The sequence below is a fragment of the Candidatus Methylomirabilota bacterium genome (assembly GCA_036001065.1).
Classification (GTDB): domain Bacteria; phylum Methylomirabilota; class Methylomirabilia; order Rokubacteriales; family CSP1-6; genus MNEF01.
This window is the reverse complement of the sequence record DASYUQ010000053.1, coordinates 1-49,525: the sequence shown is the minus strand read 5'-3', so window position 1 is coordinate 49,525 and position 49,525 is coordinate 1. Positions and strand designations below refer to the sequence as shown.

The 49,525-nt window shown below is 70.6% G+C and carries 42 protein-coding genes, 1 tRNA gene and 1 pseudogene; 29 read left to right on the top strand and 15 right to left on the bottom strand.

All coding sequences use genetic code 11. From position 1 onward, the window contains the following. Positions 1-2: 2 nt before the first annotated feature. From VGV13_04650 to VGV13_04630, 5 genes are all read right to left on the bottom strand, one after another. Positions 3-77, bottom strand: a tRNA-Gly gene (locus VGV13_04650). 79 nt (positions 78-156) lie between these two features. Further along, positions 157-1,704 carry an ABC transporter substrate-binding protein gene (locus VGV13_04645; protein ID HEV8640368.1) on the bottom strand — a complete coding sequence of 516 codons (1,548 nt, stop codon included), beginning with the start codon at positions 1,702-1,704 and terminating at the stop codon, positions 157-159. A gap of 57 nt (positions 1,705-1,761) precedes the next feature. Further along, positions 1,762-3,201, bottom strand: a complete 1,440-nt coding sequence (locus VGV13_04640; GenBank protein ID HEV8640367.1) for an HD domain-containing protein — start codon at positions 3,199-3,201, stop codon at positions 1,762-1,764. Between the two features lie 139 nt (positions 3,202-3,340). Next, positions 3,341-4,228: an ATPase domain-containing protein gene (locus VGV13_04635; protein HEV8640366.1), complete on the bottom strand. Its 888-nt coding sequence runs from the start codon at positions 4,226-4,228 to the stop codon at positions 3,341-3,343. Between the two features lie 28 nt (positions 4,229-4,256). Then, a complete protein-coding gene (locus VGV13_04630) occupies positions 4,257-5,846 on the bottom strand; it encodes an ATP-dependent DNA ligase (GenBank protein ID HEV8640365.1) in 1,590 nt (529 codons plus the stop codon). Between the two features lie 46 nt (positions 5,847-5,892). Here VGV13_04630 and VGV13_04625 point away from each other — a divergent pair, with 46 nt between their 5' ends. Next, positions 5,893-7,779, top strand: a complete 1,887-nt coding sequence (locus tag VGV13_04625; GenBank protein ID HEV8640364.1) for an HD domain-containing phosphohydrolase — start codon at positions 5,893-5,895, stop codon at positions 7,777-7,779. A gap of 74 nt (positions 7,780-7,853) precedes the next feature. On the opposite strand, the gene lexA is transcribed toward VGV13_04625, so the two are convergent. The 3 genes and pseudogenes from lexA to VGV13_04610 form a co-directional block, all read right to left on the bottom strand. Beyond that, the gene (lexA, locus tag VGV13_04620) at positions 7,854-8,492 is read right to left on the bottom strand and encodes a transcriptional repressor LexA (GenBank protein ID HEV8640363.1); all 639 of its coding nucleotides are present in this window, start codon (positions 8,490-8,492) and stop codon (positions 7,854-7,856) included. Between the two features lie 521 nt (positions 8,493-9,013). After that, positions 9,014-9,166 (bottom strand): annotated as a pseudogene (tatA, locus tag VGV13_04615) (twin-arginine translocase TatA/TatE family subunit). A 280-nt stretch (positions 9,167-9,446) separates the two neighbouring features. Next, on the bottom strand, positions 9,447-10,454 hold the full coding sequence (locus tag VGV13_04610) for a sigma 54-interacting transcriptional regulator (GenBank protein ID HEV8640362.1): 1,008 nt from the start codon (positions 10,452-10,454) through the stop codon (positions 9,447-9,449). 231 nt (positions 10,455-10,685) lie between these two features. Between VGV13_04610 and VGV13_04605 the strand changes: the two genes are divergently transcribed. The 17 genes from VGV13_04605 (at position 10,686) to VGV13_04525 (ending at position 30,709) form a co-directional block, all read left to right on the top strand. Next, positions 10,686-11,048: a response regulator gene (locus VGV13_04605; GenBank protein ID HEV8640361.1), complete on the top strand. Its 363-nt coding sequence runs from the start codon at positions 10,686-10,688 to the stop codon at positions 11,046-11,048. A gap of 43 nt (positions 11,049-11,091) precedes the next feature. Next, positions 11,092-12,318, top strand: a complete 1,227-nt coding sequence (locus tag VGV13_04600; protein HEV8640360.1) for a hypothetical protein — start codon at positions 11,092-11,094, stop codon at positions 12,316-12,318. Between the two features lie 206 nt (positions 12,319-12,524). Further along, positions 12,525-13,865, top strand: a complete 1,341-nt coding sequence (locus VGV13_04595; protein ID HEV8640359.1) for a sugar transferase — start codon at positions 12,525-12,527, stop codon at positions 13,863-13,865. Positions 13,866-13,974: 109 nt separating this feature from the next. Beyond that, the gene (locus VGV13_04590; protein HEV8640358.1) at positions 13,975-15,378 is read left to right on the top strand and encodes a sigma-54 dependent transcriptional regulator; all 1,404 of its coding nucleotides are present in this window, start codon (positions 13,975-13,977) and stop codon (positions 15,376-15,378) included. 25 nt (positions 15,379-15,403) lie between these two features. Then, positions 15,404-16,105: a polysaccharide biosynthesis/export family protein gene (locus VGV13_04585; GenBank protein HEV8640357.1), complete on the top strand. Its 702-nt coding sequence runs from the start codon at positions 15,404-15,406 to the stop codon at positions 16,103-16,105. Between the two features lie 12 nt (positions 16,106-16,117). Continuing rightward, positions 16,118-17,788, top strand: a complete 1,671-nt coding sequence (locus tag VGV13_04580; protein ID HEV8640356.1) for an XrtA system polysaccharide chain length determinant — start codon at positions 16,118-16,120, stop codon at positions 17,786-17,788. 5 nt (positions 17,789-17,793) lie between these two features. Beyond that, complete coding sequence (locus VGV13_04575) at positions 17,794-18,747, top strand: AAA family ATPase (protein HEV8640355.1); 954 nt, start codon at positions 17,794-17,796, stop codon at positions 18,745-18,747. A 90-nt stretch (positions 18,748-18,837) separates the two neighbouring features. Next, positions 18,838-19,890: a CpsD/CapB family tyrosine-protein kinase gene (locus VGV13_04570; protein HEV8640354.1), complete on the top strand. Its 1,053-nt coding sequence runs from the start codon at positions 18,838-18,840 to the stop codon at positions 19,888-19,890. After that, on the top strand, positions 19,880-20,770 hold the full coding sequence (locus VGV13_04565; GenBank protein ID HEV8640353.1) for an XrtA system polysaccharide deacetylase: 891 nt from the start codon (positions 19,880-19,882) through the stop codon (positions 20,768-20,770). Before VGV13_04570 ends, VGV13_04565 begins: the two co-directional genes overlap by 11 nt. A gap of 9 nt (positions 20,771-20,779) precedes the next feature. Further along, positions 20,780-21,955, top strand: a complete 1,176-nt coding sequence (locus VGV13_04560) for a glycosyltransferase family 4 protein (GenBank protein ID HEV8640352.1) — start codon at positions 20,780-20,782, stop codon at positions 21,953-21,955. After that, positions 21,952-22,605, top strand: a complete 654-nt coding sequence (gene udk, locus VGV13_04555; protein HEV8640351.1) for a uridine kinase — start codon at positions 21,952-21,954, stop codon at positions 22,603-22,605. The genes VGV13_04560 and udk overlap by 4 nt, the downstream gene beginning before the upstream one ends. Beyond that, a complete protein-coding gene (locus VGV13_04550; GenBank protein HEV8640350.1) occupies positions 22,602-23,825 on the top strand; it encodes a hypothetical protein in 1,224 nt (407 codons plus the stop codon). The genes udk and VGV13_04550 overlap by 4 nt, the downstream gene beginning before the upstream one ends. Positions 23,826-23,832: 7 nt before the next feature. Next, positions 23,833-25,167 (top strand): alkaline phosphatase family protein, encoded by a 1,335-nt coding sequence (locus VGV13_04545; GenBank protein HEV8640349.1) that lies wholly within the window; start codon positions 23,833-23,835, stop codon positions 25,165-25,167. After that, complete coding sequence (locus VGV13_04540) at positions 25,164-26,294, top strand: glycosyltransferase family 4 protein (GenBank protein HEV8640348.1); 1,131 nt, start codon at positions 25,164-25,166, stop codon at positions 26,292-26,294. Before VGV13_04545 ends, VGV13_04540 begins: the two co-directional genes overlap by 4 nt. Further along, entirely contained in the window at positions 26,291-27,460 is a 1,170-nt protein-coding gene (locus tag VGV13_04535; protein ID HEV8640347.1) for a glycosyltransferase, read from the top strand. The genes VGV13_04540 and VGV13_04535 overlap by 4 nt, the downstream gene beginning before the upstream one ends. Further along, positions 27,457-29,763 carry an exosortase gene (xrt, locus tag VGV13_04530; GenBank protein HEV8640346.1) on the top strand — a complete coding sequence of 769 codons (2,307 nt, stop codon included), beginning with the start codon at positions 27,457-27,459 and terminating at the stop codon, positions 29,761-29,763. Before VGV13_04535 ends, xrt begins: the two co-directional genes overlap by 4 nt. Then, positions 29,753-30,709 (top strand): glycosyltransferase family 2 protein, encoded by a 957-nt coding sequence (locus VGV13_04525; protein HEV8640345.1) that lies wholly within the window; start codon positions 29,753-29,755, stop codon positions 30,707-30,709. Before xrt ends, VGV13_04525 begins: the two co-directional genes overlap by 11 nt. A 25-nt stretch (positions 30,710-30,734) precedes the next feature. Here VGV13_04525 and VGV13_04520 read toward each other — a convergent pair whose 3' ends face one another. Further along, positions 30,735-30,989 carry a hypothetical protein gene (locus tag VGV13_04520; protein ID HEV8640344.1) on the bottom strand — a complete coding sequence of 85 codons (255 nt, stop codon included), beginning with the start codon at positions 30,987-30,989 and terminating at the stop codon, positions 30,735-30,737. Positions 30,990-31,169: 180 nt separating this feature from the next. On the opposite strand from VGV13_04520, the gene VGV13_04515 reads away from it, so the two are divergent. Together VGV13_04515 and VGV13_04510 are read left to right on the top strand one after the other, a co-directional pair. Beyond that, positions 31,170-31,337: a hypothetical protein gene (locus VGV13_04515; GenBank protein ID HEV8640343.1), complete on the top strand. Its 168-nt coding sequence runs from the start codon at positions 31,170-31,172 to the stop codon at positions 31,335-31,337. A 100-nt stretch (positions 31,338-31,437) separates the two neighbouring features. Further along, a complete protein-coding gene (locus VGV13_04510) occupies positions 31,438-31,590 on the top strand; it encodes a YHS domain-containing protein (protein HEV8640342.1) in 153 nt (50 codons plus the stop codon). 247 nt (positions 31,591-31,837) lie between these two features. Here VGV13_04510 and VGV13_04505 read toward each other — a convergent pair whose 3' ends face one another. The 4 genes from VGV13_04505 to VGV13_04490 all read right to left on the bottom strand — a co-directional run bounded on the left by VGV13_04505 (position 31,838) and on the right by VGV13_04490 (position 38,776). Continuing rightward, entirely contained in the window at positions 31,838-33,886 is a 2,049-nt protein-coding gene (locus VGV13_04505) for a hypothetical protein (protein ID HEV8640341.1), read from the bottom strand. Then, the gene (locus tag VGV13_04500) at positions 33,883-35,145 is read right to left on the bottom strand and encodes an O-antigen ligase family protein (protein HEV8640340.1); all 1,263 of its coding nucleotides are present in this window, start codon (positions 35,143-35,145) and stop codon (positions 33,883-33,885) included. The genes VGV13_04505 and VGV13_04500 overlap by 4 nt, the downstream gene beginning before the upstream one ends. Positions 35,146-35,398: 253 nt before the next feature. After that, positions 35,399-35,779, bottom strand: a complete 381-nt coding sequence (locus VGV13_04495) for a hypothetical protein (GenBank protein HEV8640339.1) — start codon at positions 35,777-35,779, stop codon at positions 35,399-35,401. Between the two features lie 3 nt (positions 35,780-35,782). After that, on the bottom strand, positions 35,783-38,776 hold the full coding sequence (locus tag VGV13_04490; protein ID HEV8640338.1) for an Ig-like domain-containing protein: 2,994 nt from the start codon (positions 38,774-38,776) through the stop codon (positions 35,783-35,785). 352 nt (positions 38,777-39,128) lie between these two features. Here VGV13_04490 and VGV13_04485 point away from each other — a divergent pair, with 352 nt between their 5' ends. The 6 genes from VGV13_04485 (at position 39,129) to VGV13_04460 (ending at position 45,978) form a co-directional block, all read left to right on the top strand. Further along, complete coding sequence (locus tag VGV13_04485) at positions 39,129-39,905, top strand: methyltransferase domain-containing protein (protein ID HEV8640337.1); 777 nt, start codon at positions 39,129-39,131, stop codon at positions 39,903-39,905. 197 nt (positions 39,906-40,102) lie between these two features. Beyond that, a complete protein-coding gene (locus VGV13_04480; protein ID HEV8640336.1) occupies positions 40,103-41,137 on the top strand; it encodes a FemAB family XrtA/PEP-CTERM system-associated protein in 1,035 nt (344 codons plus the stop codon). Next, positions 41,134-42,066, top strand: coding sequence for a glycosyltransferase family 2 protein (locus VGV13_04475; GenBank protein ID HEV8640335.1), 933 nt, complete (start codon positions 41,134-41,136; stop codon positions 42,064-42,066). The genes VGV13_04480 and VGV13_04475 overlap by 4 nt, the downstream gene beginning before the upstream one ends. A gap of 31 nt (positions 42,067-42,097) precedes the next feature. Beyond that, a complete protein-coding gene (locus tag VGV13_04470; GenBank protein HEV8640334.1) occupies positions 42,098-44,437 on the top strand; it encodes a PBP1A family penicillin-binding protein in 2,340 nt (779 codons plus the stop codon). A gap of 342 nt (positions 44,438-44,779) precedes the next feature. Next, on the top strand, positions 44,780-45,127 hold the full coding sequence (locus tag VGV13_04465) for a cupredoxin domain-containing protein (GenBank protein ID HEV8640333.1): 348 nt from the start codon (positions 44,780-44,782) through the stop codon (positions 45,125-45,127). Positions 45,128-45,132: 5 nt separating this feature from the next. Beyond that, a complete protein-coding gene (locus tag VGV13_04460; protein ID HEV8640332.1) occupies positions 45,133-45,978 on the top strand; it encodes an FTR1 family protein in 846 nt (281 codons plus the stop codon). A 143-nt stretch (positions 45,979-46,121) separates the two neighbouring features. On the opposite strand, the gene VGV13_04455 is transcribed toward VGV13_04460, so the two are convergent. Further along, positions 46,122-46,898, bottom strand: coding sequence for an HAD-IIA family hydrolase (locus VGV13_04455; protein HEV8640331.1), 777 nt, complete (start codon positions 46,896-46,898; stop codon positions 46,122-46,124). A 90-nt stretch (positions 46,899-46,988) separates the two neighbouring features. Beyond that, positions 46,989-48,164 carry a glycogen synthase gene (gene glgA, locus VGV13_04450; GenBank protein ID HEV8640330.1) on the bottom strand — a complete coding sequence of 392 codons (1,176 nt, stop codon included), beginning with the start codon at positions 48,162-48,164 and terminating at the stop codon, positions 46,989-46,991. Between the two features lie 18 nt (positions 48,165-48,182). Between glgA and VGV13_04445 the strand changes: the two genes are divergently transcribed. From VGV13_04445 to VGV13_04435, 3 genes are all read left to right on the top strand, one after another. After that, positions 48,183-48,659, top strand: coding sequence for an intradiol ring-cleavage dioxygenase (locus VGV13_04445; protein HEV8640329.1), 477 nt, complete (start codon positions 48,183-48,185; stop codon positions 48,657-48,659). 91 nt (positions 48,660-48,750) lie between these two features. Next, positions 48,751-48,966: a YMGG-like glycine zipper-containing protein gene (locus tag VGV13_04440; GenBank protein HEV8640328.1), complete on the top strand. Its 216-nt coding sequence runs from the start codon at positions 48,751-48,753 to the stop codon at positions 48,964-48,966. 16 nt (positions 48,967-48,982) lie between these two features. Then, complete coding sequence (locus VGV13_04435; protein HEV8640327.1) at positions 48,983-49,282, top strand: hypothetical protein; 300 nt, start codon at positions 48,983-48,985, stop codon at positions 49,280-49,282. Positions 49,283-49,525: the final 243 nt, after the last annotated feature.

Genomic DNA, 49,525 nt, shown 5'->3' with positions numbered 1-49,525 from the left:
TTTGGAGCGGCCGACCGGATTCGAACCGGCGACGTCCAGCTTGGGAAGCTGGCATTCTGCCACTGAATTACGGCCGCCCGGCGCCTCCTATTCTACTACTGCCCGAGCCCGCCACTGGCCGTCGTCGAGGGTCAGGTCGTCGGCCGCGACGCCGGCTCACTTGCCGTCCCGTAGCGACATCCACACCCCCACCAACTGTTCCGAGGAGAGCGCCTGGAAGTTCACCCGCTTGCTCAAGCCGTACAGATCCATCTGCTGGTAAAGCGGCAGAACCGCGCCCTCGTCCAGCATGAGCCGTTGGGCCCGCGCGTAGGTCTCCAGGCGCCGCTTCGGATCGATGGAGGTCTGGGCCTCGTCGATCATCCCATCGAAGTCGGTGCTGTAATGATTCGCCAGCGGGTTGCCCGAGCGCCACACGGGGGACAACGTGCCGTCGGCGTCCCAGGTGGTGTTTCCCCAGCCGATCAGGTACATCGGGCTCGCCTTGTGGACGAACACCATCTGGTTGAGATATGTGGTCCATTCGAAGGTGCGCACCCGCGCGCGGATGCCGGCCTTGGTGAGCTGCCCGGCCACCGCCTCCGACACCTCCTTGTCCTTGAGGTACCGGCCATCGGGCGAGTTGAAGGTCAGCTCGATTCCCCCGGGAAAGCCGGCGTCGGCCAGGAGCTTCCTGGCCCGATCCGGGTCGAACTTCACGGGTTGGAGCGTCCGGTCGAAGCCGAAGTGCTTGCCCGTGAGCGGCGTGGCGGTGCGGATGGCCTGGCCCTCGAGCACGGTCTTGATGATCTCGTCGGGGTTGACGGCGGCGATGATGGCCTGGCGGACGCGCTTGTCCCTGGTGGGCCCCTCGACGGGCCCGACCGGCTTGTTGCTCGAGTCGAACTGATAGGTATAGATCGGGATGAAGATGGTCCGGACGCTGGGCGCCTTGGACACGTAGAGCTTCGGATGCCTCTCGATGATGGTCAGCAGGTGCGGCGGGACGTTGACCGCGATGTCGACCTCACCCGACTGTAGCGCGGCCACCCGAACCGCGTGCTCGGGGATCGGGCGGAACACCAGTGTCTTGACCTTGGGGGCCCCGCCCCACCATTGCTCGTTGGCCTCCAGCACGATCTGCTCGTCCTTGATCCAGCGGCCGAACCGGTACGGCCCGGTCCCGACCGGGTTCCGGTCGGCGAAGACCTTGTCCTTCCCCTTGAAGTGCCTGGGCGCCATGATGGCGCCCCGGAGGGCGAGCTGGTTCTCCAGCGTGGGGAACGGCTTGCTGGTCACGACGCGCACGGTGTACCGGTCCACCACGTGCACCGAGGAGACCAGCCGGAAGTTTCCAGCCTGGCGATTCTTCAGCTCGGGGTCGCGCAGGCGGTCGAGGCTGAACTTGACGGCCTCCGCGTCGAACTCCTCGCCGTTGTGGAACCGGACGTTCTTCCGGAGCTTGAACTCCCACGTCGTCGGATTCACCATCCTCCACGACTCCGCCAGCCACGGGATGATCTTGAGATCCCGGTCGCGGAACAGCAGCGTGTCGTAGATGTTCAGGAGCACGTTGTAGGCGGGCGTCTCCTCGTGCCACTGCGGATCGAGCGTCGTGGGATCGACACCCTGGGCGATGACCACCTGACCCGCGGGGGCGGCGGCGACCGCCAGCGGCAGGAGCAGGACGAGCGAGAGGGCCAACCAGGTTCGCCAGCCGATCATCGGAAGCCTCCTCGGGGGCACGCGGTCGGTAGATAGCGACCGCCAGGTGCCCGTACTCTATGAGTGGCCGCCGCACGAGTCAAGGTAGGCGAGCGCCTCCTCGCGCGTCCTGACGAGCCCGAGGTCCTGGGCTTCGCGCGCGCGCGCCAACAACCGGCCCACCTCGGGCCCGGGGCCGAGCCCGAAGCGCTCCATCACGTCCCCGCCTCTCACGAGCGGCGGCGCGGCCACCGCCCGCCGCTGCACTTCCCAGCCGCCGAGCAGCTCACGGATGAGCGTCGCGCGCCGCCACACGCGCAGGGGCGACTCCCCCCGGACGGCGGCGGCGTCGACCAGCGCCAGCAGCAGCAGGTCGCGCGTCTCGGGGCCGAGATCGCGATAGAAGCGGTAGCGCGCCCGGTTCGTCACCGCCCCCGCCCCGGCCAGGTGCATGGGGCGGAGGTGGTGGCGGACCAGGCGCGCCAGCACGGTCGTGACGGCCTCGGGCAGGCGCAGGCGCTCGCCGATCGCGCGGACCCGGACGGCGCCCAGTACGTCGTGCTCGAAGAAGCGCACGTGGCCGTCGATCGTGCGGCGCGTCTGGGGCTTGGACACGTCGTGGAGCAGCGCCGCCAGCTTGAGCGTGTGGGCGCGCTCGATCCCGCCGCCCAGCGGCTCGCGCAGGTGAGGGGCCAGCTCGTCCCCGAAGGGCTCGAGCCGCTCGCTGCCCGCCACCACGAGATCGGCGGCCGCGACGGCGCGCAGCGAGTGCTCGAGCACGGAGAACCGGTGCGGCGCCGGCTGGGGCGTGCTCCGCATCGGCTCGACCTCCGGCAGCACCACCGGCAGCAGGCCGAGCCGATCCGCCCGGCGGAGCGCCCGCGCGGTCTCGGGAAGGGCCAGCAGCGCGATCAGCTCGTCGCGAATTCGCTCCGCCGACACCCCGGCCAGCGCCGGCGCGACGGCGACGACGGCCCGGGCGGCGCCGGGCGTGAGCCGCAGGCCCAGCGCGAGCTCCAGCCTCACGCTCCGGAGCGCGCGCAGCGGGTCGTCGGCCAGCGCGCCGCGGCTCGCTGGGCGGAGCCGGCGCGCCCGGAGATCGGCCAGCCCGCCCGTCGGATCGACGATCGGTGCCCGGCCGCGGCGGAGGAGCTCGCCGAGGGGGACGGCCAGCGCGTTGACCGTGTAGTCGCGGGCGGCGAGGTCACCCTCGAGCGTCGACGCGCGGAAGTCGGTCAGGTCGAGCTGGTAGCCGAGGGCCAGCACCCGCGCGGCCCCCCGCTCGGCGTCGAGCAGGACGAACGCGCCTGCCAGCCGGCCGGCGACCCGACGAGCCAGGTCGACCGCGCCCGCCGGCACGGCGACGTCGAGATCCCGGGAGAGCGGGCGACCGAGCCAGGCATCGCGCACGGCGCCGCCCACCAGTGCGGGCGTAACCCGTCGCCCGCTGGTCGCGGCCACGGCGCCCAGCAGGCCGATGTGGGAGGGTGCCAGGCGCTCCAGTCGAAGCTCCGCCATGCTAGATCCCCTGAGCCATCATAGGCCCGCCCCGGGGGGCCCAGCCGCCGGCCGCCCGGCGGCTCGCATGGACGGAGTCGTTGCTGTCCGGAAGTCCGATGCCGGGATCGGGAAGCGGTGCGCGGGCCCCGCGCCCACCCTACCCGATCGCGATCCCGCGCTCGGTGATCCGGTACTCCACGATCTCGTCACTCATCGCGCTGCCCCGGTGCTTGACGACGCAGAGCATGCGGGCCAGGCGGCCGCCCACCCGCTCGCTGCCCATGACGAGGATCGTGTTGGCGGTGGCGCCCACGTCGCCCGTCGCGACCTTGCGCGCGATCAGGTCCTCCAGGCGCGTCTCTTCGGTCGTGACGAGCAGCAGCGTCGTGATGTGGGTGTGGTCATAGCGGTGGGCGTCGATGAACGGCCGATGCTTCCACACGGGCAGACAGATCTCCATCCCGAGGGTCTCGGCCTCGCGGTGGATGATCGTGCGGTACACTTCGTCGAACATGAAGACCTGGATGGAGTCCGCGGGGGAGTCCATGGGCTCGAGGCCGTCCACGACGACGCGCCGGGTGCTGGCGGCGAAGTGGAAGTACATGAACGGCCGGACGGTATACAGCGCGTGGTTGTAGGCAGCCTTCCAGTTCCAATCGAACTCCCGATCGCCGTCGGGCGTCGGCACCTGGAAGTCACGCGCGCGGCCCACCCAGTGGAGCGCGTTCGAGTAGAAGGCTTCCCGCTGCTGGGCGGGCGGGTACGGATCGGCCATGGGCGTGACCGTGTGCGTCCAGGGCGTGAGCCTCCAGTCGAAGAGGCGTGCCGCGTACGCGTCGTGCTGCTGGGAGTCGCCGCGGCCGTTCATGTCCAGCACGATGCCCCGCGCGCCGTCGGCCGCCAGCCCGCGGTGGGCGAAGGTCAGGCCCAGATGCGTCTTGCCGATGCCGGTGGCGCCGCAGGCGACGGTCAGCGTGCCGGGCAGGAGTCCGCCGCCCAGCATGTCGTCGAGCTTGGGCAGCCCCGTGGAGACCCGTGTGGTCATGGGCGTGGATTCTACACTATCGTCCGACTCACCCCAGCGGACCCGACTGGTCTGAGGCGCGGGCGAATCGTCCCTTGGTGGCGAACTGCTTTTCGTAGAGCGCGCGCAGCTCGGCGAGCGTCGTCGCCTGCCCGGGAGCTTTGTCGTCGCGGATGCGCTTGATGCGCGCGAAGCGGAGGGCGAGCCCCGACGGATAGGTCGGGCTCTTCTGGATCTCGTTGTACTCAACCTCGACCACGATCTCCGGCCGGACGCGCACGGTGTAGCCGTCGTCGCTCAGGGCGAGCGCCCACAGGCGCTCGGTCATGGCCGCGAACTCCTGATCGGTCAGCCCCTTGAAGGTCTTGCCCACCTCCGCCCACCGCTCGCCGTCGCGCACGGTGAGGTGGTAGTTCGAGAGCCATCCCACTCGACGACCCGATCCCCGGTCGGCGGCGACGATCACACAGTCGATCGTCTCCACGGCCTTGAGCTTGAACCAGCGCTTACCGCGGCCGCCTGGCTCGTAGGCGCTGCGCGGATCCTTGGCCATGACGCCCTCGTGCCCCGCGGCCAGCGCGCGACTCCGGAACGCACGCGCTTGCTCCACCGAGGTGACGACGGCGCGCTCCGCCAGATAGCGGCCGCCCGTCACGCGCACCAGTGCCTCCCACCGCACCGTGTAGGGCTGGTCGATGAGCGGACGGCCCTCGGCGACGAGGCAGTCGAAGAAGTACAGGGCCAGCGGCATCTGCACCATCAGCGTCTCGACATCGTGCACGCGCCGGAACCGGCGCATGAGCTCCTGGAAGGGCAGCGGGCGGCCGGCGCCGTCGAGCGCGACCACCTCACCGTCCAGGATGAACGGCGCCAGGCCGAGATCGCGTCGTGCGATGGCGACGATGTCCGGCAGGCTGCGGGTGACGTCGCTGAGGCGCCGGCTCCAGACGGCAATCCGATCGCCGTCGCGGTGCAGCTGGATCCGCGCGCCGTCGTACTTGTACTCGAGGGCCGTGCTGCCGCCGTGCGCGGCCAGCACGTCCTCGAAGTCGACGGCCAGTTCGGCCAGCATCGGCAGCAGCGGCACGAACAGTCGCGATTGCGCCGCGGTGAGGGCGTCGGCGCCCTGGCCGAGCGCGAGCGTGGCCACCGCCGAGAGATCGCCGAGCAGGAGCGCTGCGCGGCGGGCCGCCGACGGGTCGGCGCCGCAGGCTTCGGCGATCGATTCCAGAATGAGGCCGTCCGACACGCCCGTGCGCATCTCGCCGCCGATGATCCGCCCGAGCACCTCGCGCTCGAGGTCGGAGGCCCGCCCGGCCAACGTCCCGAGCCGCTCGTCCCGGAGACGCCGCACGCCCGGCCCAGCGGCCTCGGCGACGGCGGCGAAGGTGGCGGCGACCTCGGCCAGCGTGAGGGGGGGGCTGCCGGCCACACCCCGGGGCGCCGGTAGGCCACGCACGTTGAGCGCGCGGGGATCGGAGGCGGGAAACGGGCGCCCCGTCAGGAAGGCCACCGCGGTGCCCACCTCGGCGGTCGGGAGGGCCCGAAGGTAGTCGGCCACGAGCCGCCGCTTGCCCAGGCGCCCGGGGGTCCGCGCCAACCGCTGACAGAGCACCGCCAAGTCCGCAAGCGAGCCCACGTCTCCATTATTGACTTGATCAGCGCGCGGGACCTACGCTCAGGGCATGCGTCAAACCGTCTTCTATGACGCCGAATCGCAGGTGGCGGGGGCGGCGGCGACTCTCCTTTCGGACGACTTCGACGTGCGCCCGCTCCCCTGGGGCGCGCGGCCCCCCGCCACGAGCCCGGCCGTGCTCTTCATCGACGGCGGCTTCCGGCATCCAGCGCCGCTGGAACACGTTCACGCGATCGCGCTGGTCGACCCCCGGGCCCCCGGGCCGTGGCCGGATCACTGGTATGCGCTGTTGCCGTACGGCGTGGGCCGGTCGGTCCTGGCCCGCGTGGTGGCCAACGCATTCGCCGACCTCGAGGCCACGGACGAGATCAAGCGGCTCGGGCGTGAGCTGTCCGAGCTGAACGCCATCGGCATCCGACTCTCGGCCGAGCGCAACCCCGACACGCTGCTCGAGCTGATCCTCACCAAGGCCCGCGAGATCACCGAGAGCGATGCCGGCTCGCTCTATCTGGTGGAGGATGCGCCCGACGGCGTGCGCCGCCTCTTCTTCGCGCTGGCCCAGAACGACAGCATCGAGGTCCCGTTCCGGGCGGTCACGCTGCCCCTGACGCATGCCAGCGTGGCCGGCCACGTGGCGCTGACCGGGAAGGCCCTGAATCTCGAGGACGCCTACCGTCTGCCGCCGGGCTCGCCGTTCCAGATCAACCGGTCGTTCGACGAGCAGGTCGGCTATCGCACGCAGTCGATGCTGGTGGTGCCGATGCGCACGCCCCAGGGCGAGACGATCGGCGTGCTCCAGCTCATCAACTGCAAGCCCGGCTTTACCGGCCGCTTCACGGGGCCGGAAGACGTCGAGCGCCGCGTGCGGCCCTTCAGCCCCCGCTACGAGACCCTGGCCGAATCCCTCGCCTCGCAGGCCGCGGTCGCCCTGGACAACAGCCGTCTCTACCAGAGCATCCGGCGACTGTTCGAAGGCTTCGTCGGCGCCGCGGTGACGGCGATCGAGTCCCGCGACCCGACCACCTCCGGCCATTCTTTCCGCGTCGCCGAGCTGACGGTGGGCCTCGCCGAGGCGGTCGACCGCTGCCGGCGGGGGCCCTACGCGACCACCCGCTTCACCGCCGATCAGATGATGGAGCTCCGCTACGCCGCGCTCCTCCACGACTTCGGCAAGGTGGGCGTGCGCGAGCACGTGCTGCTCAAGGCCAAGAAGCTCTATCCCGGCGAGCTGGACCGGATCCGGCAGCGGGTGGCGGTGATCCGACGCGGGCTGGAGCTGCGGTGCGCGCGCCAGAAGCTCGACTACCTGACCGGGAAGGGGCGCCGCGGATACGACAAGTACGCGGCGACTCTTGACGCGGAGCTGGCGGCGCACCTCGCCGAGCTGGACGAGAGCCTCCGGCGCATCGTGCGGGCGAACGAGCCGGCCGTGCTCCCGCGCGACGTCGTCTCCCAGATCCAGCAGCTCGCGTTACACGTCTTCGAGGGCGATCAGGGCTTGCCGCAGACGCTGATCACGCCGGACGAGGCGGCGGTGCTGGCCATCTCGCGGGGCAGCCTGACGGACGACGAGGTCCTCGAGATCCGCTCGCACGTCGTCCACACTTTCGAGTTCCTGGCCCAGATCCCCTGGACCAAAGAGCTGCGGCGGATCCCCGAGATCGCGCGCTCGCACCACGAGAAGCTCGACGGCTCGGGCTACCCCGACGGGATCACCGCCGAGCACATTCCCGTGCAGTCCCGGATGATGACGATCGCCGACATCTACGACGCGCTCACCGCCTCCGACCGTCCCTACAAGCGGGCGGTGCCGCTGGACGAGGCGCTCGACATCCTGGAAGCCGAACGCCGCGCCGGGGCCATCGACGGCGAGCTGCTCGATCTCTTCATCACGGCCAAGGTGTTCGAGCGGACACTACCCCGCCAGCAGGAGTAGCACGGCGCCCCAGGCGGCGACGCCGGCTAGGGCGACGGTTGCGCGGCCGATCTCGCGGAGGACGTCCATCCTGGCTAGAACCCGCGCAGAAGCCCGATGACCTTGCCGAGGATCTGAACCCGGCGCTCGCGCGGGTTCACGACGATCGGGGCCATGACCGGGTTCTCGGGCTTCAGGACGATGCGATCGCCCTGGCGCAGGAAGCGCTTGACCGTCGCTTCTCCCTCGCCCGACTCCGAGTCGAGCCAGGCCACGACGATGTCGTTGGGTTGCGCGTCGTCCTGACGGCGGACGAGGACGAGGTCGCCGTCGCAGATGTGCGCGCCGATCATGCTCTCCCCGCGGACGCGCAGGGCGAACACGTTCTCGCCGCCCTCCGGCAGCGCGGACGGGGCGACCGGCAGGTCGCCCTCGTGGTTCTGCGTGGCCAGCAGCGGACCGCCGGCGGCGATCCGGCCCAGGATCGGTACCGGCCGGTAAGGTCCCGAGACCGGCTCGACGAGGGTGAGGGCGCGCGACGTTCGGCGTGCGCTGGACCGGCGCCGCAGCGCCCCCTTGCGCTCGAGCGCGCGCAGGTGGTCGAACGCCGCGCGCGGCGTCACGCGGAACTTCTCGCCGATCTCGCGCACGGTCGGCGGCACGCCCTGGCGGGCCGTGAAGGTCCTGATGAAATTCAGCACCTCACGCTGCCGGCTGGTGAGTTCCCGCATCATTCCCTCCCGCCCAGCTAAGATACTCAACGGATGTTGAGGGTGTCAACCCAAAAAAGGGGGGCATATCGGGCTCGGGGCGCGTGCCGGAGTAATCGCCGTTCGAGCGCGGGCTTGGCCCGCGCAATCCTTCCTGGGGGAGGCCTCGGAGGGGGCCGTAACGTCCGCCCCCTCCGACCTAGCAGCTAGGCGGGCTCCCAGGGCTCGCAGACCGGGCACTCCCGCAACCCCTGATCGCGCGCGTCGGCGAGGCGCTTGAGGTAGACGCGCTCCATTTCCGGGATCCGTGACACCCACGAGCACTCGCGGCGGTGAAACAGGCGCGAGCCACGCTGGCCGCAGTAGGGCTCCGTGCTCTCGGCCGCCTCCGTCACGGTGGTCTGCGGCGCGGTCGTCTCCGAGACCGCCTCGACGAACTGAGGCTCCGTCTCGGAGGGCAGGCTCGTCGTCGTCCCCGCACGCTCGGCGGCGGTGGAAGACGGCGGCTGGATCACCGGCTCGGGATCGTTGATGTGGAGATTCGTCTCGACGGTGGAGCGGAACTCGTCACTGGCCCGCCGGAACTCCCGCAGCGCGCGCCCGACCATGCGCCCCAACTCGGGTAGCTTCGATGGACCGAAGACCAAGAGCGCGATGACGCCGATCACCAGCATCTCTTGGAGGCCGACGTCGAACATGGCGCTAGGGTACCACGCGCCGACGGGGCGGGATCGAGCCGACCGCGAGAAGGTTGTTCCGGAAGCTGGAAGTCCTTTTCCAGGTGGCGGGGACCGGCGGGACGCCGTCCGCCTGTGCCCGGCGCTATTTAGCCGGGCCCTCCCCCGGGCACGAGAGTTGCTCGACCATCTCGGGCCGGGAGGACTGGCCCATGGTGGCGCTGCGCGTGCTCCTTTACCTCGTACTCATGTCCGGCTTGGCCGTGCGCGAGCGCTTGGCCGCCGCCTGGCGGCCCGCGCGCTAGGACGCGATGGCCTCGGGCTGCTTCGCCGGCTTCGCCTGCTTCGCCTCTCTCTCCTCGGGCGTGACGAGGCCACACTGCACGATCTTGTAAAGCAGCGCCTTGTAGCTGATCTGCAGGAGGCGCGCGGCCTTCGCGCGGTTCCAGTGCACGCGGTCGAGCACATCCTTGATCGCGACGCGCTCCGCGTCGCGGGCGGCCTGCCGGGCGATATCCTTCAGGCCGAGTACGGCCTCCGCGTTGACGGGCAGCGGCGCCGCGACGGTGACGGACGTACCGTTGTGGGCCCCGCGGTTCAGGGTCGTCAGGACTTCCTGATGCACCGTCCGCGCGGTGCCGAGCACGACGATGCGCTTGACCGCGTTTTCCAGCTCGCGAATGTTACCGGGCCAGTGATACTCCATGAAGAGCCGCACGGTGTCCGGCGGGATCTCGATGTTCCGCACGTACTGGGCGTTGAACTTCCGCCGGAAGTGCTCGACCAGCACGGGGACCTCCTCGCGCCGCTCGCGCAGCGGCGGGATCCGGATCTCGATGACGTTGAGCCGGTAATAGAGATCCTCGCGGAACTGGTGGGCCCGCATCGCGGCCTCCAGGTCGCGGTTGGTGGAGGCGACCAGACGCACGTCGGTGCCGATCACCTTCTCGCCGCCGACCCGCGAGAACTCGCCGTCCTGGAGCACGTGGAGCAGCTTGGCCTGCAGGCGCAGCGGCATCTCGCCGATCTCGTCGAGGAGCAGCGTGCCGCCGTCGGCGGCCTCGAACTTCCCCGGCTTCTGCCGATAGGCTCCGGTGAACGCCCCTTTCTCGTGCCCGAACAGCTCCGATTCGAGCAGTTCGCCGGGCAGGGCCGCGCAGTTGACCTTGAGGAACTGCTTGCTGGCGCGTGGAGAGAGCTTGTGAATGGCGCGCGCCACGATTTCCTTGCCGACGCCGCTCTCGCCGCGGAGGAGCACGGTCGTGTTCGTTCCCGCCACCTTGGCAACCAAATCGCGCACCGGCTGCATCTTGCTGCTAATGCACAGGCCCATCCCGTCAGCGCTCATCCCCGTCCCCCGATGTATGAGTCCTATTTTTCACGCCATGTCACCGCGGCTGCAGGGGATATGCCAGAAATCTACCCTGATAGTTTAGCAATGATTACAAGCACTTGTGTAGTGTCCTACCGGGGTGCCCTCCCCGGATGCTTGTAAAAATTTCCACACCAGGGGCGCTCTTTACAAAAGGAGAGAGGCTCAATGAACATCCTCATCGTCGACGATGAACCCCAAGTGGCCGAGGTCCTGGCCAGGTCGCTGGCCCGGGAGGGCCACAAGGCGAGCGTCGCGCATTCCGGGGAGGAAGCGCTGCGCCGGCTCGGCATGGAGGAGCCCGATGCGCTCTTTCTGGATGTCTCGATGCCGGGCATGAACGGCCTGGACGTCCTCGCCGAGGTCAAGCGCCGCCGGCCGGGCCTGCCCGTCGTGGTGATCACCGGTCACGCGACACCGGACGAGGTCGACGCGGTCAAGCGCCTGGGGGCCATCGACGTCATCGAGAAGCCGGCACCGCTCACCTATTACCAGCTGGCGCTGAAGCGGCTCGACCCTCGTGCGTCGTAGAAGGGCTATCGGGCGCCGGCCGCGGTGTGATAGAGATCGCGCCGTGCGACGCCTTCAGGGACTCCCGGCCTGGGCCGGCGTGATCGTCGCGTGTGTGATCGGACTGGCCGCTCCGCCCGCCTGGGCCCAGGCCACCCAGCGTCCCCCGGATCCGAAGCAGCTCGAGGGGCCACGGCGCGTTCCCCTCACGTTGACGCCGACGCTGACGCTGGAGGAGGAGTACAACGACAATATCCTCCTCAACAACAACGACAAGCGCTGGGACTTCATCACCCGCTTCACGCCGGGCCTGGCCCTCGAGGTCGAGCGGCCCATCTACCGCCTCACCGCCGCCTACAGTTTCTCCGCCCAGATCTTCGCGCGGGAGTCGAGCCTCAATCGCGCCTTCGACGTCCACAACTTCATCCTCGATGGCTTCTATCGCGCCAGCCCCCAGCTGACCCTGATCCTGAGCGACACCTTCACCTTCACCACCAGCACGAACCTGCTCGGAACCGAAGGCGTCGCCACCGGCCGCAGCCGCGGTTTCAGCAACGCGCTGTCGGGAGGGGCCGCCTGGCAGTTCGATCCGCGGACGACGCTGCGGGGAGGCGCGTCGTGGACAGTCCTGCGCTTCGACCGGAGCGAGCTCCAAGATTCGGATGTCTATCGCGCCGACGTGGGCCTCGACCGGGCCATCACACGCCGGCTGACCGGTACGCTCGGCTACGAGTTCGGCTTGCTCGACATCGAGCGCGAAGAGGAGGTGACGAGCCACACGCCGCGGCTCGGCCTCAGCTATCGCTTCACCGAGACGCTGACGGGCTCCGTCGCCGGGGGCCCGACCTTCGAGGTCACCGACAGCGGCACTCGGGTGACGCCGGCGGTCACTGCAAGCCTCCGCCAGCGGCTCAAGGGGGGGGCCCTCGGCGCCGACTACAGCCGCACGGTCGGCACCGCCGCCGGCCTCGGCGGTACCACCGTCAACCAGTCGGTGGGAGCCTCCGCGCTGCTCACCACCCTGATGAAGGGGCTGACCGTGGAGTTTGGACCGCGCTACTCGATCGCAAAGTCCGACGACGACCGCATCGACGTGAAGAGCTTCAGCCTGCCGCTGTCGGCCACCTACCGGTTCACCAGATGGCTGGCCCTGGTCGCCTCGTACCAGTTCTTCCAGCAGCGGTCCCACAGCCGCATCACCGACGTGGCGGGGGCGTCGCTCGCCAACGACGTCGATCAGAATCGCATTTCCATCGGGTTGCAGTTCGGATATCCGATCCGCTTCGACTAGCTGTCTCGTTCCTGCAACGGATTCCCCAGGGCCCGTGTAGCCCCTTCCCGAATTCGCCTGAAATTTGCGTCAAGAGAATGGCGCCGACGCGCCGATGCCTGAGCAGAAAAGGGCCATGACGACGCCGACCTGCGAAGTGTGGCAGTCGTTGGCACCCGGCTTGCGCTTAGGCGGGGGTGAACAGGTTTACAACGCCTGGCGATTTCATGACGCTTGCGCAACGGCTTGCCTGGTTCGAGGGACTGTCGACGCTGGGGATCCTCAGCTTCGCGATCCTGCTCTGGCTGCAGCCCGGGCTGGACCCGGCGACGCTCTGGGGCTTGGCGGTGCGGGCCGTGATCGTGGTGGCGGTCTGTGTCGGCTCCCTCTACTTCAACGATCTCTATAACTTCGAGACCCCGCACGACTTTCCCAGCCTGTTCGGCCGCCTGTGTCGCGCGCTCGGCTGGAGCGCGCTGTTCCTCGCCGTCACCTACCTCGTGTTCCCCGCGACGATCATCCCGGGCAACGTCGCCTCCCACGTCCTGATCGTCCTCCTGGTCGCGCTGCTGCTCACCCGAGCCGCCGTCTACACGCTCGCCAAGCGCGCGCCCTTCTCCGAGCGCGTGCTCATCATGGGTGGGGGCTCGCTGGCCTGGGAGCTGGCCCAGCAGATCCGCACGCGCCCCGACCTCGCGCTCCGGCTCGTCGGCGTTCTCGGTGAGCCGGCGGCGCCGGCGCCCGCGCCGCACCTGGGACGGTACGGCGAGGTCGCCGAGGTCGTCCGCCGCTACCGGCCGGACCGGATCATCGTCGCGGTGCCGGACCGCCGCGGCCAGCTGCCGTTGACCGAGCTGCTGGCCTGCCGCTTCCGCGGCGTGCGCATCGAGGAGGGCACGCAGGTCTACGAACGCTGCAACCAGCGCCTGGCGGTGGAGTCACTCACCCCCAGCGCGCTGATCTTCGGCGACGGCTTCCGGGTGACACCCGCCAAGCTGGCGGTCAAGCGGGCGCTGAGCGTGGTGATCGCGGTCGGCGCGCTCGCGGTGAGCGCGCCGTTCATGGCAATGATCGCGCTGCTCATCAAGCTCGAGAGCCCCGGGCCTGTCTTCTTCATCCAGGAGCGCGTGGGGCTCCACGGCCGGATCTTCCGCCTCGTCAAGTTCCGCACGATGCGCATGGCGGAAGAGCGGGATACGGTCATCCGCGACAACGCCAGTCGCGTCACGCACGTGGGCGCGGTCTTGCGGCGCTACCGGCTCGACGAGATCCCGCAGTTCATCAACATCCTGTGCGGGGACATGAGCCTGGTCGGCCCCCGCCCGGAAATGGCGCAGAACGTCGCCACCTTCTCGGCCCTCATCCCTTTCTACAACCTCCGCCACGAAGTGCGGCCCGGGCTCACGGGGTGGGCCCAGGTGAGGGCGGGCTACTCGATGAGCATCGAAGAGGTCACGCGAAAGCTCTGCTACGACCTCTACTCCATCAAGCACATGGCACTCACCTTCGACCTGAGGATTCTCTTCGACACCGTGAAGTTCGTCCTCAGCGGCAAGAGACCGGGTTGATGCAGGTCAAAGTCTTCACGCATCTGGGGAGGCCGATCCCCACCGCAGCCGGCAACGCCGGACGATCCGGGCTCGGCACGCCTTTTGCCAATCAGACTGAAGGAGTCCCATGAACGACCGGAACGTCCTGATCGTCGAGAGTGACCTCGACCAGCGGCGGCGCGTAGTCGCCCAGCTCCAGCACTGGGGGTATACCCCGGTCGCCGTCACGTCGGCCGAGGAGGCGCTGGAGACGGTGGGGCGCTTGCGCTTCGCCTTCTCGCTGGTCGCGATCCGCCTGCCGGGCATGTCCGGCATCGAGTTCCTGCGCCGCGCGCAGGGGCTCACCGATTCCGGGCCCGTGGTCATGGTGGCCGACAGCGCCCACAGCTCGCAGATCGTCGAGGCGATCCAGGCCGGCGCCGACGATTTCCTGCGGCGTCCCTACACGGCCGAAGATCTGGAGAACGCCATCAAGGGCCTGGCGGGCCGGGCCCCGCGGCAGACGTCCGCGTCGCCGGCGGCCGTCGATGAGAACGGCGCCCGCCTGGAACGCGAGCTGGGACTCCTGATCAGCCCACAGATGCGCGAGATCCAGGCCATCATCGAGCAGGCCGCCCGGGCCGACGTCACCGTGCTCATCTGCGGCGAGACCGGCGTGGGCAAGGAGCTGGTGGCGCGCGCCATCCACGCGCACTCGCCGCGCCGCCGGGCGCCGTTCGTGAAGGTGAACTGCGCAGCGGTGCCCCGCGAGCTGCTGGAGTCCGAGCTGTTCGGTCACGAGCGGGGCGCGTTCACCGGCGCCCACCAGCGCAAGCCGGGGCGCTTCGAAACGGCCGACGGCGGGACCATCTTCCTCGATGAGATCGGCGAGCTCCACCCGGCCCTGCAGGCCAAGCTGCTGCACGTCCTCCAGGACGGCGAGTTCTCGCGGGTGGGCGGCCGCAACAACATCACGGTGGACGTCCGTGTCATCTGCGCCACCAACCGCGACCTGGCCCGCGAGGTGGGGACCGGGCGCTTCCGCGAGGATCTCTTCTATCGCCTCAACGTCATCAACATCCTGGTGCCGCCGCTGCGCGAGCGGCGCGAGGAGATCCCGGGGCTGGTCCGGTATTTCGTCCAGCGCTACGCGCGCCTGTTCAACTTTCCCGAGCCCGAGATCCCCCCGGAGGCGATGGAGGCGTTCGTGCAGCACGCCTGGCCGGGCAACATCCGCGAGCTGGAGAACTTCATCAAGCGGATGATCGTGCTGCGGGACATGGCGCTGCCCCGGACGCTGGTGACCAGCCCCCCGCTTCCCGCCGTCTCCCGCGGCGGCGGGTTGGAGTCCTTCGCCACCACCAAGGAGCTCTCCCTCAAGGAGATCTCGCGGCGCGCCGTGCTCGAGGCCGAGCGGCAGGTCATCGTCCGGGCCCTCGAGCACTGCCGGTGGAACCGGGTCAAGACCGCCAAGATGCTGAAGATCAGTTACCGCGCACTCCTCTACAAGATCAAGGACATGGGCCTGAAGCAGGACTCGGCCGCGAGCTAACGGCCGACGCCGAGAGGACTCAGCCATGAGACTCGTGAAGTCGCTCGTCCTCGGATTCACCCTCGTGGTCGCCATCGGCCCCTTCACGCTGGCCGCCGCCCAGCCGCAGACCCGTCCGCCGGTCAGGCCGCAGCCGTCGCCGGCGCCGCCGACGCCGCCCCCCGCGCGCCCCGCTCCGGCGGCGCCGCCGGCCGCGTCGCCGACCACCACCCCAGCGCTGGGGGCCACCACGCCGCTGCCGTCGGACTACATCATCGGACCCGGCGACGTGCTGCAGGTCTCCGTGTGGAAGAACGAGACGCTTTCGCGCGTCGTCCCCGTCCGTCCCGACGGCAAGATCTCGATGCCGCTGCTGCACGACATCCACGCCGCCGGCCTGTCCGCGATGCAGCTCCGCGACAAGATCTCCACGGCGCTCGGCGAGTTCCTGCCGAACCCGGAGGTGTCCGTCAGCGTGACCGAAGTCCACAGCATGCGCGTGTCCGTCCTCGGCGAGGTGCAGAAGCCGGGCGTCCTCGAGCTGCGCGGCATTACCACAGTCCTCGAGGCCATCGCCATGGCCGGCGGGTTCCGCGACTTCGCCTCGCCGAGCAAGATCACGATCATCCGGACCGACGGCAATGGTCAGACGCAGAAGCTCCGCTTCAACTACAACCGGGCGGTGTCCAACTCCGGCGACGAGCAGAACCTGGTGCTCAAGCCGGGTGACGTCATCGTCGTCCCCTAGGCGAGCCAGGCCATGACGACTCAACCGAACGGCAACACCGACACCGCGCGCGGCCTCGGGCTGGCGTCCGTGATCGAGGTGGTGCGCCGGCGTCGCACACTGGCGCTCCTGCCCTTCCTCTTCGTGCTGACGGCGGCGGCCTCGCTCGCCTTCTTCCTGCCCGGGCTCTGGACGGCCCGGGCGGTGGTCCTGGTCGACCGCCAGCAGATCCCGGAATCGTTCGTCAAGCCGACAGTCACCGGCGACCTCGATGGCCAGCTGCTCACGCTGAGCCAGGAGATCCTCAGCCGGCCGCGCCTGGCCAGGATCATCGAGGAGCTCGATCTCTACCCCGGCCTGCGTCGGTCCCACTCGATCGACGACGTGGTCGAGCGGATGCGACGGGACATCCGCCTCGACTTCCAGGGCGACGCCAAGAGCCGCGGCCGGGGGGAGCCGAGGACGGTGGCGTTCAGCGTGGCCTACTCGACGACCGACCCCCGCACCTCGATGGTCGTCGCCAACAAGCTGGCCGGCCTCTACGTCGACGAGAATCTCAAGTTCCGCGAGAAGCAGGCGGCCGGCACCTCCGAGTTCCTGGAGACCCAGCTGGACGAAGTGCGCGCTCGCCTGCAGGAGCAGGAAAGACGCATTGCCGACTACAAGGCGCAGCACATGGGCGAGCTGCCCGAGCAGCGCGAGGCGAATCTGAGGACGCTGGAGCGGCTGCAGCAGCAGCTGCAGCTGGCTCACGAAAGCGGCCGGCGCGCCAACGAGCGCCGCCAGCTCATCACCCGTAGCCTGGCCGAGATCGACCAGACCAGCGGGCTGGCCAGCGCCGGCGCCAGCGGCCCGAACGTGACCCCGACCGAAGCCGCCGCCGCGCGCCTGAGCCTCCTCAAACAGGAGCTGGCCCAGATGCAGACCCGCTACACCGACCGCTACCCCGACGTCGTGGCCCTCAAGGACCAGATCCGGGCTCTGGAGGCCAAGGTGGCGGAGTCGCAGGCGGCGCCCGGGCCGAAGGCGGCTCCCCGGCGCGAGGGCCGGGAGCTGCGGGTGGCGCCCCAGAACCCGTACATCGTGAGTCTCCTGCAGCAGCTCGATCAGGCCAACGTCGAGGCCAAGACCACCGGCGAGGAGGTCGCCGCGCTCAACCGGCAGATCGGGTCCTACCAGCGCCGGATCGAGAACACGCCGCGGCGCGAGCAGGAGCTGGCGCTCATCACGCGCGACTACGAGACGACCCGCGAGCTCTTCCGCTCGTTGCTGGGCAAGCGCGGCGAGGCCGGGATCGCGGCCGACCTCGAGCAGCGCCAGAAGGGCGAGCGCTTCCGCATCATCGAGCCGGCCTCCCTGCCCGAGCGCCCGGCGGGACCGAACCGCCTGCGGCTGCTCTTGATCGGGCTCGTCCTGGCCGCGGGCGCCAGCGCGCTGGCCGTCGTCTTCGCCGAGCAGGTGGACACCTCGTACCGGAGCGTGGACGAGGTCCGCGCCAGCCTGCCCGTCCCCGTGTTGTCGGCGATCCCCACGATCGCGACCGAGCGGGACCGCGCGCGCCTGGTGCGCCAGCGGCGGCTGGCGACCGCGGCCGTGGCGGTGGGGCTACTCCTGGTGGTCGGCTCGTCCTTCGCCGTGGCCCACAAGAACGACGCCCTCGTGGGCAGGCTGACGCCAGTGGACACGCTGGCCGGCAAGAGGTGAGCCGCATGTACCTCGAGTTCTACGGCCTCCGCGACGCACCCTTCAGCCCGACACCGGACCCCAAGTTCCTCTTCCAGTCCGTCCGGCACCGCGAGGCGCTGGCCCAACTCGTCTACGGCGTACGCGAGCGAAAGGGCTTCATCGTGCTCACCGGCGAGATCGGGACGGGCAAGACGACGCTGCTCCGCACGCTGCTGGAGCGGCTCGACGGCAACACGCCGGTCGCCTACATCCACAACTCCGCGCTGAGCATCGAAGGGCTGCTCGAGTACATGCTGCAGGACTGGGGCATCAAGTCCACCGCGACCACGCACGCCCAGCGCCTCTTCGAGCTGAACGAGTTCCTCATCGAGCAGCACCGGCAGGGATTGTCCCCGGTGCTGGTCATCGACGAGGCCCAGAACCTCTCGGTCGAGGCGCTGGAGGCCGTCCGTCTCCTCTCGAACTTCGAGACGACGAACCAGAAGCTGATTCAGATCCTGCTGGTCGGGCAACCCGAGCTGCGCGTCAAGCTGAACATGCTGGAGCTGCGTCAGCTCAAGCAGCGCATCGGGCTCCGCTGTCACATCGGGCCGCTGTCGCCGGAGGAGACCCGGCTCTACATCCGCCACCGGCTGCGCGTGGCCGGCGCCGCCGACCCCGGCATCTTCACGGACGGGGCGGTCCAGAAGGTCAGCGAGTACAGCCGCGGCATCCCGAGGATCGTGAACATCGTCTGCGACCACTGCCTGATCAGCGGCTACGCCGACAGCAAGCGGCGGATCGATGCGGCCATGGTTGACGAGGCGATCGAGTACCTCGAGGAGGGCGAACGGCCTCATTGGAAGCGCAAGCGCCAGGCGAGCCTCGTGCCCAGCCCGGGCGCCGTATGGGCGGCGCGCGGCGGTGTCGCCGTGCTCGTCCTGGTGTTGATCGTCATGCTGGTCGTCGCGGCGAACGCCGTCGGCTGGCTGCCGTGACCCTGAGAGCGGTCTGGCAAGCCGCAGGGCGGCCGGGGGCCATGGCCCACGCCTCCGAGGCGAACTGATGACACCTATGGGAGGACGCCCGTGAGCAAATTCTTCAAGGCGCTCGAGAACGCCGAGCGGGAGCGCGAGAGCCAACCGCGCGTCTCTCCCGCTGAACCCCGTCCGGTGGACGAGCGGACGGACGCGCCAGCGACGCCGGTCAGCGCGGCGGCGCCGCCGGCTGCTCCGCCCGCCGCCCCCGCCAAAGCATCGGTCGCCCCGGCGACGACACCGCCCTCGGCCCCCAGCCGGCCCCCGGCGCCGCCGAAGACGGTCAAGGCCGCGCCGTCCAGTCCGCACTCGCCGGCTTACGGCGCGCCGCTGGCGCGGGAGGCGGGCGGCCGCGGGTTCCAGAGCGTCCTCGAGCCGCCGCCGGCGGCGGAGCCCGGCGAGCTCGACGATCACCTGGTCAGCCTGCTGGAGCCAACCAGCCTCGCCGCCGAGCAGTACCGCACGGTGCGCCTGCACATCGAGAACCTCCGCCGGGAGCGGGACGTCCGCCTGGTGGCCATCTCTTCTCCCGCGCGGGGCGACGGCAAGACGATCTCGGCGATCAACATCGCCGGCGCGCTGGCCCAGGCGCCCGATGCCCGCGTCGCCCTGGTCGAGGTGGACGTCCGCCATCCCGGCGTGGCGCGCTATCTCGGGCTGCCCAACAGCCGCGGACTCTCGGGCTACCTGCTCGATCATGCGATGACCCTCGATGCCGTCCTCGAGCGCCCCGAGGGCGTCGGCTTCGCCGTCGTCGTCGCCGGGCCCGTCTCGTCGATGCCCTACGAGCTGCTGAAGTCACCGCGCCTGCGCGCGCTCCTCGCGGGGCTGCGGGAGCGGTTCGACTTCGTCGTCGTCGACACGCCGCCGGTGCTGCCGTCCCCGGACGTCGGGATCCTGCGCGACTTGGTGGACGGCTTCGTCCTCGTCGTGCGCGCCAACCGCACGCCGCGTGAGATGGTGCGCGACAGCCTGAACGCGGTGGGGCCCGACCGCGTGCTCGGCGTCATCTTCAACGACGACGAGCGCACGGTGGTAGAGCGCGACGGCGACGCCGCCGGCTGGCGCGCGGTCCTGGCGCTCGGGGGCTCGCGTGCCGCCTGATTCCGCCCGTTCCGTCAACGTCCTGACCGTCGACGTCGAGGAGTACTACCACGGCGTCGAGTTCACGGAAGCGCTCGGCGGCGACGGCCTGGCGCGCCTGCCCAGCCGCGTCGTGGACCAGACCGAGCGGCTGCTCGACCTCCTGGAGCGCTACCGCGCCCGCGCCACCTTCTTCACGCTGGGGATCGTCGCGCAACGCCATCCCCGCCTGGTGCGAACCATCGTCGAGCGCGGGCACGAGATCGCCTCCCATGGCTGGGACCACACGCTGCTGCCCGCGCTGGGGCCGGAGCGCTTTCGTCGCGACGTCCGCGCCGCCAAGCGCGCGCTCGAGCAGGCCTCCGGCCACGCCGTCTGGGGCTACCGGGCGCCGAACTACTCTCTCCGGCGCGACACGCCGTGGGCGTTGCCGACGCTGTACGAGGAAGGCTACGCGTACGACTCGAGCGTGCACCCCATCGCCCATGACCGCTACGGCTTCCCCGACGCTCCCCGGTTTCCCCACGTGGCCCTGGAGAGCGACGGCGTCGACTTCTGGGAGGTGCCGGTCGGCACCGCGCGCTTCGCGGGCGTCAACCTGCCCCTGGGCGGCGGCTTCTTCCGCCTCTTCCCGCTCGCACTGCTCCGCGCGGCCATCGCCAGCGTGAACCGGCGCGAGGGCCGGCCCGCCGTGCTCTACGTGCACCCGTGGGAGCTCGACCCCGACCAGCCGCGCCTTCCGATGAAGCGAATCCACCGCTTCCGCCATTACGTGGGGCTCGAGCGTACCGAGGTCAAGCTCGCGGCCCTGCTGAGCGAGTTCACGTTCACGCCCGTCGCGGCCGCCTTCGGCCAGATCCGACCGTCGCCGTCCGCGCTCGCACCTTCCGCGGCCTCCTGAGGAGCCGCGATGCGTATCCTCATCGTCTCGCAGATGACGCCATACCTGCCCTGCCACGACGGCTTCCGGGTGCTGGCCGCGCACCTGCTGCAGAACCTCGCGCGCCACCACCGGGTAGCCCTCATCGCCGCCGCTACGCCCGCGGAGACCCCCGAGCAGCAGCGGTGGCCGATACCTTTCTGCGCCTGGACCGAGACGGTGCCGCTGGCGCGCTGGTCACATCCCCTGACCGGCGCTCCCGACGAGGGCGTGGCCCGACTCCGCGCGGCGGTGCTACGCGCCCTCGAGCGGTTCGCCCCCGACGTGATTCACCTGGAGGGTGGCGTCCTGGCGCCGCTGGCGCGCGTCAACGGCGTCCCCACGGTGCTCTCGATCCACGACTCGCGCGCGCTGCGCGCGCGGGAGTTCAGGCGCCTGGCCCGCACGCCCTGGGCCTGGCTGCGGGCCGGCCTTCTGGAGCGGCGCGAGGCGGCGTGGGAGCACCGCTGGTTCGGGGCAGCCGACGCCTGCGTCGTCCTCTCCGAGGAGGATCGCACGGCCCTGGCCGGACTCGGCCTGAGCGCGCGGACCCAGGTGATCCCGACGGGCATCGACCTGCGCCAGTACGAGTTCCGCCGCGCGGGGCAGCCGGGGCGGATCGTCTTCACTGGCAACCTGGCCTGGCCTCCCAACGTCGACGCCGCGCGCCGCTTCGCGACGGTCATCTTCCCGAAGGTGCGCGCGGCGGTCCCGCGGGCCGAGTTCGTCGTGGCCGGCGCGGACCCCGTCCCCGCCGTGCGCGCGCTCGGCGCGCTGCCCGGTGTCCGCGTCACCGGCACCGTCCCCGACCTCCGGCCCAGCATCTGGGGCGCCGGCGTCTACGTCAGCCCGCTCCGCGCCGGCTTCGGGATGAAGAATAAGATCCTCGAGGCGATGGCGCTGGGGACGCCGATCGTGGCCTCCCCGCGCAGCCTCTCCGGCCTCCGGGACGTGGCGGCCGGCCGCCACCTGCTCGTCGCCGATAGCGACGACGCCACCGCCCAGGCCGTGCTCACGCTCCTGAGCGACGGCACCACCGCGGACACGCTGGCGTGCAATGCGCGGGCCCTGGTCGAGCGCTGCTACAGCTGGCCCACGGTTGCCCGTCGCTACGAGGCGCTGCTCGGCCAGGTGGCGGGGGCGGAGTCGGCGGAGGCGATGGCATGACAGTCGCGCCCTATCTCGTCGGCGTCGCCGGCGGCAGCGGCGCCGGCAAGACGGCGCTCGTGCAGGTGATCGCCGCGGCCCTCGGCCCCCCGCGCGTCGCCCTGCTGGTCCATGACGCCTACTACCGCGACCGCAGCGATGTGGAGCCGGCCGGCCGCAGACAGCTCAACTTCGACGTCCCCCCGGCCCTCGATCAGGAGCTCTTCCGCGCCCACCTGGGAGCGCTCCGCCGCGGGGACCGGATCATACCACCGCGCTACTGCTTCGCCACGCACTGCCGGCTGGAGCCGGGCGAGCCGCTCGAGCCGCGCGAGGTCGTCCTGGTCGAGGGCATCCTGCTGCTCCACGACCCGCTGGTCCGTGACCTTCTCGACCTCAGCATTTACGTGGACGCGCCCGACGGCCTCCGGCTGGCGCGTCGGATCGCACGGGACACCGCCGAGCGCGGCCGCACCGCGGAGTCCGTCCTCGAGCAGTACCGGGCGACGGTGTTGCCGGCTCACGGGCGGTTCGTGGAGCCCACGAAGGTCTGGGCCGATCTGGTCCTGATCAACACCGGGCGCCTCGAGGCCATTGCCGAAGTGGCCGCGGCAGTCATCCGGGCACGCCTGGCGCGCCGGCAGAGGGCGGCGGGGGTCCGGGCGGCGTGAACCTCGAGTTCCCTCTCTGTCGCGAGCCACGACACGAAGAACGCATCCGTCCCGCGCTCGAGGAGTGCGTCAGGTTCCTGACCCAGCACCTGCCAGCCCGGGCGCTGGTCGCCGTGGTGCTCACCGGAAGCTTCGCACGGGGTGAGGGCAGCGTGCTCCCGCTGGGCGATGCCTTGAAGGTCCTGGGCGACTTCGAGTTCTTCGTCGTCCTGACCAGCGAGCCCGAGGTCCGGCGGCGGTGCCGCCAGTTCACGGCCTGGGGCCGCGAGGCGAGCGCGGGCTTGGCCGCCCGCGGCGTCCGGGCCGAGGTCGAGTTCGGGCCCCTCGATCTCGCCTTCTTCGGGCGGCGGGCCCGGCCCTCCATCTTCGTCCACGACCTGCGCCAGCACGGTAAGGTGTTGTGGGGGCCCGGCGACGTACTGGACGCGATTCCCCCCTTCGAGCCCTACCAGATCCCCCGGGAGGACGCGCTCCACCTCACTTTCAACCGCACGATCGAGCAGCTCGCCACCTACGACCGCGTGAGCCACCTGGCGGGCGACGCGCTGCTGGATGCCTCGTACCAGCGGCTCAAGCTCACGCTGGACCTCGCCGGCTCCGCGCTCGCCTTCACGGGCACTCACACCGCTCTCTACCACCGCCGGCCGGCGGCGTTCGCGCGGCTCCTGGCGGAAACGCCGTCGCTCCAGACCCGCCTGCCTGGGACGTTCCTGGACGACCTGGAGCGCGCCGCGCGCGCGAAGATCGACCCGGCCGACCATTTCGACGGGCCCCCGGCGTGGGCCGCGCTCGAGACCCAACGCGAGTGGCTCCGCCGGCAGGCCCTCACCGCCGTGCCTGCCGTCGCCGGCCTGCTCCGCTGGGAGCTGGAGCAGCTCCTGGGCGTGAGCGACGACCTGCCACCGCTGCTGACGCGGTACGCGCGGACGCGCCCGTTCGGGCGCCGCCTGTGGGACTGGGCCAAGATCGCCCTGAACCCCATGCCAGCGCCCCTGCCGATCTCTCCCCGGAGGGCGGCGCGCCTGTTCTGGATCTCGACCCCGCGCGCGCTGCTCTACGCCGCCGGCGCCAGCGCCTATCTCGCCCTGGGACGCTCCTGCGCCGCGCTCGACGAGATCGCGCACCTGCTGCCGTTGTCCAGCGCGGTGCAGCCCCGGGACGCCGCCGGGCAGCGTCAGACTGTCGTCGCTCTGTGGCGGTGGTGCGTCCGGAACACATGAGGAGACCATGAAGCCGCCGCTCTCGATCTACGTTCTCGTCGACGCGCTGGGCTGGGAGCTGATCCGCAGCCGCCCGTTCCTCGACGACGTGCTCGTCGAAAAACGTTGGCTCGTGACCATCCTTGGCTACAGCTCGGGAGCGATTCCCAGCCTGCTCTCGGGCCGCTATCCCGGCCAGCACGGCCACTGGAACCTCTTTTACCTGGCGCCCGACCGTTCGCCCTTCCGCTGGACGCGTCCGCTGCGGAGGCTGCCGGGTCCGCTCATCGAGAACCCCCTCGCCCGGCGCATGATCAAGCGCGCCTCGCGCCGGCTGAGCGGCTACAGCGGCTACTTCTCCATCTACGACTACCCCGTGGCGCATCTCGCGCACTTCGACCTCACCGAAAAGCGCGACATCTATCAGCCGGGCGGGCTCGACTGCCGCTCGATCTTCGACGAGCTGCGCGACGCCGGCATCCGCTACGAGTGCTACAACTATCACGCGCACACCGATGCTGAGATCCTGGCCCTGGCGCCGGGGCGGGCCGCCGAGTCCGAGGCGCGCGTCCTCTTCCTCTACCTGAGCGGGCTCGACAGTTACCTGCACCTCCACGTGCACGAGCCCGACGGGGTGACGGCGCAGCTCGCCTGGTACGAGGCGGGGCTGCGGCGGGTGTGGGACGCGGCCACCCGCGCGCGCGACGACGTCCGGATGTTCGTCTTCTCCGACCACGGCATGACGCCGGTGCGATGGACCTACGACCTGGCCCGGGACGTGGCGACGCTGGGGCTGCGGGTGCCCGACGACTACCTGCCAGCCTACGACTCGACGATGGCCCGCTTCTGGGTGTGGAACGACCGGGCCCGCCAGCGCCTGCTGGACCTGCTCGCCGACCACCCGTGCGGCCAGCTCCTCGATCGCGCCGAGCTCGCGCGCCTGGGCGTGTGGTTCGAGGACGGCCGCTATTACCACCTGCTCTTCCTGATGAAACCCGGCGTCCTCGTCTGCCCCAGCCACATGGGGACGTTCCGCTTCGCGGGGATGCACGGCTACCACCCGAGCGAGCCGACGGCCGACGCCGTGCTGCTGGCCACGACGCCGATCGACCGCTCCGTGGACCACATCACGCGCGTGTACGACGTGATCCTCGACGACCTGCGGATTAAATCGGAGGTGGCCTGGGCGGCCCCCTCCGAGGCCTCCCCCAGCACCGGTGGCGCCGGCTTCGCCGGCGCTCGAAACGGCCCGACGACCGAGGCCGGCGCTCGAAACAGCCCGACCAATGACGCCGGCGCTCGAACAGGCCCGACGACCGGGGCGGGGGCTGGAACCGACCCGGCCAACGGAGTGGCGGCGTGAGGCGCATCCGTCTGATGTTCGTGCTCACCTCGCCCGCGCGGGGCGGCGTGGAAGAGGTGGTGCTGGCGCTGCTGCAGCGCCTCGACCCCGCCGAGTTCAGCCTGGCGCTGGCCGCGCCGGCGCCGCTGCTCGACGCCTTCGCCCCGGATCTCGGCCGCACGCGGGTCGACACGCTGGCCGTTCAGGCCGAGGGCTGGCTCGGGACGACCGCAGTCCGGCGGCTCGGCCGGTTCATCGACCGCGTGCGCCCGGACATCGTGAACCCGCACCTCTTCCGCTCCACCGCCGTGGCCGCGCCGCTCGCCCGCTGGCATGGCGTCCCGGCGGTCGTGGAGACCTATCACGGGCGCGAGGGATGGCGGCGCGGCGCGATCCGGGGATCGTTCCTGCCCGACCGCCTCGTCGCGCGGTGTGTGGATCGGGTCATCGCCGTGTCGGAGGCGGCGCGTGACTTCCTCACCCGGGGCAAAGGCTACCCGCCCCACAAGATCGTCGTCGTGCCCAACGGCCGGGACCTTTCCGCGTTCGCGCCCGGGCGCGACCGCGAGGCCGTGCGCAAGGAGCTGGGGTTCGATGGCCAAACGCCGGTGGTGGGCGTGGTGGGCCGGCTCGAGGCCCAGAAGGGCCACCTCTACCTGCTGGACGCCTGGCCGGCGGTGCTGGGCGAGGTTCCCGACGCCCGCTTGCTGGTGGTCGGCGACGGCAGCCTCCGGGGGGCGCTGGAGGCGCGCGCCCGCGACACGGGCCTGGCGGCATCGGTGATCTTCACCGGATTCCGGACCGACATCGCGCGGCTGCTCGATGCCATCGACGTCCTCGCGCTGCCCTCGCTCTACGAGGGCATGCCTCTGACCGCGATCGAGGCGGGGGCGATGGCCCGGCCGGTCGTGGCCACCGCGGTCGACGGCACGCCCGAGGTCGTGGGCGACGGGACCACCGGCCTGCTCGTGCCCCCGGCGGATCCCCGCGCGCTGGCCCGCGCGCTGTGCGCGCTGCTCGGCGATCCTGACCGCGCGCAGCGGCTGGGCGCCGCTGCCCGGGCGGCGGCAGTCGAGCGCTTCGATCTCGCGCGCCAGGTCGAGGCAACGGCGCGCGTCTACCGCTCCGCGCTGTCGCTCCAGCGATGACGCTCGAACTGATCTTCTGGCTCGCCGTTCTGACAGTCGGATATGCGTACGTCGGCTATCCGCTCCTGCTGGCGCTCATCGCCTGGCTGGCGCCGCCGCCGCGGCGCTCGCTGAGGTCGCGCCCGCGCCTGTCGGTCATCATCGCCGCCTTCAACGAGGCGAAGTGGATCGAGGCTAAGCTCGCCAGCACGCTCACCCAACGCTACCCGGCCGACCGGCTCGAGGTGATCGTCGTCTCCGACGGATCCACCGACGGAACCGACGAGATCGTCCTGGGCTGTCCCGACCGGCGCGCCAGGCTCATCCGCCAGGAGCCGCGCGCCGGCAAGTCCGCCGCCCTCAACCGCGGCGTGGCCGCCGCCACGGGCGAGATCTTCGTCTTCACGGACGCCAACGCTCTGTTCACCCCCGAAGCGCTGACGCGGCTGACCGCGCTCTTCGACGACCCGCGCGTCGGACTCGTCAGCGGCCAGGGGCTCTACGGGACGGCGGGCGACGGTGACGCCCGGGCGGTCGGCAACGGCTACGTCCGCTACGAGGCGCTCATCAAATGCGGCGAGAGCGCGCTGGGCTTTCTGGCCGGCGCCGACGGCGCCATCTACGCGATCCGGCGGGCGATCTTCCGTCCGCTCCAGCCCGCGGAAGTCAACGATCTGCTGCACCCCCTGCAGACGGCCCTGGCCGGCTGCGTGTCGCGCTTCGATCCGCACGCCTACACGCTCGAGCCGCCCTCCCGGGACGCGCGCCAGGAGTTCGGGCGTCACGTGCGGATCATCGCCCAGGGCATCGCGCTGACGCGCCAGTGGCTGCCCCGCCTGGTCGCCGCGCGCTGCGCACGCGGCGTGTGGGCGCTCGTGTCGCACCGCGTGCTCCGGTGGGCGAGCGCCCCCTGCCTGGTCCTCGCGTTCACCGCGAATCTCGGGCTGCTCGACCGCGATCCGCTCTACGGCATCACCATGGTCGTCCAGGTCGCGTTCTACGGCGTGGCGCTGGCGGCCGCCGCCGCCGAGCGGCGCGGCCTGGCCCTCGGCAAGCTGGCCATCCCGTACTACTTCTGCGTGGTGAGCGCGGCTGGAGTCGGCGGCCTGGCACGTTATCTGCGTGGCGGTGCCGAGGCTATCTGGGCACCGGGGCGCCAGGCCTCCGCCAGAGACCGTGCTGCATGACGATCCGCGAGACGATCCTGCGCAACACCTTCTGGTACGGCGTCGTCACCGGCCTGGGGCTGGTCGCGGGGCTGCTCATGTCCATCCTGCTGGCCCGGGGCCTGGGGCCGGAGCGGATGGGCGACTACTCCTATCTGCTCTGGCTCTTCAGGACGATGACGGCGCTGGCCACGCTCGGCTTCGCCCTGGCGACGACGCGCTACACCGCCGAAGCGCTGGGGCAGGGCGAGCGGGCGCTGGCCGGCGCCCTCGTCCGGTTCTTCACGCGCCGGCAGGTGATCGCCGCCGCGGTCGTCGCGGCGGGGCTCCTCCCCGTCGTCGTCTGGACCGCCCCCCGTGACCTGCTGTGGCCGCTCGTCTTCGTGATCGTCGGCCTCTTCCCGATCACGCTCGAAGGCATCTACTCCCACGCCGCCTACGGGGCGCAGCGCTACGACCTGACGACGCAGGCCTCGACGCTGAAGATGACGCTGCACCTCCTGGGAGCGATCGCCGCGCTGGCGCTGGGGGCCGACATCCTCGGCCTCGTGATCGGCGGCACCATCGGCACGACGATCTCGTGCGCGCTCCAGCGCCGGCGCGCGCTGACGCTCTACCCGGACCGCAGCGCGCCGATCCCCGACGGGGTGCGGGCCGAGCTCCGAGGCTATCTCTTGCCGCTCTCCATCGTCGCGGTCCTCGACGCGCTGGTCTGGGATCGGTCGGAGGTCTTCTTCCTCCGGCTCTACGCGCCCGCCGAGCAGATCGCGTTCTACAGCGTCGCCTTCGGCCTGGCCACCAAAGGCATGATCGCCGCCGAGATCGCCGCCGGGACGCTCCTGCCCGCACTGGCCTCGATCCACGGCCGCGGCGCGGGGGAGGAGTTCGGTCGCGTGTACCGCGCGGCCCTCCGCTGGGTGGCGCTGGTGGGCGCGCCGCTGGCGGCGGTGGGGACGGCCCTGGCCCCCGGGGCGATCACGCTGCTCTACGGCGAGCCGTACCGGCCGGTGGCGCTCCTGCTCGGGCCGATGCTTGGGGTCGCGCTCATCGGCGTCATGCGCCAGGTCGCCTGGGCGGCTCTGCGCGCCAGCGGCGACCGGCGCTGGGCTCTCAACGCCACCTGGATCAGCGCCGTGCTCAACATCGGAGCGGCGGCGCTGCTCATCCCGCGCTTCGGCATGTGGGGCGCCGTCGTGGCCAACACCCTGGCGCAGCTCACCGCCTCCGTCCTGGCCTTCGTGGCCGTCACCGGACGCCAGGGATGCGGCTTCCCGGCCCTCGACCTCGGCCGCATCGCTGCCGCGGGGGCCATGGCGCTGGTGGCGACGCGGCTGGCCGCGGCCGAGGGGCCGAACCCCGCCGGCCTGGTGGGCGCGGCCGCGCTGGGGCTGGCGGTCTTCGTGGCCGCCGCTCTCGCGCTGGGCGCCCTGGGCCCGCGCGAGTGGAATCTTCTCCGCACCTCCGCGCAGCGAATCCCGCGCCGCCCGGTGGTCATCGGGCTGGGCACCGTGGCCGCCGCCTGCTTCGTCACGCTCTACGCGCCGGTGATGCGGGGTCTCGTCGACGTCTGGGCCACCGTTCCGTACTACTCGCACGGGTTCGTGGTGCCGCTCTTCGCCGGCTACGGGATCTGGGACGCCCGGCGCCGGCTCGCCGCCGGGCAGCCGGCATGGTCGCCGGCGGGGCTCGCGCTGCTGGCGGGCGGGCTGGCGGTCCTGGCCACGGGCGCGGCGGCGGGCAGCCTCACCATCCAGGCACTCTCCCTCCCTGCCGTCCTGACCGGCACCGGCATCCTCCTGCTCGGGCGCCGGTGCTTCGGCGCGATCGCCTTTCCGATCGCCTTCCTCGTCTTCATGGCGCCGCTTCCCCAGGGCGCGATTCCCGCCATCTCGCTGCCGCTCCAGGAGCTCGCCGCGTGGTTCGCCGGGCACGCGCTGGCCGCGCTGGGAATTCCCACGGTGCGCGACGGGCTCGGCATCCACATTCCCGGCGTCGTCCTGCACGTCACCGAGGCCTGCAACGGGCTGAGGTTCCTGCTGGCGATGATCGTGGTGGGCACCGCGTTCGCCTGGACGACGCAACGGCGCGCCGGGCGGCGCGCCGCCATCCTGGCCCTGGCCATCGTGGTGGCCATCACGGCGAACCTCATCCGCGTCGCCGGCACCGGCGTGCTGGCGCACTACTACGGGCCGGAGACGGCGATGGGCTTCTTCCACATCGCCTACGGCAAGGTCGTCTACTTCGTCATGCTGGTGCCGTTCATGCTGGGCGTGGCCCTGCTGCGCCGCGCCGGCCGGCTGGGGAGCGCGACCGATGCGGCCTGAGCAGGTCACGGCGCCCACCCGCCCGACGATGTCGGCGATCATCCCGACCAAGAACCGCCCGGGCCTCCTGGCCAACGTCGTCTCGTGCCTGCTGGCGCAGACCGTCCCCGTCGACGAGCTGATCGTGGTCGACCAGAGCGACAGCGATCACGGTCGCGCGCTCGTCGAGGAGCTGCTGGCCTCGGCGCCCCCCGAACGGCGACCGCCGCTGACGTACCTCCGGGACCGCGCGATCGACGGCGCCGCCGCCGCCCGCAACGTCGGCCTGGACCTCGCCACGATGGATATCGTGATCTGCATCGACGACGACATGGTCCCCGAGCCCGACGTGCTCGAGCGCCTCCACGAGCACTATCGGGGCCATCCCGAGGTGGCGGCGATCACTCCGGTCATCACCAACTACACGCCGCCGCCCTTCCCCGAGCGTCTCTTCGGCGCGATCTTCTGCCGGGGCCCGTTCCGCGACGACCGCCAGCGGGTGTACTGGAACTGGCGCCGCTACCGCGGAACGAGGCTGGCGCCGGTCGGGATGCTGGGGGGCGGGATGCTGTCGGCGCGGCGGGAGGCCCTGGGCGGGATCCACTTCGACCGCCGTTACCGGGGCGCCTCGGTCGGCGAGGACATCGATCTCTCCTGGGCGCTCCGGGCCCGCGGCGCCCGCCTGGCGATCGCTACCGACGCCCGCGTCGTCCACAACCGCGCGCCGCGCCCGGCCACACGCTACGAAGAAACGCTGCTGACGAGCTGGGGCTTCGTCTTCGACAAGCACCAGCCGAAAACGCTGGGCAACCGCCTGGCCTTCCGCTGGTTCGTCATAGGCGTGATGCTGGGGGCGGTCTACGCGTCGTTGCGCTCGGGCACGCTGGCGCCCCTGCGCTCTCTGCGGGTGGGGCTCCGCCGTCTGCGGCGCAACTACGCGGGCTCGAGCTTCCTGGCCTCGCGCTGACGGTCGCGCCCGGCCCGAGGAACGGTCAGCGCGCGCCTTCGAGGTCCACGCCAAGCCGCCGCAGCAGCCCGCAGGGATCGGGCGTGGAATCCGCGCCCGCGAGCAGGGGCACGCGCCGGGCGATTTCCCTCATCCGGTAGGTGCACGCCAGCGTCTGCCAGGTGCGGGCCTGTCGTCGCTGCTCGTAGCCCCAGGCGAATGGCAGCACCACCAGCGCCACCAGCAGGATCGCGGTCAGCGTCTTGAGAACGGCTTCGACTTCTGGCCGGAAGATTCGCATCGCGCCGAAAGGAAAAGGTGCAAAGGGCGTGCCCGACCTCCGGTCGCGCCACCCATGGCCACTTGCGCGCGGCGGTGGCGAACTCTTTACCGAAATCCGAGACGACGGCGCCGCTCCCGGGGAGACGAGTCCACAGGCACCCCCTTTGCACCGACGCCCAAACCTTTCGGGAGGTGATTCATGCTCGAACCACACGATGGGCTCTTCGGGAGCCGCGCGCGTGTCGGACAGCCGGCGCCCGACTTCCTCATGAAGACGACGGTTGCCGAGGCGGTCCTCCGCCGCGCGTCCGTCCCCGTCTTTTTCAAGCGCGTCACCGGCGAGGAAACCGCTCGACGGGCGGCGTAGCGAGCGCGCCGCCGCACGGCCCTCGGAAAGTCCGGGGCACGGCGGATGCAACGCTCGGCCCCGGCGCCGCGGCCCGGCGCCAGCAAAGGAGGTCCGACCCATGGCGAAAGATCCAGTGTGCGGCATGCAGATCGACGAGCAGACTGCCGAGGCCACCGCCGAGCATCGCGGTCGCGACTACTACTTCTGCTCGAGCGAGTGCAAAGAGAAGTTCGAGCAGGAACCCGAGCGTTACGCTCGTCAGACGGCCTGACCGTCAAGCCGGACCGGCGGGCTCGGGCGTCCCGCGAGCCCGCCGGTCACGACCCAGCCCGGACAAACGTTTTCCCAGAACGGGCAACCCTCTCTGGGCGGCTCGCGCGTCCGCGAAGGCGAACCCTCCGACAATCCGCCCCTCAGCCGGCATGGCCGGCCCCTTGCACCCCGTCCTCCGGCGACCAGGACCGCGAGCGGGACGAGGCATCGTGATGACTAGCGCCAATCACCCTGGCGCGGGCGCCTCAGCGAAGCCGGTAACGCTTGACCTCGTAGGGGCCGAACTCGGCTGTGAGCTGGGCGCCGTCCATCTTGAGGGGCGTACTCTTGCCCAGGTCGGCAGCCTCCTGCGCGGGCTCGGCGAGGGCCCAGGTGACCCTGGCCGGCGTGTTCTTCGAGTTGTAGGCGAACAGGTAGCGCGTGCCATCGGGCAGGCGCTTGCCCAGGGTGCGGACGGCGCCGCCGCTCGACTCGCGAGCCACCACTGGCGCGTCAGGGGCGAGGAGCACGCGCTCCAGCCCCTTGATCTCCTTCGTCACGGCCACCAGGTTTCGCCAGTGCTGCTGGCGCTGCGCCGGTTCCTTCACCCAGCTGAGCCCCCGGGCGCCGAAGGACCAGTAGACGAGCCCCCGGGCGCCCTCGATGATCGCCATCCAGCTCATCACCCGCAGCTCTTCGTACGTCGGCCAGCCGCCGGCGCTGGTGAGCGGGAAGTACTGGATCACCATCCAGAGCGGCCGGCTGCCCTGCACGGCGTCCTGGCCGAGTCGCGTCCACTCCCCCACCATCGCGAGATCATTCTGTCCGCGTGGCTTCGTGATCGGATAGGGATCGAGCCCCATCACGTCGAGCGAGTCGCGCCAGAGCGGCGCCTGGTTCTCCCAGCCGTCGCCCAGGACGGCGTACGTCACCGTGCCCGGCGCGGCCTCGCTCAGCGCGCGGTGCTGGCGGAGGACCTTGGGCACCATGTCGGCGGGACGCTCGTCGGCGGTGTAGAAGCCAGCCAGGCCGCGATGCTTGGCCAGCGTGCGGGCGACCCAGCGGTTGAGGGCGTCCTCGCCCTCCCGGGCGGCCGGATACGGGATCTCCCGGTACTGGGGATCGTCGACGTAGTAGAAGTTCACCGTTTGCAGATAGTAGATGCCCCGCGAGTGGAGATCGTCCATGTACGCGTAGAGCGCGGGGACCGGCGCCCGCCCGAGCCAGTAGTTGATGAGCATGTTGATCGGGGCCTCGGCGATGCGCGCGTTGCCCCAGTCGTCCTGCCCCCGCGCGTACGTGTCCCGCGACTCCGTGTACCCGGTCGTGTTGTAGAGACCGAGGATGAAGGCCGGCTTGCCCTCGAGGTAGGTCACGTTGCGCTCGTCGTACCAGACGGTCAGGCGCTCGCGCGTCTTCGCCGCCGCCTTGACGATGCGGTAGTCGGCCGCGCGGTAGAGCGCGTCCCCGCCTTCGCCGACCAGGTCGACGCGCACCAGATAGGCGCCGGGGGCGAGCGGGCGGGCGTCGAGCTCGGCGGTGAATCGCGCGGGCGTCGTGGGATAGTCACGGCTGGCCCGCACGCTGCCGTTCGCTTCCTCCAGCAGGCTCACCCGCACGCGGGCTTTCGACCGCTGGGCCTCCGCCACATCGGTCACGGCGACGGCGACGCGCACGGTCTGCGGGCGATCGTCGAAGAGCATGCCGCGGAAGTTCGGATAGAGCAGGTACGCGTCGAGCGCCGGGCGCCGGACCTGGGTGAGGCTCATGTCGTCGAACCAGGCGACTCCATCCGGGAGGCCGTACGCGCCCACCGCCACCCGGTACGTCCCGGGATCGGTCACGGCGATGAGCGCCTGGCGGAGCAGCGTCCAGTCGGCGGTGCCGCGCACGGTCGTGGTGCACTTCCACCAGTTCAGGCGCGGCCGGCCATCGAGGCAGAACCGCACGCCGCTGCGCTCGCGGGCGGCGCCGAGGCCCGCCGTCTTCACCCAGCCCTCGAGGGTGTAGAAGCCGGGGGTGAGAGTCACCGCCTGCTCCGTGGACGGCACCGACTGTTGCCGGTCGACGCCGGCGAGCTTCAGGCTGGCCCGGCCGCTGTGCGCGCTGGTATCGATCGACCAGAGACCGCCATCCCGCGCGCTCCACTTCGCCGGCACGTTGTCGGGGGTCGTCGTCTCGAAACCGCCGTTGTCGAGAAGGTTCGGCCCCGGGACCTCCTGCGCCGGCGGTCCGGTCAGGCCGCCGACCCCCTGGGCGAAGACCGTCAGCGCCCAGAGGCCAAGGAGCGCCAGGCCCGCGACGAGCTGGATCACCGCGCGGGGAACCCCGAGGCCGGCGTCGCGGGCCAGGAGGGAGCGGGCAGAACGGCCGGAACGCTCTCGCCACCCACCGTCGCCTCGCGGCGGGCCGCCAGGCGCTCGACGACGATCGACAAGAAGATGACGAGCCAGAACCACTTCTCGTACTGGGCGCTGATGAAGGTGCCCGCCACCAGGAACCCGATGAGCCCGCTCCGCAACCCTTCCGCCCACGCCGCCAGCTCGCGCTGCGCCGGCCCGCCCGATCCCATCGCCACGGCGCGACGCAGGCCCCGGAACACCGCAGCGACCAGCAGGAGGAAGATGACGAGCACCGGCAACCCCAGCTCGGCGGCCAGCTCCAGGTAGCTGTTGTGCGCGATGAAGTCCCGTTCGAGGCCGGAGTACGCCGTGCTGAACGTCTTGAAGTTGTAGGGGCCGACGCCGGTCAGCGGCGCGTCGGCGATCATGCGGAGCGCGCCCCAGAACAGGGCCACGTGCGCCTCGTTCGACGCCTCCAGGCCGGCCGGCGCCTCGCTGTCCTGGAAGAGCGTAGCGAGTGCCCGCTCGCCCAGGTTCGTCGGCAGCGCGGCCAACACCAGCGCGACCACCAGCGCCACCGCGGCGCCGGCGCCCCGGCGCCGGTAGACGAAGATGGTCGCGGCGACCAGCAGGCCCAGGAAGCCGCCGCGGGACGAGGTCAGCAAGAGGCTCGCCACCAGCACCAGGCTCACCAGGAGCCACAGCATCCGCTTCCGCGACGTCGGCTGCACGCTGGTGATGGCCAGCGCCACCGGGATGACCAGGGCGAGGTTGGCGGCGAAGTAGTTCGGCTCGTAGAGCCCCACGCCCATCCGGTCGCCGTACCGGAGCATCTGGCGGAAGCCATAGGGGAACGTCAGGACGAAGCCCAGTACCATCGCGTAAAGGATGCGCCGGAGGTCCTCGTGCGAGCGCACGCTCGCCAGCACGAAGGGCAGGAACAGCAGGAAGGCGAGGTACCGAGACACCGCGATGAAGCCGGTGCCGCTGAGCAGCCCGGCCAGGATCACGCCCACGAAGAACGTCGCGAAGAGCTTGGCCTGCCGGGAGGCCAGGACGCCCTCGGGAATCCCTCCCGACGCCAGGCGGACCAGCGCCCAGCCGAACCCCAGGAGTCCCAGCAGCTTGATGACGGTGAAGTCCGGGATGACCCCGAGGAAGCTCTCGCCGATGTAGAGGTAGGGACTCTGCTCGTAGGGCATCACCAGGATCATCAGGAGCAGGAGCCACATGGCTAGTCGGGGAGCCTCAAAAAGGTCGGGTGGTCCACGACGGCAACGCGCATACCTTGGGCCTCCGGCCTGAAGACAGCGCAAGAGGCGTACCCGGGGAACGCAGGCCCGAAACCTCGCGAATTTTCTGGCCTGCGGACGGGGAGCCTGCACAAAAATGCACGACGCCGGAACTTGGTTGCAGGTAACCGTGGGAAGGCGCGGCCGCCGGCGCGGGGGCGTCGACGGCCGCGCGGAGGACTGGACGGTCAGCTTACGCTCGGCGCCGCGACCTCACACTGGACCTCAGGGTGAGCCTCGGCCGCGAGCCCTCGGTCTGGCTGGCGGCGGGTGTCGGAGGAGAGTCATCGGCACCGCGGCCGGGCTCGACGGCACGGATGACCGTGCTCGCCCCACCCCACTGGCCGGCGGCGTCGACCGCGCGAACGGTCAGCGCGTGTCGAGCCCCGAAGAGATCGGAGGCGCGAAACTCGTAGACATCGGCGACGCTGTCCCAGGCGCCGACCAGCTGCCCGTCGAAGTAGGCCGACAGCTGAAGCGGCCTCTGGCCGCCGCTCACGCTCACGTGCACGGCAAAAGTGCCCGGGGTGAGCTCCTCGGCCGCGCGCGTATCGAGGGCGACCTCCAGCGCCACGGTTCAGTTCCTCACCGTCACACTGATGCTCGACGTGCCGGTCTTGCCCGTTGCATCCTTCACCGTCGCCGTCAGCGTATGTGTGCCGTTGGTGAGGCCGGTGGTCGGCCAGTATAAGGTGGCGTGCGCGCCCGCGATGGTCTGGGCCGTGACCACCCGGCCATCGGCCGCTAGGGTGAACGTGTTGGCGGTGCCGCTCTGGCCCTCTACCCAGACGTCCACGACGACCGTGCCACTCACCGTCGCGGCGTTCGTCGGGCCCGTGAAGATCGCCTTGAGCGAGCCCGTGGGCGTGGGGCTCGGCGCCGGGGTCGGGATCGGCGTCGGCGTCGGGGTCGGTGTCGTCGTGGCGTTCGACGTCGTCACACTCACGCTACGCGTGCCCGTCTTGCCGCTCCCGTCCCGCACGCCGACGGTCAGCGTGTGCGAGCCGTTGGCCACTTTGGTCGTGTCCAACGCCATCGACACGGGACCGTTGTTGCCAGCCTGCGAGCTGACCGCCTGACCGTCCACCCTCAGGGTGAACGTGTTGCTGCCGTTCGAGCCTTGCACCCACACCACCAGCCAGGCCGTGCCACTCAGCGTGGCGCCCGACCTCGGCTGGGTGATCGCCACCGTCAGTCCGCCCGTCGGCGTCGGGGTCGGGGTGGGCGTGGTCGTCGTGTTGGACACCGTCACCGTCCTGGTCGCCGTCCCCGAGGCCCCGTTCGAGTCGGTGACCGTCGCGGTCAGCGTGTGGCCCCCGTTGGCGACCGTGGTCGTGTTCCAGCCGAACGTGCCGTTCGTCCCCGTGTAGACGGTGTTTGCGTCCACGGCGAGCTTGAACGTGTAGCTACCGCTTCCGCCGCTGGCCGTCATCGTCACGGTGCTGGTGCCACTCACCGTGGCGCTGCTCTGCGGATTGGTGAACGATACCGTGATCGGCGTCGGGCTCGGGGTAGGCGTGGGTGTTGGAGTCGGCGTACCGCCGCTGCCGCCGTTGGCGATGACGTAGACGTGGGCCTCCCAGGGGCCGAAGGTGTCGCTGAAGGAGCTGCCGCTCGCCGCCACCGTGCGGTTCTCGGCGTTGACCGTCACCGTACCGGGCGCCGTCTGCCATGTGAAGGTCGTGCTGACCGTCTGGTTGTTGTAGTTGTAGGCGAAGAGGTAGCCCGTGCCGTTGACGACCTTCACCTTGGTACGGATCGCCGGGGGGTTGCTGTTGCCGGTCAGCGCGCCCGGGGTGTCGTCGGCGAGCAGGACGGGCTCGAGGGCGGCCACCTCGCCCACCACCGTCTTGAGGTTGTTCATGAACGTCGTCTTCTGATCGCACCAGCCGGCGCAGACATCCCGCAACGCGCCCCCGCCGAGGCTCCACCAGAACAACCCCTTGGCCCCCTCCACGATCGCCATGTAGGCGTGGCTGCGCATCTCGCCGAGCGTGGGGAACCGCCCCTGCGAGGTAAACTTGAAGAACTGGAGCACCGTCATGAACGGCCGGGCGTCCTTCACCGCCTGCCGCGTCATCGCCGTCCAGTCGGCGACCTGCTTGTGGTTGTAGCCACCGGCCGGCTCGGGCCCGAACAGCGGATAGGGATCGCTCGACAGCACGTCCGCGGCGTCGCGCCAGAGCACGATGTCGGGGTTCCCCAGCAGGGCGGCGAAGGTCATGCTGTCGGGGTCGAGATTGCGCAGCCGCTGATACTGCGTGAAGGCGCCCGGGATCAGGGCCGACTGGCACTCGTCGATCGTGTAGTAGCCCGCGCTGCCGGCCTGGGCGCCGATGTCCTGGACGTAGGTGTTCGAGTTATTGATGAAGAAGTTCTGCCCCGCCGCGAACTTGTCGAAGCAGTTGCCCGTCTGTAAGTAAGCCACCCCGTGCTTCTGGAGGTTCCCCATCAGCGCCTTCATCGCCTCGGCGCTGGCCTCGCCGTACCAGTAGTTCAGGTAGAAGTTGATCTTGAGGCCGTCCATCCGCCGCTCGCCCGTCGGCGACCAGAGCAGGTTTTCCCAGTAGGCGTCGGTCGTGTTGTAGCCCATGCCCGAGTCGTAGACGCCGAGCACGAAGCGGGGCGTGCCCCGCACCAGCAGGCGGTTCTTGGCGTCGAAGGAGATGTTCATCGACTGCCGGGCGGCTCCCGGCGCCTTCGACACCCGATACCCGGGGTACGTGTAGACGGTGGAGCCGTTCGCCTGCTCGACCAGCGCGAAGGTCGCCAGGTAGCCCCCGCCGGCCTGCATCAGGCTGCCGCTCAGCTCGGCCACGAAGTGGGCGCTGGCCGGGTAGCTCTGGGTGGCCACCACCTGCCCCGTCGCCTCGTCCTTCAGGGTGCCCGTCACCTTGAACCGGCCGAAGTCGCCGCCCGGCGGCGTGACGGTCACGTCGAACTTCATCGTCTGCGGCTGGTCGTCGAAGAGCATGCCGCGGTAGTTCGGGTAGAGGAGGAACACGTCGACGGGCTGCGCCAGCTGCTCCTCGAACTTGGCGTCGTCGAACCAGGCGGTGCCGCTGGCCCCCGCGAAGTTTTCCAGCGAAACGATCGCCGTCCGATCCTCGGGCACGACGATGTTCTTGAGCTCGTAGAGGGTCCAGTCCTTGGTCCCGTTGATCAGGTCCGTGGTGATCCACTGGAACACCCCGGGCCGGAAATCCACGAGCAGACGAACGCCGCTGCTGCCCGTCGCCAGCTCGGTCTTGATCCACGCGCTGAACTTGTAGACGCCCTGGCGGAGCTGGATCGTCTGCGAGGCCGAGGGCGCCCCCGTGGTACGGCGGTAGCTGAAGGTGCCCGAGTGCCGGACCAGCTGGTCGACGTTCCACCCGGTCCCGCCCGTCCAGCCGGCCGGCAGGCTCCCGTTGAGCGTTTCGAAGCCGCCGTTCGTCACCAGGCTTGATCCAAGGTTTACCGGCGGAAGGGCCGTGAGCCCACCCGCGACGAGGCTCTGCGCGCCCGCGCCGCTGAAGGCTGCCAGAAGAACCATCACCAGGACCAGCATTGCCGTCGGGACCCGCAGCATGTCCACCCCCGTAGTTGGATATTCCACGACTTACAACGTGAAGAATTTATTTTCCGGGAGTGGGAACGGCAATTCATAGGCCAGAAATCAAACAGATTGAAGTGCGCGGATTCGCGCGCGTTGAACTTTTTACCTCTGCGGCCGAGAGTTTCGTCGCTGACACCGGTGGCGGTGGACGGACAGTCGGCGCCCAGGGACCGGGAGTGTGCACGCGGCCCTCTCTATGCCGAAAAAATCTGCCCGCCCCACTCGCGCGCGCGCCTCGAAGTGACCGAGATTGCGTATCGGCGGCCTGGCACTCGGATTGCGCCTCAGGCGTAGTGCCTGAATCGTCTGAGCGCAGGGAGGGGCCATGAAGAGCAGCCTCTGGCAGCAGTTCAAAGCATCGCGGGGGGAGTCGCCGGAACGCAGGCTGGCGTCGAGCCGCCAATTTTGGGAAACCAAGGCGCGCGAGAACGCGTTCTGGTATGTCTCGAGCTTCGGCCCCTACGAGGGCCGCGACCCCGCCGAGTTCTGGAACGCGGGACCGAAGATCTGGAGTGATCTGAAAGCCGTACTGGGCTACGTACCGTCGCCGACGGATATGGTCGTCGAGATCGGGTGTGGAGTGGGCCGGCTCACCCGCGCCATCGCTCCGGAGGTCCGTCACGTCAACGCGCTCGACCTTTCAGAGAAGATGCTGGCGATCGCGCGCGCGGGCCCGCTCACGAACGTGACGTTCCACCCCTCGGACGGCTACAGCCTCCGGCCTCTGGCGACGCATTCGGCCAGCCTCGTCCTGGCCTACTGTGTCTTTCAGCACCTTCCGTCCGAAGCGGTGCTGGGGGACTACCTTCGCGAGATGGTGCGCGTCGCCAAGCCCTCGGGCCTCATCGCCTTCACGCTGACCCCGCGCACCTGGCGCGACCGTCTCAGGCCGCTGGCCCAGGTCAAGCGCTGGTTAAAGGAGCGGCTCCGGCCGGACGGACCTCGGGATCTCTACCGCTCGGAGTGGCTCGGCATACGGCCCCGGGCGGAGACGGTCCATGCGCTGAGCCCGATCCGTTTGTCGCAGACGATCCTGCACGGGGATAAGTGGCTCTTCTACGGCCTGACCTCGGCCGGGCGGGACGTGCCAGTCGGGAGCTGAGCGCGGTGGCTGCTCGCGGCCGTTGAAAACTTTACCCGCCTGGCCGACTCGCGGACGATACCGCGCCCCCAGCCTGTGCAGCAGGATCGCCGTTTGTGGGGGCAAGTGTTTGCCCGCCGCCGGCGACGCGAGCGCGAAAACCCCACGAATTTCGGTGGGCGCCGAGTGGCATCCGACTTGCGCAACCAGCGAGCGTCATGATCCAGATCAGACCGATCGAACGCGCCGACAAGAGGTGGGACCGTTTCGTCGAGCGGCACCCGGCCGCCACCGTCGCCCACCTCGCGGCCTGGGGGACGATCATCCAAGGCGCCTACGGCCACCAGGGCCTCTACCTCGCCGCCGAGGAGGCGGGGGAGCTGACGGGCGTGCTGCCGCTCGTCCTCATCGACAGCCGCCTCTTCGGCCGCCGGCTCGTCTCGATGCCCTTTCTCGACTACGGCGGCATCCTGGCCGAGCCGGGCGGCGCCGCCGAGAGCGCTCTGGCCGAGGGCGCTCTGGCCCTGGCCCGGGAGCGCGCGGTCCAGTCGGTGGGGCTGCGCCAGCTCCATCCCACCGGGGTCGGCCGGACCCTGGCCGGCGACCGCGTGACGATGCTTCTGCCGCTCGCGAGCACGGAGGCGGTTTGGAAGGCCCTGCCCTCGGAGCGCCGCAATCGTGTGCGCAAGGGGGAGAAGAACGGCCTCACCGTCGTCTGGGGCGGCGGTGAGCTGCTCGACGACTTCTACCGCATCTTCGCGGTGAACATGCGCGACCTGGGCACGCCCGTCCACAGCCGGCGCTTCTTCACCCTGATGCTGGAGGAGCTGGGAGGCGCCGCCCGCGTCCTGATGGTTCGCGACCGCGACGGCCGCGCCATCGGCGCCGCCGTCTGTCTCTTCTTCCGCGACACGATCATGGTGCCGTGGCCCTCCTCGCTGCGGGAGGCCTTCGCCCTCTGCCCCAACTTCACCCTCTACTGGGCGGTGATCCGCTTCGGGTGCGACAACGGCTACCGCACCCTCGACCTCGGCCGGTCGTTCAGGAACGCCGGGGCGTTCGAGTTCAAGCGGCAGTGGGGCGCTGTACCGCGCGCGCTGCCGTGGATCTTCGTCGACGTCGACGAGGGCGCCCCGCCGTCCGTGGACCGGGACTCAAGTCGCTTCGCGCCCCTGGTCCGCGCCTGGAAGAAGCTGCCGGTGCCCCTGGCGAATGCTCTGGGGCCGTGGATCCGGGGCCAGATACCGAATTGAGCGCCACGGTCTCGATCGCGGTCCTCAACTACCAGCGCCGGGACGCTCTCCGCCGCGCGCTGGAAGCCGCCCGGCGCCAGCGCTTCCCCATTCTAGAAATCCTCGCGGTGGACAACGCCTCCACCGACGGCAGCGCCGAGATGGTTCGGAGCGAGTTCCCCGACGTCCGGCTGGTTCGGCTCACCGAGAACGTCGGCGCCGCCGCCCGCAACGCCGGCGTCGCCGCCGCCAAGGGCGAGATCGTCTTCACGCTCGACAACGACGTGCTGTTCACCACGCCCGACGGCGTCGAGCGCGGACTCGGCGCCTTTGACCGCCACCCGCGCGCGGCGGTCGTCAACTTCATGATCGTCGGCCCCGACGGCGCGCTCTCCCGCCGCGACTGGTGCCACCCGCGCGACCCCGGACGCTGGGCGGAGACGGAATTTCCCACCTACTACGTCCTGGAGGGCGCCTCGGCGTGCCGGCGCGAGGCCTTCCTGGCCGTGGGCGGCTACTGGCCGCCCTTCTTCATCGGGCACGAAGGCTGGGATCTCGCGCTCCGGCTGCTGAACGCCGGTCACGAGCTGATCTACACGCCCACCGTGCGCGTCCAGCACCTCGTGGCGCCGTCGGCCCGGCCGTCGAGCCGGATCTACTACAGCTTCGTGCGCAACGCGGTCTGGGTCGCCCTGCGCAACCACCGCCCGGCGGCGGCCGCCGCCTCCATCGCCCAGGATCTGGCGCTCGTGGGTTTCTGCGCCGCGCGAGCGGGAGAGCTGCGGGCCTACGCGCGCGGGCTGGTCGACGCGCTGCGCGGCGCCCGCCAGGCGTTGGCCACGCGTGAGGCGCTGTCGCGCGAAGCCGGGGCGCGGCTGCAGGCGCTGCAGGCGCAGCGTCCGGGGCTCGCGGCCCGCGCCCTCCGCCACTTCCGCGAGCGTTTGATCTGATCGACGCCGCCACTCCGGGCATACTAGAGGTGTGAGCCCGTTCCTCCCGGCGCTGCTGGCGCGGCTCCGACGCGCGAATCCCCTCGTCCTCGCGCTCCTGGCCGCGGGGGTCGCGCTGGGGCTGGCCCTGACCGGCCTCGTCACGTACACGGCGATCGAGCTGGCTCGCTTCGACCGCGTCACCGCGCGCCACGCGACCTTCATCTATGCGGCCGCGCAGCCGCTGGCCCCCGGCATCAACGCGCGCGCCATCGACCTGGCGGGCACGCTGGAGCGACTGCGCTACCGTGAGGTGCCCGTGGCGCCCACGGCGCCGGGCCAGTTCTACCGCACCGCCGACGCCTGGGAGGTCTTCCTCCGCGGCATCGAGGAGAGCGGCGGGCGCCGCTCGGCCCGCGTGCGCCTGGAGCTGGAGAGGGACCGGATCGTGCGGGTGACGCGCGAGGACGAGTCGCTGCCGGCCGCCGCCCTCGAGCCCGAGGTGCTGGCCAGCGTCGGCGACCGTCCCGGTGAGGACTACCGACCGGTGCGCCTGGGGGAGATGCCGCTGGTGCTCCTGCACGCGGTGCTGGGCGCGGAGGATCACCGGTTCTTCGAGCACGGCGGCGTCGATCTCCGCGGCCTCCTGCGGGCGGTGTGGGTCAACCTCAGGGCCGGCCGGGTGACGCAAGGGGGCAGCACGATCACCCAGCAGCTCGTCAAGAACCGCCTCCTCGGCTCGCAGCGGACGTTCGGGCGCAAGCTCCGCGAGGCCTGGCTGGCGGCCGTGCTCGAATGGCGCTACACGAAGGAGCAGATCCTCGAGGCCTACCTCAACGAGACGTACCTGGGACAGCGCGGCTCGCTGGCGATCCGCGGCGTCGGCTCGGCGGCGCGGGCGTACTTCCGCAAGGAGGTGCACCAGCTCACGCTCGCCGAGGCGGCGCTGCTGGCCGGAATGGTGCGCGCGCCCAACAGCTACTCCCCCGTCCTCAACCCCGACCGCGCCCGGCAGCGGCGCGACGTCGTGCTGGCGCGCCTGCGCTCGCTGGGCCGGATCTCCGAGGCCGAGTACCAGACGGCGCGCCGGGAGCCGATCCGCCTGCAGCCGGCGCCGGCGCCCGGGCAATCGGCGCCCTACTTCGCGGACTACGTCCGTCAGGAGATCGAGCACCGGATGGGCGACGGAACCATCGAGGCCCGCGGTGGCGCGCGCGTCTTCACCTCACTGGACCTGGCCCTCCAGCGCTTCGCCGAGGCGGCGGTGAAGCGCGGGCTCGAACGGCTGGAAGGCAGCCGGCCGGGCGCGCGCGCCAAGGATCCCGCCGAGCGCCTGCAGGCGGCGCTGATCGTGCTCGACCCCGAGACGGGGCAGATCCGGGCGCTGGTCGGGGGCCGGGACTATCAGACGAGCCAGTTCAACCGGGCCGTCCTGGCCCGCCGCCAGCCGGGCTCGGCGTTCAAGCCCTTCGTCTTCCTGGCCGCGCTGCGGCGGGGCGGCGGCGAGCCCGCGTTCACGGCCGCGACCTTCGTGGACGACACCCCGCTCACGCTCGACGTCGGGGACAAGGAATGGAGCCCCCGCAACTACGAGGACCGTTACGAGGGGCGCGTGACGGTGCGCCGCGCGCTCGAGCAATCGCTCAACGCGGCGACGGTGCGGATCGCCCAGGAGATCGGCCTCGGCGCCGTGATTGAGACGGCGCGCGCGCTGGGGATCGCCAGCCCCCTGTCCCCCGTTCCGGCGATGGCGCTCGGCGCCTTCGAGGTCACGCCGCTCGAGCTGGCCCGCGCGTACCTGCCGTTCTCGAACGGCGGTGTCCGCGCCGACACCGTCACCAGCGTGCGCGCGGTGTGGGAGGACGACGGGGGGGCAGTGACGCTGCCCGAGCCCGAACTGAAGCAGGCCGTGCCGGCCGCCGAGGCCTATCTGATGACCTCGCTCCTCCAGGGCGTGATCGTGTCGGGCACGGGCGCCTCCGCGCGCACGCTCGGCGTGGCGGGCCCGGTGGCCGGCAAGACGGGAACGACGAACGATGGGCGCGACGCCTGGTTCGTCGGTTACGCTCCAAATCTGGTAACGCTGGTCTGGGTCGGATTCGACAGCGGCGAGCCGCACGGGCTCAGCGGCGCGCAGGCGGCCCTGCCCATCTGGGCCGACTTCATGCGCCAGGCGCTGGAGGCCTATCCCGCGCCGGACTTCGCCGTGCCGCCGGGGGTGACGCAGGCGGACATCGACCTCAGCAACGGCAAGGCGGCCAACCGCTTCTGTCCGCTGGTGGCTCGCGAGACTTTTCTGGAGGGGACGGTGCCGCCGCCCTGCCAGGAGCACGGCGTGGGCGAGCAGATCGTGGACTGGTGGCGGAAGTTCTTCCACTGGCTCCGCCGCTAGTGCCGTTCCAACTATTCGCGCCTAGGAAGGCACCGTGTACGTCGTTCGTGGACAGATTTAGTATCAACAAGTTGGAACGGCACTAGATCATCGGAGGGGGCCGCCACGGCCCCCTCCGAAACCTCCCCCAGGATCGGCTGCGCCGGCGGGGCCGGCGCTCGAACGGCGGCCCTTCCGACACGCCCGCTAAATTAGAGATGACTCGGAGGGGGGCCTGGCCCAGCTGCTCTGGCGCGTCTGACGCAACACCCGGCAGGGCCTGCCCGTCCCGCGGGGAGTCTCGGTTGACAGAATCGTCTGGATTAGGTATGCCTAATGTCAAATCACAGGTGAGGTTCATCCATGGCCCGCATGATCGGACTGCTGGCGATCGGTGCGCTGGCCGGCCTGGCCCTGCCGGCCGGCGTCCCCCGAGCCGCCGACGTCCCGCGTGAGATCGCGCTGACGATCGAGAAGCATCGGTTCCAGCCCGAGGAGATCCGGGTCAAGGCCGGCGCGCCGTTCGTCCTCGTCATCACCAACAAGGACCGGGGAGCGGAGGAGTTCGAGAGCCGGGACCTTCGCCTCGAAAAGGTGATTCCCGCGGGCAAGACGGTCCGCCTGCGGATGCCCGCGCTCAAGCCCGGAACCTACCCATTCGTCGGCGAGTATCACGAGGCGACGGCCAAGGGGCGCCTCGTCGTGGAGTAAGAGGGGTGGGCGCCACGTTCGTCGTCACGCTCCGTGAGGCTTTCGAAGCCGCGCTCGTCCTGGGGATCGTCTACACCTACCTCGACAAGATCGGGGGTCGCGCCTATTACCGGTACGCCACGGCCGGTGGAGCGCTGGGCCTGCTGGCGAGCATCGCCGCCGGGGTCGCCGTCAGCTTCCTCTCCGGCCCGTTGCTCGATCTCGGGCCCGACGTCGTCAGTGCCGTCGTCGTCTTCGCCGCCGTAATCTTGTTGACGTGGCACGGCTGGTGGATGCGCCAGCACGCCCGGTCGATCAAAGGGGACGTGCAGCGACGGATCGACCAGGCCCGCCTGACGCGGCGGCTCTGGATCATCGGCCTCATCGCCTTCACCGGGGTCTTCCGCGAGGGTGCCGAGACCATCCTCTTCCTCTGGGGCCTGCTGACCCAGGCGACCTCTTCGGTCGCGGGCATCGCCGGCGGCGCCCTCGGCGTGGCCACGGCGGCCCTGCTGGGCTGGGCGATCTTCCGCGGAGGCAGGCGGCTCAGCCTGCCTCGATTTTTCACGGTCACCTCCGCGATCCTGCTGTTCGTTTCGGCGGGACTCTTCAGCACCGGCGTCGGTCAGCTCCAGGGGCTCGGCGTCCTTCCGCAGTCCCAGGCCCTCTGGGACACCTCCGTCCTGCTCAGTGACCGGAGCCTCGTCGGCGCGTTCCTGAGCGGTCTCCTGGGCTACCGTGCCCGGCCGTCGGCGCTGGAGGTGGGCGCGTACGTGACGTACGTGGCCGTCGCCGGGCTCTTGTTCTTCGGCAACGTCCTGGTGCCGGCGCGCCAGCGGTCGGAGCCTCGGCCCGACGTCGCCCGACCGTGAAGCGCGCGAGGGCGCCTGAGGCGCGCCGGAAAGCCGAACACGAGCGCGATGAGCAGTGCCAGCACTCGCTTCATAGGTCTCCTTTCAGGATGAAGTAGTCGACCGCGCCCAGCCTACACCGAGACGCCGGGGCGCTGGAAGCGTCAGCCGAGGCCCGCCAGCGTCGCCAGCTCCGAGAAGGAGCGAACGACGAGGTCGGCGTCGCGGGCCTCACCCGCCCCGTCCGGCGCGTAGAGCACGGTGTGCATGCCCACCGCGCGCCCGCCGCGGATGTCCGAGGGCACGCTGTCGCCCACCATGGCGACGCCGGCGGGCGGCAGTCCGAGCCGGCCCAGGGCGATGAGGAAGAGCGGAGGCTCCGGCTTGCCGACGACGACGGGCTGGACACCCGCGGCGACGGCCACCGCCTCCACGATCGCCCCGCATCCGGGCAGGAAGTCACCGCCCTCGATGGGCAGCCGCCGATCCAGGTTGGGGGTGACCAGCGCAGCTCCCGACGCGGCCGCGCGACAGGCGGCGGTGAGCCGCTCGTAGGTCAGGTCGAAGTCGTTGCCCACCGCGACCACCGTGGCCGACCGCCAGTCCTTCACGTCGAGGATGTCGTGGCCTCCCCGCGCGATGGCCTCCGCCATCTCCCGGGCGCCGATGACGAGCACCCGGGAACGGCCCCAGCGCTCGGCGATCACCTGACCGATGATCTCGAGCGGCGTGAGCACGTGCTCGGCGACGGCGACACCCAGAGCGTGCAGGCGCTCGCGCAGCTCGCTCCCGGTGGCGCGGGAGTTGTTGGAGAGGAAGGCCAGGCGGCGCCCGCCGGCGTGCAGGGCCGTGAGCAGCTCGCGGGCCCCCGGATTGAGGACGGTGCCGTTCCAGACGCAGCCGTCGAGATCGAAGACGAAGCCGCGCAGGCCCCTGAGCAACGCGCTAGTGCCGTTCCAACTTGTTGATACTAAATCTGTCCACGAACGACGTACACGGTGCCTTCCTAGGCGCGAATGGTTGGAACGGCACTAGTCGCCCGCCGACCGCTGGAACTCGGCGATGGCGTCGGCGTACAGGCGCTCGGTGCGCTCGGCGACGCTCGCCCAGGAAAACTTCTCCTCGACGCGCCGGCGGCCGGCGCGGCCCAGGGCGCGCCCCTGCTGGGGATCGTCGAGTAGCCGCCGCAGGGCCGCCGCGAGCTCGTCGGGACGCCCCGGCGTCACCAGGTAGCCGGTGGCGCCGTCCTCGACGACCTCCAGGATGCCGCCCACGGCGGAGGCCACCACCGGCGTCTCGCACGCCATCGCCTCCAGGTTGATCAGCCCGAAGGGCTCGTAGATCGAGGGGCACGTGAACACGGCCGCGTGGCTGTAGAGCTGCACCACCTCCTCGACGGGGACCATGGCGTTGATCCAGAGCACGTTGGGGTGCAGGGGCACCGCCCGGCGCAGCCGCTCCTCGATCTCCGGGGTGTCGGGCGCCGAGGCGCACAGCACCAGCTGCACCCCGGCCGGCAGCTTCGGCGCCGCCTCCAGCAGGTGGAAGATCCCCTTCTGGTCGGTGATCCGGCCGACGAAGAGCACGTAGGGTGGCCGCACCCCGTAGCGCTCCAGGGCGTCGCGCCGCTCGGTGCGACGGAAGCGCTCGGGGTCGATACCGTTGTGGATGACGACGACCTTGGCCGGGTCCATGGCGAAGTGGCGCAGGATGTCCTCGCGCATGCGGGCCGAGACGGCGATCACGCGGTCGGCCGTCTCCACCGCCGTCTTCTCGATCCACGAGGAGAGCAGGTAGCCGGCGCCGAGCTGGTCGGCTTTCCAGGGCCGCAGCGGCTCCAGGCTGTGCAGGGTGACGATCAGGGGGATGCGGTGCAGCGTGCGGATCCAGAGCCCGGCCATGTCGGCGTACCAGGTGTGGGCGTGCGCCACGTCGGCGTCCACCGGATCGCGCGCCATCGCCAACCCGATCGAGAGCGTCTCCAGCGCGGGCGCGAAGCGCGGTCCGTCCGGGCCCGCGCTCAGTCGCGACCAGGGCGTGTAGCCCCGGACGGCGATCTTGGCGTCGGCCTGGGGCTCGCGCTCGCCGAAGCATCGCACCTCCACCGCCATCCGCAGGCTGAGCGCGCGCGCGAGCTGATCGACCACGACGCCGGCGCCGCCGTAAATATGCGGTGGGTACTCGCGGGTGAGCAAGAGGGCCTTCACGGCCGTAGAATACCATCCGTGGAAGCCCGGCCCCTCTCCTCGCGCATCCGCGCGGTGCTGGCGGCGCTGATGGCGTCCGCCTGCCTGGCGCCGGCAGCCGGCGCGCAACCGGAACGGTGCCCGCCGACGCGGGCCGACGCGCTCGGCCCCTTCTACACGCCGAACGCTCCCGAGCGCGCGACCACCGGGCGTGGGCTCGGCGTAGCGGGCCGGGTGCTCTCCGCCGCCGGCTGCGCACCGCTGGCCGGCGCGAAGATCGAATGGTGGTCGGCCAACCCGCGGGGCGACTACGACGACGAGCACCGCGCCACGCAGGTGGCGGATGCCCAGGGCCGCTACCGGTACGAGACCGACTTTCCCGGCCTCTACCCGGGCCGCCCGCCGCACGTGCACGTGCGCGTCAGCGCCCCCGGCCACCGCGTGCTGGTCACCCAGCTCTATCCCAAGCCCGGCCAGCGCGCGCTCGACGCCGACTTCGTCCTGATCCGCGAGTAACCCGACCCCAGCCGCCCGTCCCACCGAGGCCTTCTCGAAGGCACGGGCATTGCACGTCTAACACGCGATCCCAGTTCAGGAGGGATGTGCAATGAAGCGCATAGCGACTCCGATCATCGGGCTTTCGCTGCTGGCGATGGTTGCGACCGGGTGCGGGACGGCGACAGGCGCCGCCGTGGGCGCCGGCTCGGGCGCTGCAGTGGCGGCGGGTACGGGTCACAGTCCTGGCAAGGGCGCACTGATCGGCGCCGGCGTCGGCGCCGCGGCGGGCGCCATCTACGACATCACCAAGCACAACCGGAAGTGATCTCAAGGAGGCGCCCATGATCCGCAACGTTCTATCCGTGGTGTGCACGGTGGCCATCGTCCTGTCGGTTTCGAGCGCGCTGGCCCAGGAGAAAAAGGACTGCCCGCAGCCCTCGGCCTCGGTCGGCACGCAGGCCAAGCCCGGCGCGCCCGACAGGGTCGAAGGCCAGGTCGTCAGGATCGACGCCAAGCGCAACATGGTGAGGATCCGCTCGGCCGACGGCCAGACCCACGAGTTCCAGGGTTCGCCGGAGACGGTCAAGGGCCTCAAGGTCGGCGATCACATCGAGATGAACCTGCGCGCCGCCGCCTGCTGAGAGCGCGGCGGTCAGGCGGGGGCGCGGTTGGGTCGGGTCAACCGGCCCCCGCGCCCGCCGCGTTTCGGTGAATCGGGCGCGATCACGGCAGCCGCATGGCGTGGTGGTCGCCGAGCGTGTTGCCGCCCGTAGCGAGCGTCGCCGGTAGGGCGGTGCGCGCGAGATCCCGCGACCGATGGAACTTCAGATTCGAGACGTGATAGAGGAACGCGGGGCTGAGGACCCGGAAGTTCCGCGACTCCA

Excerpts from the sequence above, each read along its gene's own strand:
- VGV13_04645 (HEV8640368.1), bottom strand. The coding sequence starts at position 1,704 with ATGATCGGCTGGCGAACCTGGTTGGCCCTCTCGCTCGTCCTGCTCCTG.
- VGV13_04640 (HEV8640367.1), bottom strand. The coding sequence starts at position 3,201 with ATGGCGGAGCTTCGACTGGAGCGCCTGGCACCCTCCCACATCGGCCTG.
- VGV13_04635 (HEV8640366.1), bottom strand. The coding sequence starts at position 4,228 with ATGACCACACGGGTCTCCACGGGGCTGCCCAAGCTCGACGACATGCTG.
- VGV13_04625 (HEV8640364.1), top strand. The coding sequence starts at position 5,893 with ATGCGTCAAACCGTCTTCTATGACGCCGAATCGCAGGTGGCGGGGGCG.
- lexA (HEV8640363.1), bottom strand. The coding sequence starts at position 8,492 with ATGATGCGGGAACTCACCAGCCGGCAGCGTGAGGTGCTGAATTTCATC.
- VGV13_04610 (HEV8640362.1), bottom strand. The coding sequence starts at position 10,454 with ATGCAGCCGGTGCGCGATTTGGTTGCCAAGGTGGCGGGAACGAACACG.
- VGV13_04605 (HEV8640361.1), top strand. The coding sequence starts at position 10,686 with ATGAACATCCTCATCGTCGACGATGAACCCCAAGTGGCCGAGGTCCTG.
- VGV13_04595 (HEV8640359.1), top strand. The coding sequence starts at position 12,525 with ATGACGCTTGCGCAACGGCTTGCCTGGTTCGAGGGACTGTCGACGCTG.
- VGV13_04590 (HEV8640358.1), top strand. The coding sequence starts at position 13,975 with ATGAACGACCGGAACGTCCTGATCGTCGAGAGTGACCTCGACCAGCGG.
- VGV13_04585 (HEV8640357.1), top strand. The coding sequence starts at position 15,404 with ATGAGACTCGTGAAGTCGCTCGTCCTCGGATTCACCCTCGTGGTCGCC.
- VGV13_04580 (HEV8640356.1), top strand. The coding sequence starts at position 16,118 with ATGACGACTCAACCGAACGGCAACACCGACACCGCGCGCGGCCTCGGG.
- VGV13_04575 (HEV8640355.1), top strand. The coding sequence starts at position 17,794 with ATGTACCTCGAGTTCTACGGCCTCCGCGACGCACCCTTCAGCCCGACA.
- VGV13_04560 (HEV8640352.1), top strand. The coding sequence starts at position 20,780 with ATGCGTATCCTCATCGTCTCGCAGATGACGCCATACCTGCCCTGCCAC.
- udk (HEV8640351.1), top strand. The coding sequence starts at position 21,952 with ATGACAGTCGCGCCCTATCTCGTCGGCGTCGCCGGCGGCAGCGGCGCC.
- VGV13_04545 (HEV8640349.1), top strand. The coding sequence starts at position 23,833 with ATGAAGCCGCCGCTCTCGATCTACGTTCTCGTCGACGCGCTGGGCTGG.
- VGV13_04535 (HEV8640347.1), top strand. The coding sequence starts at position 26,291 with ATGACGCTCGAACTGATCTTCTGGCTCGCCGTTCTGACAGTCGGATAT.
- xrt (HEV8640346.1), top strand. The coding sequence starts at position 27,457 with ATGACGATCCGCGAGACGATCCTGCGCAACACCTTCTGGTACGGCGTC.
- VGV13_04525 (HEV8640345.1), top strand. The coding sequence starts at position 29,753 with ATGCGGCCTGAGCAGGTCACGGCGCCCACCCGCCCGACGATGTCGGCG.
- VGV13_04520 (HEV8640344.1), bottom strand. The coding sequence starts at position 30,989 with ATGCGAATCTTCCGGCCAGAAGTCGAAGCCGTTCTCAAGACGCTGACC.
- VGV13_04515 (HEV8640343.1), top strand. The coding sequence starts at position 31,170 with ATGCTCGAACCACACGATGGGCTCTTCGGGAGCCGCGCGCGTGTCGGA.
- VGV13_04510 (HEV8640342.1), top strand. The coding sequence starts at position 31,438 with ATGGCGAAAGATCCAGTGTGCGGCATGCAGATCGACGAGCAGACTGCC.
- VGV13_04500 (HEV8640340.1), bottom strand. The coding sequence starts at position 35,145 with ATGTGGCTCCTGCTCCTGATGATCCTGGTGATGCCCTACGAGCAGAGT.
- VGV13_04490 (HEV8640338.1), bottom strand. The coding sequence starts at position 38,776 with ATGCTGCGGGTCCCGACGGCAATGCTGGTCCTGGTGATGGTTCTTCTG.
- VGV13_04485 (HEV8640337.1), top strand. The coding sequence starts at position 39,129 with ATGAAGAGCAGCCTCTGGCAGCAGTTCAAAGCATCGCGGGGGGAGTCG.
- VGV13_04480 (HEV8640336.1), top strand. The coding sequence starts at position 40,103 with ATGATCCAGATCAGACCGATCGAACGCGCCGACAAGAGGTGGGACCGT.
- VGV13_04465 (HEV8640333.1), top strand. The coding sequence starts at position 44,780 with ATGGCCCGCATGATCGGACTGCTGGCGATCGGTGCGCTGGCCGGCCTG.
- VGV13_04440 (HEV8640328.1), top strand. The coding sequence starts at position 48,751 with ATGAAGCGCATAGCGACTCCGATCATCGGGCTTTCGCTGCTGGCGATG.
- VGV13_04435 (HEV8640327.1), top strand. The coding sequence starts at position 48,983 with ATGATCCGCAACGTTCTATCCGTGGTGTGCACGGTGGCCATCGTCCTG.